Origin of the sequence: Bradyrhizobium canariense, from assembly GCF_019402665.1 — a bacterium.
GTDB classification, from domain to species: domain Bacteria; phylum Pseudomonadota; class Alphaproteobacteria; order Rhizobiales; family Xanthobacteraceae; genus Bradyrhizobium; species Bradyrhizobium canariense.
On record NZ_VSST01000084.1, the window covers coordinates 1 to 56121 of the forward strand.

Here is a 56121-nt window from a genome sequence, read left to right on the forward strand (position 1 = left end):
GCCGGCTGGCTCACCCAGGATTTCCGCGAGCGCGCGCCCGACATCACCGCCAGGATGAAGGCGATGCTGCTGGCCTCGCCGGTCGAAGGCTATCTCGCCTGCTGCGAGGCGCTGTCGACGCTCGACCAGCGCGCGCTGCTGCCGAAGATCAAGAGCCCGACACTGGTGATCGCCGGCCGCCACGACATGGCGACGCCGATTTCGGCGGGTGAATTGATCCGCTCAAGCATTCCCGGCGCGAGCATGACCATCATCGACGCCGCCCACATTTCCAATGTCGAGCAGCCGCACGCGTTCACCGACGCGGTGGTGGGCTTTTTGACGCAACGTTAGTCACAACCGTGATTGCGAGCGCAGCGAAGCANNACAGACTGGATTGCTTCGCTACCTCGCAATGACGGAGAGGAGGATAGAGAATGGACGACCAGAAACGCCGCGATGCCGGCATGAACGTGCGCCGAAAAGTGCTGGGCAATGCCTGGGTCGACAAGTCGATCGCGGGTCGCAATGCATTCAACACCGATTTCCAGGACATGATCACCCGCTACGCCTGGGGCGAGACCTGGACGCGGCCGCATTTCGACGAGCGCACGCGGCGGGTGCTGGTGATCGGCACCATGGTTGCGCTTGGCCAATGGGACGAATTCCGCCTGCATGTGCGCGCGGCCCTCGCCGAGGGCGGCTTCACGCCCGACGACATCAAGGAAATCCTGCTGCAGCAGGCGATCTATTGCGGCGTGCCGGCGGCGAACCACGCCGTCAAGGAAGCCTCAGCGATTGTGCAGGAGCTCGGCCTGCTCAAGACCTAGCGGCGGAGTGGCCTCTACGGTCTTCTGAACGATCTTGGGCGCCGCCTCGGGCCGTTCGATCACCACCACGATGGCGGCACCGAGCAAGAGCAGGAGCTCGGTGGCGTGCAGCCGCAGCGCGGCCATCTCGCCGACCTTCGAAGCCATGATCATGCTCGCAAACGAGATCAGGCTGCCGATCGCAAGCGCAATGCCGAGCGCTTCGTCGCTACCCCCGTTCTTGCGGATGCGGGGAATGCAGAGCAGCGCAAGGTAGATCGCAAAGAACGCCACCACCGTCAGTCGCCCCAGTGCCAGCAGCCAGGCGGCGCGCACCGTGTCCATCCCCGCCATCTGGAGATGGTCGCTGAGGAAAAGCGCCACTGCGACGCTCGGCCGCTCATAGAGGCCGTGCACCGGCGCCACCATGATGTTGAAGGCGACGAGGGTCCAGGCCGGGATGAAATAGGCCGCCAGAAGTGCGCCGTTGACCGAACCGATCCGCCAGTTTCCGAACATGCCGCTTCCCGCTTCGTTTGGTCCGCGCCTTCGATGGAAGGCTTTGCCGGGAGCTAACTCGCATCAGACTGTGGTGGCAATTTAAACCCTTTGTTTACCTTACTGGCACCCACAGGCTTGCAATTGGGGCACCGGGGGAACCGGTTCCGCCCATTGCGGGGGGAACCAGAGCGCCAAATGATCTCTGTAAAAGCCTTGATGCAGAGGCGGGGCCGGTTGCAGCCGCCAGTTCCCTCCTGTTACAAAACGAGAATGCTTAAGGGCTGCCGGGGCCCGAGAAGAAACCAGCACTCTCTCTCGAAGAGCTCCCTTTGAGCCGCGTCAGATTTGGGTACGGCAGCCTATGGATTATTTCGCCCAGCAGCTCATCAACGGCCTCGTGCTCGGCTCGATCTACGGGCTGATCGCGATCGGCTACACGATGGTCTACGGCATCGTCGGCATGATCAACTTCGCCCATGGCGATGTCTTCATGATCGGCGGCTTCATCGCGCTGATCACCTTCCTGCTCCTGGTCTCGACCGGCCTGACTGCGGTCCCGGTGATCCTCTTGATCGTGATTCTGGTCTCGATGGCGGTCACCGCCCTGTATGGCTGGACCATCGAGCGCATCGCCTACCGTCCGCTGCGCCACTCCTTCCGCCTCGCGCCGATGCTGTCGGCGATCGGCATGTCGTTCGTGCTGACCAACTATTCGCAGGTGGCGCAAGGCGCGCGGGTAAAGCCAGTGCCGCCAGTGATCACCGGCGGCTATACGCTGCACGAGAGCGCCGATGGCTTCGTCATCCAGCTCTCCAACATCCAGATCGTGGTGGTCATCACCACCATCGTGCTGCTGGCGATCTTCACCTGGCTGGTGTCGCGCACCCGGCTCGGGCGCGACATGCGCGCCTGCGAGCAGGACCAGACCATGGCGGCGCTGCTCGGCGTCAACGTCGACCGAACCATCTCCATGACTTTCGTGATCGGCGCTGCGCTCGCCGCAGTGGCCGGCCTGATGTACCTGCTCTATTACGGCTTGGTCGATTTCTTCATGGGCTTCGTCGCCGGCATCAAGGCGTTCACCGCGGCCGTACTCGGCGGCATCGGCTCGCTGCCCGGCGCCATGCTCGGGGGGCTGGCGATCGGGCTGATCGAGACGTTCTGGTCGGCCTATTTCTCGGTCGAATACAAGGACGTCGCCGCGTTCTCGATCCTGATCGTCGTGCTGATCTTCATGCCGACCGGCCTGCTCGGCCGCCCCGAAGTCGAAAAAGTCTGACGGTCGCGCGCGTGAAAACTCCCTCGATCAATACGGCCAAAACTGCATCGGGCATCCCCGCTCTCCTGAAGACCGCCTGCGTCAACGCGCTGATCGCGCTGGTGCTGTTCTCGCTGATGGTCGGCGTCCGCACCGAAGCTGGTTCCGACGGCCAGCTCACCTATTGGACGCGCTTCGGCGATGTAGCCTCCCTCGTTGCCGCGGTATTCGGCGGTTCGATCGTGCTCGAGCTGCTCAAGCAATGGATCGGTCCAACGGGCGCCGAGAAGCTGGTGCCGCCGGCGGTGCAGAGCGGAATGTCGTTCCTCGGCCGCTATCTCGCACCGGCGCTCCTGATCTTCACGCTGCTGGTGCCCGTGATCTTCTATGACCAGCGCTACATCCTCGATCTCGCCATCCTCGTGCTCACCTATGTGATGCTTGGCTGGGGGCTGAACGTCGTGGTCGGGCTGGCCGGCCTGCTCGATCTCGGCTACGTCGCCTTCTATGCGGTCGGCGCCTATTCTTACGCGCTGCTCGCGACCAATTTCGGCTGGTCATTCTGGATCTGCCTGCCGCTAGCGGGCGTCCTCGCCGCATTCTGGGGCGTGCTGCTCGGCTTCCCCGTGCTGCGCCTGCGCGGCGACTATCTCGCCATCGTGACGCTCGCCTTCGGCGAGATCATCCGCCTCGTCATCATCAATTGGCAGGATCTGACAGGCGGGCCCAACGGCGTCTCCAGCATTCCCCGCCCCTCCTTCTTCGGTATCCCCCTCGACAACAGCGACAACGGGCTCGCCGCCAGGCTCGGCATCGAATATTCGCCGACCCACCGCATCGTCTTCCTGTTCTACCTGATCCTGGCGCTCGCGCTGCTCACCAACTGGGTGACGATCCGGCTGCGCCGCCTGCCGATCGGCCGCGCCTGGGAAGCCCTGCGCGAGGACGAGGTCGCCTGCCGTGCGCTCGGCATCAACACCACGACCACCAAGCTCACGGCATTCGCGACCGGTGCGATGTTCGGCGGCTTTGCCGGCGCGTTCTTCGCGACCCGCCAGGGCTTCATCAGCCCCGAATCCTTCACCTTCCAGGAATCGGCGCTGGTGCTCGCCATCGTCGTGCTCGGCGGCATGGGCTCGCAGCTTGGCGTGGCGCTCTCCGCACTCGCCATGATCGGCGGTTTCGAGCTGTTCCGCAGCCTCGAGAGCTACCGCATGCTGGTGTTCGGCATGGCCATGGTGCTGATCATGATCTGGCGGCCGCGCGGCCTGATCGGCCATCGCGCACCGACCGTGTACCTGACCAAGGCCCACGCGATCTCATCCGACCTCGTCAAGGAGGGGCACGGATGAGCCGCGACCAGATTCTCGAGGTCGACCGGCTCACCATGCGCTTCGGCGGCATCGTCGCAGTCCAGGACCTGTCGTTTGCTGCAGAGCGGAACAAGATCACCGCGCTGATCGGACCCAACGGTGCCGGTAAGACGACGGTCTTCAACTGCATCACCGGGTTCTACAAGCCGAGCGGCGGCGCCATCCGCCTCAGCCATGACGACGGCAAGGTGATCGCGCTGGAACGGCTGAACGATTTCCGCATCGCCAAGCAGGCCAAGGTCGCCCGCACCTTCCAGAATATCCGCCTGTTTCCCGGCATGACCGCGCTGGAAAACCTGATGGTGGCGCAGCACAACGCGCTGATGCGCGCCTCCGGCTTCACCTTGCTCGGGCTCATTGGCGCGCCCGTCTACCGCGGCGCCGAGAAACGCGCGATCGATCTCGCCACCGACTGGCTCAAGCGGGTCAATTTGCTCGATCGCGCCGACGATGCCGCCGGTAATTTTGCCTATGGCGACCAGCGACGGCTCGAGATCGCACGCGCGATGTGCACCGAACCCGCGCTCTTGTGCCTGGACGAACCCGCCGCCGGGCTCAATGCGCGCGAGAGTGCCGCCCTGAGCGAACTGCTGCTGTCGATCCGCAACGAGCTCGGCACCTCGATCCTGCTGATCGAGCACGACATGTCTGTGGTGATGGAGATCTCCGACCACATCGTGGTGATGGACCACGGTGTGAAGATCTCTGAAGGCTCCCCGCGCGAGGTTCGCGACGATCCAAAGGTGATCGCCGCTTATCTCGGCACCGATGAGGAAGAGGCGGTGGCCGTGATGGAGAGCGGGTCGTGACATCGCCCACTGCCCTGCTCGCGGTCCACGGCCTTCGCGCCTCCTACGGCAAGATCGAGGCGCTGAAAGGCGTCGACCTCGATATCAATGCCGGCGAGATCGTGGCGCTGATCGGCGCCAATGGTGCCGGCAAATCGACACTAATGATGACGATCTTCGGCAAGCCGCGCGCCCGCGCCGGCCAGATCCTGTACGAAGGCCGTGACATCACCGAAGTGCCCACCCACGAGATCGCGCATTTGCGCATCGCGCAATCGCCGGAAGGCCGCCGCATCTTCCCGCGCATGAGCGTGGCGGAAAATCTCCAGATGGGGGCGGACGCCACCGAATGCACCGACGCGGAACGCGAGACGACGCTACAACGCGTGTTCACGCTGTTTCCGCGGCTGAAGGAACGCTACGGCCAGCGTGGCGGAACCCTGTCCGGCGGCGAGCAGCAGATGCTGGCCATCGGCCGCGCCTTGATGAGCCGTCCTCGCCTGCTCCTGCTCGACGAGCCCTCGCTCGGTCTGGCGCCGCTGATCGCGCGCCAGATTTTCGATGCGATCCGCACCCTGAACCGGCAGGATGGCCTGACCGTGCTGATCGTCGAGCAGAACGCCAACCATGCGCTCAAGCTCGCCCATCGCGGCTATGTCATGGTCAATGGCCTGATCACGCTGGCCGGGACCGGCGCCGAGTTGTTGCAGCGCCCCGAGATTCGCGCCGCCTACCTGGAAGGCGGCCGGCACGGTTGAGGCCGCCCAAGGCGAACCCGTGCTGCCGAATGTGGCGAGATATCTCTGCCCATGCCCGTATTTTGCCGGTGACTTCTCCTCGAATTCATTCAAGAATGGCGCCGGTTTGAACCGGGTATGCCCGGTAACTTCCACAGGCGACCACCCTCGAGGTATCTCATGAAATCACTGAAGCTCATCGGTCTGGCATTCGGCGCATCGATCGCGCTGTCGAGCGCAGCATTCGCGCAGGATGTCACCGTCGCAGTCGCAGGTCCGATGACCGGCGGCGAGTCCGCTTTCGGCCGCCAGATGAAGAACGGCGCCGAGATGGCCGTAGCCGACATCAACGCCGCCGGCGGTCTCAATGGCAAGAAGCTCGCGCTGTCCGTCGAGGACGACGCCTGCGATCCGAAGCAGGCGCGCTCGATCGCCGAGAAGATCGCCGGCGCGAAGATCCCCTTCGTGGCCGGGCATTATTGCTCGTCGTCGTCGATCCCGGCGTCGGAAGCCTATGCCGACGGCAACGTGCTCCAGATTACTCCCGCCTCCACCAATCCGAAGTTCACCGATAGCGGACTGTGGAACGTGGCGCGCGTCTGCGGCCGCGACGACCAGCAGGGCCTGGTCGCCGCCCAGTACATCGCCAAGAACTACAAGGGCAAGAACATCGCCATCCTCAACGACAAGACCACCTACGGCAAGGGTCTTGCGGACGAGACCAAGAAGGCGCTCAACAAGGCGGGCGTCACCGAGAAGATGTACGAGTCCTACAATAAGGGCGACAAGGACTTCAACGCGATCGTCTCGCGACTGAAGCGCGACAACATCGATCTCGTCTATGTCGGGGGCTACCATCAGGAGAGCGGCCTGATCTTGCGCCAGATGCGCGACCAGGGCCTCAAGACCGTGCTGATGGCCGGCGACGCGCTCGCTGACAAGGAATACGCCTCCATCACCGGCCCGGCCGGCGAAGGCACGCTGTTCACCTTCGGCCCCGATCCGCGCAACAAGCCGACCGCGAAGAAGATCGTCGAGGCCTTCAAGGCCAAGAACATCGATCCCGAGGGCTACACGCTCTACACCTACGCGGCGATGCAGGTCTGGTCGCAGGCGGCCAAGAAGGCCGGCACCACAGATGCCAAGAAGGTCATGGCGGCCATCAAGGCCGGCAAGTGGGACACCGTGATCGGGCCGATCGAGTATGACGCCAAGGGCGACATCAAGCAGCTCGACTACGTCGTCTACAAATGGGACGCCAAGGGCGGCTACGCCGCGATCAGCGGCAACGGCACCTAAGCACGGTTGCCGGGGCCTGAAGGCCTCATCAAATCATCATCGCGCCCCGGCTTGCCCCGGGGCGTTTCTTCCTGCGTCAGGAACAGACGGCTGCGGGCAGCGCGCCGTCCGCCGCGACTTGGGCCTTCCTTAGCGCTTGAAGAAGATCGTTCGGCCGAAACGGCTTTTGCAGGCAGACCACGTTGGCAAGGTGAGGCGATTGTTCCATGAAATCCAGCGCCGTCATCCCCGACACGGCAACGACCGGGAGGGTCGGTGCAAGCTCGCGCAGGGTCGCGATGACCTCGACGCCGCTGGTATCGCCGAGGAAAATGTCCACGATTGCCGCATCGAAGCGGGCGTCGGTGAAGGCTTTTACCCCGGCTGCGCCGCTATCGGCCTCAACGACGTCGTAACGGTTGACGCGCAGCACGATCGCGACCATCGCCCGGACGTCCTTCTGGTCGTCGATGATGAGAACGCGGGGCATAGGAACAACTCCCGGATCGTGAAATCAAAATGCCTGATTCAAACCTGGAACCCGTAGCAGCGGGAGAGCATTATAGCACCGTCCAGTAAAGCGCATCTTACCGATCCCCCGTGCGCGTTCCCCCTAAAATTAAGTAAGCTGTAACCTTCGGTTGAGTCGCGGTGGGTTTTGTCATGATGCGTGCCCAGAACTAGCTACCATGGACAGAAACTGATTAAGCCAAACGAGATTGGCAAAAATGCTCAAGACCGATCTGCGAGAGCTGCACGTGTCCGCGCCGACCGATCGGAACACATTCCTTTCGACGCTGCCGGCGACCCCGAAAGACCGCACCGCAGCATTGACGATCGTGGGCGTCTCCTCGATCCTGTTCGCAATGGCCGTGCCCTTCGCAGGTATCCCGCTGCTGCCTGTGCCAGCCTTCGTCGCGAGCTATCAATCCGCTCTCGTCGTCGCGGACATCGTGACGGCGGTCCTGCTGTTGTCGCAGTTTGCGGTGCTCAGGACCCGCGCGCTGCTCGTGCTCGCGGCCGGCTATCTGTTCACCGCCGCCGCCGCCGTGGTCCACGCCCTCACCTTCCCCGGACTCTTTTCGCCGACCGGGTTGCTGGGGGCCAACCAGCAGACCACGGTCTGGCTCTACATGATCTGGCACGGCGGCTTCCCACTCTGTGTGCTGGCCTATGCCTGGCTGAAGGAGGCCGAGGGCGGCGCCAGGATCGCGGGCTCGGCAAGCAAGGCGATCTACGCCAGCGTGGTCGGCGTCGTCGCGGTCATGATCGTCTTGACCTGGGCCGTCATTGCCCAGCACGACCTGCTTCCGGTCCTGCTGCGCGATGGCCGTTACACGCAGATCATGATCGGCGTGGTGTCCTTTGTCTGGTCCTTGAGCTTCGCCGCGCTGGTCTCGCTGTGGTTCCGCCGTCCGCATTCGGTCATCGATGTCTGGCTCATGGTGGTGATGTGCGCATGGCTGTTCGACATCGCGCTGTCGGCGATCGTCAACGTCGCGCGCTTCGATCTCGGCTTCTACGCCGGTCGTGTCTACGGCCTTTGCGCGGCGACCTTCGTGCTTGCGGTGCTCCTGATCGAAAATGTCCGCCTCCAGGCGCACACGCTGGGCCTCGTCGGCAGGCTGCGCCAGCAGTCGGCATTGGATCGCGATTACTACGGCAAGCGCCTTGCCCTGTACGGCGCCGTCGTCGAATCCGCCAATGATGCCATCATCACGAAGACGCTCGACGGTGTCATCACGGGCTGGAACAAGGCCGCCGAACATCTGTTCGGCTATGCCGCCGCGGAGGCCATCGGGCAGCCCATCGACATCATCGTGCCGGAGGACCGCAAGGCCGAGGTCAGGGGTATCCTGAACCGGGTCGGCGGCAACGAAACGATCGCCCAGCACGAGACGGTCCGCATCCGCAAGGACGGCCGGCGCGTCGATGTCGTCCTCAATGTTTCTCCGCTCAAAACAGCCAGCGGAGAGATCATCGGCGCCTCCAAGATCGCCCACGACATCACGGAAGAGAAGCAGGCACGAGAAAAACTGCGCCGCGAGGTCGAGGAGCGGGAGCGGATCTTCGAGACCTCACAGGACCTGATCCTGGTCACCGACGGTTTTGGCAATTTCATCCAGGTCAGCCCGAGCGTGAAGACCATTCTCGGCTTGAATCCGGAAGACATGATCGGGCACAGCGCCACCGAGTTCATTCATCCCGATGACCTCCAGAAGACGCGCGACGAGATGCGCGCGGCGCGGCGTGGCGCGGTCAAGCGCAGCTTCGAGGCACGCTACTACCATTACGACGGTCACGAGGTCACGCTGAACTGGATGGGCACCTGGTCCGAGCCGGTCAAGCGCCATTTCTTCATCGGCCGCGACCTCACCGAGAAGCAGGCAGCCGAGGCGCAGTTCAGGCACGTCCAGAAGATGGATTCCATCGGTCAACTGACCGGCGGTGTCGCGCACGACTTCAACAATGTGCTGACCGTCATCACCGGCACCATCGGAATTTTGGCGGACGCGGTCGCTGACCGTCCCGAGCTCGCCGCCATCACCAAGCTGATCGACGACGCCGCCGAGCGCGGCGCGCAACTGACCAAGCATCTGCTCGCCTTCGCCCGCAAGCAGCCGCTCCAGCCGCGCGAAATCGACGTCAACGCATTGACGCTCGAGGCCGCAAAGCTCCTGCATCCCACGCTTGGCGAGCAGATCACCATCATGCCGCAGCTCACCGAAGATGCGTGGCCGGCACTTATCGACCCGGGTCAGCTTTCCACCGCGATCCTCAATCTCGCGCTGAACGCGCGCGATGCCATGCCCGACGGCGGCACGCTGGTGCTGGAGACCCGCAACATCTTCCTCGACGACGGCTATGCCAGCATGAATCCCGACGTGGTGGCCGGCAATTACGTCATGATCGCCGTCAGCGATACCGGCTCCGGAATCCCGCCGGAGTTGATGGACCGGGTGTTCGATCCCTTCTTCACCACGAAGGAGGTCGGCAAGGGCACCGGCCTCGGGCTCAGCATGGTGTTCGGCTTCGTCAAGCAGTCCGGCGGACACATCAAGATCTACAGCGAGGAAGGCCACGGCACGAGCGTGAAGATCTACCTGCCGCGCTCGAGCGGCGTGCAGGAGACCGAATTCGAGGCGCTCCAGAACGCACCCGTCACCGGCGGCCGCGAAAAGATCCTGATCGTCGAGGACGACGCGCTGGTACGGCAATATGTCGTGACTCAGATCAAGAGCCTCGGCTATACTGCCCTCGAAGCCGCCAACGCGGCCGAGGCCCTCGTCATCATCGACGCCGACAAGAACATCGACCTGCTGTTCACGGACGTCATCATGCCCGGCAACATGAACGGCCGCCAGCTCGCCGACGAGGCGGCTCGCCGCCGCCCCGATTTGAAGACGCTGTTCACCTCGGGCTACACCGAGAACGCTATCGTCCATCACGGGCGGCTCGATTCCGGCGTGCTGCTGCTGGCGAAGCCCTACCGCAAGTCCGAACTCGCCAAGATGCTGCGGACCGCGCTCGCGGGTTGAGCCTGCGGCATCCCTGCGATATCGCTGAAGCGAGCGCCTTTCAGCCTTCGGAGCCGCCTTGAAAAACCTTCTCACCGATATCGCCGGCGTCCGCGTCGGCCATGCCGAGGATGCGAAAATCGCCACTGGCACGACCGCAATCATCTTCGACGCCCCCGCGGTTGCGGCCATCGATGTTCGCGGCGGCGGACCCGGCACGCGCGAAGACGCGTTGCTCGACCTCGCCAGCACCGTCGATCGCGTTGACGCGATTGCGCTGTCCGGCGGCTCCGCCTTTGGAATCGACGCCGGCGGCGGCATCCAGGCCTGGCTCGCCGAACAAGGCCGCGGCCTTCGGATTCGCGAAGCGGTGATTCCGATCGTGCCGGGCGCGATCGTTTTCGACCTGCTCAACGGTGGCAACAAGGCTTGGGGACGCTTCGCGCCCTATCGCGATCTCGGCTACGCCGCAGCGTTGGCCGCCAGCGACGATTTCGCACTGGGCAGCGTCGGCGCCGGCCTTGGAGCCACCACCGCAATCTTCAAGGGCGGACTGGGGTCGGCCTCCGCGGTCCTGGCCAATGGTATCAAGGTCGCAGCGATCATGGTCGTCAACGCGGTCGGCAGCACAACCGTTGGCGAAGGGCCTTGGTTCTGGGCTGCGCCGTTCGAGGAGAACGGCGAGTTCGGCGGGCGCGGTCTGCCGTCCGCGTTCACGCCGGACATGCTGGCGATGCGCATCAAGGGCGGACCCGCCGCGAGCGCGCGTGAGAACACCACGATCGGCCTCGTCGTTACCGATGCCATGCTGACCAAGGCCCAGGCCAAGCGGCTTGCGATGATCGCGCATACCGGGTTCGCCCGTGCGATTTATCCGGTGCATGCTCCAACCGATGGCGACGTGCTGTTCGCCGCCGCAACGGGCGAGAAGCCGATCGAGCCGCTGGTTGGCCTCACCGAGCTCGGAACCGTCGCCGCCAACGTGGTCGCACGCGCGATCGCTCGCGGCGTCTATAATGCGACGGCCCTGCCGTTTGCCGGCGCACTGCCGGCGTGGAAGGATCGGTTCGGCTAGAAACGAAATGGCGGAAACGGCGTTACCCCGAGGGAACGAGGCGCACCGCCATGCCGTCTTCCGTGATCCGGTTTGTCCGCTATGCGCCCGCGACGCGCGAACTGAAAGTGACTTTCGTCAGCGGACGCCTCTATGTCTACGAGGACGTCCCGCCCGAGGTCGCCGCCGCATTCAAGGCCGCGCGCTCAAAGGGTACCTTCTTCAATCAAGAGATCCGCGATCGGTATGTCTACCGTGACATCACTCACGAATATGCGGGCTAGCCGTGAGCAGGGTTACACGCTCATCGACATCGATGAACCTGCAGTCGCTGAGGCGCCTTGTCCCTGCCCGCCCTGCCGCTGCATCAACTGCGCGAACAGATCGTACGCCGAATTACGAGAGCTGGAGGCGCCCGGGACCGTCGTCGACATCTTGAAGCCGTCGGCGTAGGTGACGGTGGTGGTGGTCGATCCGTCGGCGCCGGTCGTCGAGGTCGAGGTCGAGCCGCCCTTGGCCTGCGAGGAGGAATCCGAGCCGCTGCCGGACGCATCGCCCGCACCTTGCGCGTGATGGTGGCCGCGATGGCCGCTCTTCAGCGCCTTCGACATCTCATCGAGGCTGACGCTGCCGTCCGTGTTCGAATCCAGCTTCGAGAAAACGTCGTCGGCCTGCGCGAGGTTGGTGCCGCCGGCACCGAGCGCATTCTCGAATTCCAATTTGGTGATCTTGCCGTCGCCATCGCCATCGATCTGCGAGAACAGATCCTTCAGGGCGGCGTCGCGGCGCGTCGAGGACGAGGACGAGGACGTCGAACTCGACGAGGTCGAGCCGGCAGTGCTGCTCGTACTGTCCGAGGATTGGCTCTGCGCGGCGAACAGCGCGTTCATCGTCTCCGGCGAGATCTGCGGGGTTTTGCCCGCATTGACCGATGAGGTCGCGCCGGTCGTGCTGTTGCTGCCGCTGTCGATCGCGAACGGATTGGTCGCAGGCTTTTGCGAGGACCCCGTCTTCTGCGTCGACGTGGACGATTTCGAATTTGTCAGCGACTGGATCGCGTCGAGCGCGCTCGATACGGCCCCAAGAGCGAACAACATTGCACAACTCCAACCGATGCGGCATGCCGCGGCCAATGTTCTGTTCAGGTGAAGTCAGCAAGCGCCGTGCCAGCGCAAAAAGCTCAATGAAATCCGCTTTCACCGCACTTTGCACGGCCGGGAACACCGGCAATTCATGCCGGGCGCGGCAGAAATTTCCGCCCACAGGAAGCACGCCGCCCCTGCATTGCCCGGCTGAGAGGCCCATGTTAGGCGAGTCCATCTTTCACGGCCGCCACGGGAAACCGCCATGACCCAAGCCTTCGCTCCCCGCCCCCTGGCAATCGCGCCCTCGATCCTGGCTTCGGATTTCTCCAGGCTCGGCGAGGAGGTGCGCGCCGTGGACGCCGCCGGAGCCGACTGGATCCATCTCGACGTCATGGACGGGCACTTCGTTCCCAACATCTCGTATGGCCCCGACGTCATCAAGGCGATGCGTCCGCACACCAAGAAGATCTTCGACGCGCATCTGATGATCTCGCCCTGCGACCCCTATCTCGAGGCCTTCGCGAAAGCCGGCTGCGACCACATCACCGTGCATGCCGAGGCCGGTCCTCATCTGCACCGCTCGCTTCAGGCGATCCGCGCACTCGGCAAGAAGGCCGGCGTTTCGCTCAATCCGGGCACGCCGATCAGCGCACTCGAATACGTCCTGGACCTGGTCGACCTCGTGCTGGTGATGTCGGTCAATCCCGGCTTCGGCGGCCAGGCCTTCATCCCCTCCGCGATCGGCAAGATCCGCGACATCCGCGCAATGACAGCGGGCCGCCCGATCGACATCGAGGTCGATGGCGGCGTCGGCGCCGACGTCGCAGGTCCCCTGGCCGCGGCCGGGGCCAACGCCTTCGTCGCCGGCACGTCCGTGTTTAGGGGCGGCACGCAGGACGCCTACAAGACCAACATCGCCGCGATCCGCAACGCCGCCGCGGCTGCACGCGACGAGGCGATCTGAGGGCCCGCTCGGCTCCGCAGACGTGCGGCTTCTACGGGTGCTGCGGCGCGCAATGCCTAAATTTGCAACCTTGATCCGTACTCCTCCGGGCTTCCCTGATTCGCGCAAATCACCGCTAGTGATTCTTGCCTGTTTTCGCGGGAGCACATCATGACGACGACCCTGGTTTGGACTGGCGTGGCGTTGTGGCTTGGTTTTTGTGCGTTTGTTGTGTTTGGTCCATCGGCCGGACCGGTGAAGGTCTCGGCTCGCTCGACCCGCATCGCTCGTCGCGACTGGTATCGGGCCTGACCCCATGCAGATCGCGCTCGTGAAGCGTCAGCCGAAGCGCCGGTGCCGCATCCCGCGGCGCCCACATCCCGACCTCGATTTCTTCTTCGGTCGGCTCGAACGCACCGAAGGCGAGATGCGCGACGACACCGGGCCCGAGACGGGCCTGGATCACCCGCTCCGGTCACCGCGCCGGCAATGAATTCTTTTCTGGACCAAGCTCATGAAGCCGCATTGCCCGAACTGCCTGAAGGAAATGACCAAGGCATCCGCGTCGCGTAATCTGTTCAACTGCGAGCCCTGCCGCGAGATCATCCAGTTCTTCGGCGGCAGCGCGGATCACGGCGAGCCGGGGCCGCAATTCTCCTGGCCGATCCGCCGCAAGCGCTCCGTCCACACCGCTCACGCGGCCTGAACCTCCACGATCCAGAGCGCGGCCCTATCCGACCTCCTCGCCCGCATCCGCAGCCATTCGCGGCGGCCGGACCACGGTGACGGTGCAGGCCGCTTCCGAGGCCACCTTGGCCGAGACGCTGCCGAGCAGCGTGCGCCTGAACGAGCCCTGCCGCGCGCCGATGATGACGTGGTCGACGTGGTTGACCTCGCAAAACTCCAGGATGGCCGCCGCGGGATCGACGGCTTCCAGCACGTGAGCCGACAGCCGGCTCTCATCGAGCTTGAGCGGAGTGGCCCAGTGCCTGAGCGCCACCAACCGGTCGATATGCTTGTTGGAGCCCTGCTCATCCAGCGTCCTGTCAATCGCGATGCGGTTGAGCTTCAGCACGTTGAGACATGCGAGCCGCGCCGACGGCAGCGTGGCGAGAATGCGTTCCGTCGTCATGCGCAGAGCCTCGTTCAACTCCGGCTCGCCTTCCGCCGTATCGAGCGCGACCGCAACGATCGGGCTCGATGCGATTTGGGCTGCGACATCCGATTTCGCGCGGGGCGCCATGACACCCTGGTTGAACCGGCGGCGCCATGCGACGCTGAGCGGATCGCGCTTCATTCGCTCCGAGCGCATCGTGAGCCTGATTTGGTCCGGATGGGTCAGATCGAAGGCGAGTTGCGACGCCGTCGGATAGCGCCGCACCGGCTCGATCTCGAGGCATCGCAGCGCCACCTCCTGGAGCCAGGGCGGATAGTCGGCGCGCAAGCCGCGCGGCGGGTGCGGATCGCGCCACAGCCGGCGCCGCATCGCACGCAGCGTCTCGCCCTCGCCGAACGGCCGCTCGCCGGTCGTGAAGAAATAGAGCAGCACGCCAAGCGAGAACAGATCGCTGCGCGGATCGTCGCGCACCCCCGACAGCCGTTCCGGCGCCATATAGGGCGCGGTGCCGTAAGGAAGGCGGAATTCCTCCTGCAACAGGTCCGGCAGATGGTTGTGATGCGACAGGCCATAGTCGATCAGCACCGCCTCGCCGCTCTCGCGGAACATGATGCTGCTCGGCTTGATGTCGTGATGGATCACGTTCTGCCGGTGCAAATCCGCGAGCCCCGTCGCGATCCTGGCGACGAGCTGCCGCGCCTCGTCATACGGCAGCGGCAGGTCGGGCAACCGCTTGTAAAGCGTGGTCCCGGAGATGCGCTCGATCACGACATAGGCCTGGTGGGCGAAATCGCCGGTGCCGAAACATGAGGGCACGTGCGGCCCGGCCAGCCGCGGCAGGATCATCATCTCCATCTCGAAGGAGACGATCGCGGCAGGGTCCTCGCCCTCCGACACCCGCGGAATTTTCATCAGCAGCGGCACGTCGAGGCCGGGACGGGTGACGGTCCACAGCGTCGCCATTCCGCCGGCATGGACGCACTCGCCGATCGTGTAGCCGTCGATCGCTGCGCCTGATTTGACGAGGGGTTTCGGCATCGGCCTCTAGCGCCCCTGCGACAGCCGGTCGGCGAGCCAATGCGGCAGGCCGTTCTCACGGATCCGGTTCGCGGCCGTCTCGACGTCGTAGGGCGCGCGGCAATAGGTGATCTGGCACGAGACCGTGTCGAACAGCGCGAAAGCCGCGGATGGATCGCTATCGCGCGGCTGGCCGACCGAGCCGAGCACAGCAAGCCATTGCCGCCCGCGCAGCAGCGGTACGGAGACGTCGGTCTTGGGCACGAGTCCCGACATCTTCGCCGTCACCGACATCGAATAGATCGCCGGGCGGTGGATGTGGCCGCAGAACGTGACATGAGCTGGCGTCGCGATCAGGCTTTTGGCGGCGTCGGCGGTCGATCGGACATAGCGCCAGCTTCGGGGGCTGGAGGCTTCCGAATGCACGAACAGGCGATCGCCGTCCTCCACCAGCATCGGCAATTCCGCCAGGAACCGCCGCTGCGCGGTGTCGAGCCGGCCGCGGGTCCATTCGATTGCGACCTGCGCCCCGGCATTCATGGTCTCGGCCGAGGAATTCACCGCCTGGTCATGATTGCCGCGCACGGCGACGGCGCCCTGGGCGACCAGCTCCATCGCGGTATCCACCACCCATTCCGGATCGGCGCCATAGCCGACAAAGTCGCCAAGCAGGATGAACCGCTCGGCGCCGCGCGCCCGCGCGACCTTCAGGCACGCCTCGAACGCCTGCCGGTTGCCGTGGATGTCCGAGAAGACAGCGAGAAGCACGCACCCTCCAACCCTCGAACCTTATTGGGAGCCGATAAGGCCAAATTGAGGGAGGTCAAGAACATGCGCCAGCGGCGCGCGGTTTGCCAGCGGTGCCCTGTTGCGATGGTGAAGAGCCTATTGCTCGTCCTTCGGCGGCATCCGGGGCGGCGGAATCGGGGTGAACACAGCGCCCTGCGCGCCGGCCGGTGGGGCCAGGAATTCGCCGGTCGAGGAATCGCCTCCGCTCGTCTCCATGATGGTCTTGGGCGTCACATACTCCCTGACCATGTCGATCAGGCTGCCATCGCCGCCGCCGAAATCGGCGGCCCGGCCGCCTTGCGGATGTCCCAGCGCGATCTCGTTCTCCGCCGCGTGGGTCTTGTCGGCCAGCCTGTCATTGTAGGGCACACGAAAGGCGCGCGGGATGCCGCTCGGCCGATTGTCCTCGTCGAGCTGCTCGACCCAGAGATAGATCGAGCCGGGATCGCCCTCGAGCGAATGCGGCTCGACGATGCGGGCCTTCAGCAGCTTGAAGGAGACCGGCAGCCGGTCGGCGCTGGCCCAGCCGAGCAGCCCGCGCATTTCCGTGAAGCTGACGACATAGAAGGCGCTGGTCACGACCACCGCGACCGCCTTGAACGACCAGTGCAGCCGCGCATAGACGAGCACGACCAGCAGCAGCGCGCCGATCACGGCGTAGGCTACCGATAGCGTGAGGATGACCGTCTGCAAGCTAGTCACGGCGCACCCTCACAGCGTTCCTGCTCACACCGGTGTTCGGGTCGAGATCGGCGCCGTTGCGCCAGCCGCTGCGGAACGTCTCCAGCAGCGATTTCGGCCGCTGGTCCACATTGACGACCTTGCCTTCGGCATCGAGCCGGAACCGCACCGCTGTCTTCTCGTCGCCGGTGTGATCGACCGTGAACTTGTTATCGAAGATCACCTGCGCCGTCGGATTGAGTTTTTGCACCTTCACATTGGCCGTCACGGGCTCGCCGGTGGTGGCCACGAAATGTGAGACATTGACGGTGTATTCGCCGGCGACGATGCCGCGCACCGTGACGATCTCCTCGCGGATCGGCGAAGCAATCTTCTTGCCGTTGACCATGATGAAGTCGTTGGCTCCGCCCCGGTCGTCGCGGTCGAGCGTGAGGAAGCCGGCCTCGCGGTGGCGATACCAGGCGATGTTGCCGGCGGGATCCTGCACGAACAGATCGAGATCGTCGGGGTGGCTGTCCGGCCAGTCCAGCGTGATCATGAACTCGGCCTTGGAATCGATCTTGCCGTCCTTGGCGTCCGGCGAGACCGCGAGCAGCGCGAGGAAGAACAGGAAAGCGATCACCTGGAGCGCCTTGAACAGCATCACGCCCAAGGGATCGAACGGCTCCTCGCGCGGATAGAGACCGAAATCATCCATCATGTCGCGATTCCAGCGCCCTTGATTCCAGAACCCTTGCGCTCCAGCACCGGCGTCACATAGGTCTCGGTCAGCACCACCGCATCCGAGAACACCTTCTGGGTCGCGGCGTCCAGCATGTAGTACTGGATGCGGACCAGGATCGAGCCGACGAGACCCGCCAGCGTCGTGTACATCGCGACCGCCATGCCGTCGCTCATCAACCCCATCGAGGATCGCATCGCGACCTTGTCGGCGGCATCCAGCCCCGCGATCGGCGCCAGCATGATGATGAAGCCGACGATGGTGCCGAGCAGGCCGAGCTTCATCAGCGTATCCGAGACGAAGGCGCCGAAGCCGTTGGAGCCGCGCAGCCGGTCGGCGAGCGTGCGCAGCAATAGCGTCTGGTCGACGGGGCGGTAGTCCTGCGCCGCCGCCTTGGTCACGAGACTCTCGATGTGGTCCCGCACCAGCCCGCGTGGCAGCGCGGCTGCGCCGCCGGCCTCGAGCGCCCTGCCGCCCTCGAGCGCCGCGAGCACCGCGCGGCAGCGCCGGGCTGCAGCGCCCTCACGGGCAATGGCCCGCGTACGCAGGAAGCAGTGACCGCAAGTGACGACATAGAGCAGCGCGATCAAGCTGGAAATGTAGGTCCGGTCCGAAATCAGCATCAGGCGGATCAGGCCGAACCGCCACAGCAGCACGACGGCGAAGATCGAAAGCCCGGTGAAGATCATCCAGAACAGGAGCGCACTGCGCTCGGAGGGGTCGGCAGCAGGCCCCGCGATCGGCCCAATCGTCATCGAACTCATGCTGCACCGCTCCTGGCCGTGAATACCGCCCATTAGATCAAAGCCGCCGCGCCCGGTCCAAAGAGCCATGCCCAATCCGGCTTGGGAAATTTGCCCGAGCTGCCATCCTGCCGATCCCCGCAATTGGCAAGGCGCGGCGGCGTTGTTAGGCTGACCTTAGCAAACTTTGGGGTGATCGCATGCGTCTTGTGCTTCAGCTTGTCGCCCGTCTGTTTCTCATCGTCGTGCTCTGCCTTGGTGCGGCGACCATCTGGGCCACGTTCGACGCCTATCGCAGCGTCGACCGGGCGACCGCGGCCTCGGCGCAGCGGGTCGCCCAGGCGCTTCAGGCCCTGTATTGGCACGAATTCTTGTTGCGTAGCAGCAGAACACGCGAGCAGCTTCTGCCGGTTCCGGAGTGGCGCACGCTGGAGACGATGAAGCTGATCTCCCCTGGCGTCTGCGTCGAATTCCAACCTGCCATCGCATTCGAAAAGCCGCTCTGCGGCCAGAGTGAGGGGCTCGGCAAGGCGCCGCCGCGCTGGTTCGCGTCGATTGTGCCGACCTTCCTTGGCGGCCATGCCGAAGTGATACGGCCGGTCAGTCCCCGCGCGGCGACCGCCGGAACGGTGGTCGCGACGCCGGATGAAGCGGCCGCCATCTCGCTCGCCTGGGAGTACATCCTCAACGTGATCGACGTGGCGCTTTTGATGGCGGCGGCGATCGCGCTCCTGGCTTCGCTCGCGATTGCGCATGCGCTGGCGCCGGCGCGCACGATCGTGACCGCCTTGCAGCGCATGGCCCGCGGCCAGTATCGCACGAAACTGCCGCGCTTCCGCTCGATGGAGCTGGCGATGATCGGCAGCGCCGTCGACGAGCTCGGCGGCCGGTTGGAGGAAGCGACCGAGCAGCGCGCGGCGCTGACGCGGCGCCTGATCGAGATCCGCGACGATGAACGCCGCGCGCTCGCCCGCGAGCTGCACGACGAGTTCGGACAAAATCTCTCGGCCATCCTCGCCTTCGCGAACACAATCGAGACGGCGAGCACGAAGGCAGACAAGCGCAACGACATCGTGCAGGACGCGCGGATGATCTCGCAGGCCACGCATCATCTGATGGCCTCGCTGCGCGACGCGCTGAAGCGCCTGCGCAATCCCCTGCCCGCCGAGCTTGGACTGGAGGCGAGCCTCGTGAATTTGGTGGATAGCTGGCGCTCGCAGAGCTCGGCGCGGCCGACGATTCAGCTCGATCTCAGGGGCGACCTCACCGACATCAGCGGCCCGGCCGCCACCACCGCCTATCGCGTCGCGCAGGAATGCCTGACCAACGCGCTGCGCCACGGCGCGGCACGCGAGATTTCGCTCAGCGTGGAACGGAGCGCGGGCGACGACGATGCATTGCTGATCCGTGTCGACGACGATGGCGGCGGCGACGCAGCACGCGTCAAGCAGTCGGCCGGTTTCGGCCTCACGGGCATCCGCGAGCGCGTCGCAGCGGCCGGCGGTTCATTCTCCATCCTGCCCGCCCGAGGCGGACTCAGCGTCGCCGCCACCATCCCGCTCGCCGCATGAGGCCGGCATGAACGAGATTATGGCAACAGGCATCTCCGTGCTGTTGGTCGACGACCATCCGATCGTGCGGCAGGGCTATCGGCGCGTGCTGGAGAGCCAGGGCGATCTGCATGTCGTGGCGGAAGCCGACAACGCCGCGGATGCCTACAGCGCCTTCAAGGCGCGCGATCCCGATGTGGTCTTGCTGGATATCTCCATGCCCGGCGCGAGCGGGCTGGAAGCCATCCGCAACATCCGCGCGCGCAGCCCGCGGGCGCGGATCCTCGTTTTCACCATGCACAACGAGGCCGTGCTGGTGAAGGCAGCCTTCAGTGCCGGCGCCAGCGGCTTCGTCACCAAAAGTAGCGAGCCTTCCGCGGTCGTGTCCGCGATCCGCAGCGTGGCGCGCGGCGAACGCGCCATGAGCGACGACATCGCGCACATCCTGGCCGAGGACAGCCTGTCGGCGGGCTCTGCGCTGGATCAACTGGGAGAACGCGAGATCGAGATTCTGCGCCAATTCGCCGGCGGCGCCACGACCGAACAGATCGCAACGCATCTCAATCTCAGCGTCAAGACGGTGCAGAACTATCACTATCTGATCAAGACCAAGACCGGCGCGCGCACGGATGCGCAGCTCGTACGATTGGCGGCGAATTGCGGACTGACGAAGATCTAGAGGGTGACGGCGTGCCGTTCGCTGCGACCAGAATATCTGGTCCCCGACTGGCCACCCCCAACGAAGGTCTCCAAGTCTCTCTTAGATTGTGCTACGCTCCACCACAGGCACGGCATCCAGCATCAAGCGGCCAGTGGATGTGTGTCCGGCTCCGATCTTTCGACTGGAGCCAATTTGGACGGCTCTCGAAGCCGCCCTCGTTCCCGTTGTATGTCTTGCACGACAACAGGAGACGCTTTCATGAACATCAGGGACAGTCTTCTTGCAGCACTGATCGCCTCCAGCGTTTTCGCGACCGGGCTTACGGAAAGCGCGGCAGCTGAGGCGAAAGACCAGATCACCATTCTCTATGACGCCTTCGGCACCAATGACGCGATGACAAAGGACTGGGGTTTCTCCGCCCTTGTCGAAATCGCGGGAAAACGCATCCTGTTCGATACGGGTAACGATCCCGAAATATTCGCGGCGAACGTGAAGGCCAAGGGAGTTGATCTCTCGGACCTCGACTTTGTCGTTCTTTCGCACCGCCACTCCGATCACATGGCGGGCTTGTCCTACCTCCTGAGCATCAATCCAACCGTCAAGATCTACGCGCCAAAGGAGGGATTTGGCATCTACGGCTCGTCCTTGCCGTCCAGCTTCTACCGCAAAGACGAGGCCTTGCCGCCAGAGATGCGGTACTATGCCGGCAAACCTCCCGCGACGATGAAGTTCGGCACGGCATGGGCCCACGCGAACTTCGAACTGATCGATCAGACCACCGAGATCGCTCCCGGTATCACACTTATCTCGCTGATTTCCGACGCACCGGGGACGAGAGAACTCAAGGAGCTGTCCTTGGCCGTCAACACGACCGACGGCTTGGTTCTTCTGGTCGGTTGCTCGCACCCCGGGATCGAGCGCATCGTCGAAGCGGCGACGGGTATCAATCCCAGGATTCATCTCATCGCGGGAGGATTTCATCTGGTCGTCGCACCTGACGAAGCTATCGCGAAAGTCGTTACCGCCCTGAAGGACAGATTCAAGGTCGACAGCGTAGCCCCGGGACATTGCACCGGTGAGCCGACTTTTGCCGCGCTCAAGACGGCGTTCGGCGACAACTATCTCTACGCAGGCCTCGGCACGTCGATTCCGGTTGCAACGGTTGCGGGCGTGAGTGTCAGACGCGGGGAAGGTCCGACGCTTGACGACCTTGCGACCTATCGCAAACTCGCGGGGCGCGACGACCCGTTCGGCATATTGCGGTTGCGCAGCTCGCGGTTGGCACCCGCGCTTTAGGGCGCTGGCGCGCGGCTCGCACCTTTAGATCACGTGTGGCCGGATAGAATTGGAACTGACGCCGTCGCGCCGTGGTTAGTAGCGGAGTGAGGGAGTTGCGCCATGAGTAAGGCTATCCGCGAAGCCATCCATCATCCCCCGATCATCACTGTCGGCGAGCTCATCGATGAACTCTGCCGTCTGCCAGACACAGCGACGATCCAATTCCACTGCCCCATTCTCGAACAGGAACTTGCGTTCTACCGCCTTCGAAAGCGGTCAAAGGACGTGGTCGAAATCGAAGTCAATGCCTATCCGGAAAGCCCGTCGGTCGTGCCATCGGCCAACGCCGCCCTACGGGCGCGAAAAAAGACTCATCATCCGCGCTCGCTCGGCAATGGCGTTGCCCATAAGGTCTGAGATAGAACCGCGACAGGTCACGTCAGGTGTGACGGCTTCGGAACGCGTGAAGGAAGTTGGCCTACGCCTTCAGCCCGCGCAATACCAGCGTGAGCGTCAAGACGGTGCAGAACTATCACTATCTGATCAAGACGAAGACCGGCGCGCGTACGGATGCGCAGCTCGTGCGGCTCGCAGCGGCTTGCGGGCTGACGAATTTCTAACGTCGGTCGAGTTCCGTACCCCCGCGCCGAGGTTCCTCCGGTCGCAATGAAATCCAACCCAAAGCAAATCTCCGCCATCAACTCCGAGCAGATTCAACGTCAAGCGCGGCCACAGCGCGTCTCGCAAAGACCTCCGCTGCTTTCAGGCCCCGCGACTGAAATGAAATCGGAGTGAAGCGACATGCACCAACTGCCAAACGACACAATCGCAGTCACACTGCCGGACTTCGGGCAGTCCATGACCGTGCTCGGAGATCCCGGGTTGGCAACCGATGACTGGGGCGGAAACGATGCGCTGACGGCAGCCATATCGAGTCTCAACTCGAACGTGACGCTCGTTGGGGAAGACCTGGTGGCCATGCATGGCAATTCTCACGGAGGAAACGACAGTCTCCTGGTGAGCGTGGATGGCGGCTGGGATAGTGCCGTTGCCGTTGGCGATGCCCAATCCATGGCGGACAACAGCCAGGGCGGTAACGACACCCTCAATGTCGATGCCCACAACTCGCTCTACACCAATGTTTATCTCTATGGCGATGTCCAAGGCGACATGTCGGGCAACGCGGGAGGCGGAAATGACACACTGACGGCGTCGACCGGTTGGAGATCGTTCGGGTCGCTCAGCGGGGACGCTGGTGGTGCCATGAGCGGCAATGCGCACGGCGGAAATGATACGCTGAGCGCGACGGATTATGGGATAAATGGCGGCGGCGACGCACTCAGCGGCGATGCCATTGGCGCCATGACCGACAATGCGGTTGGCGGAAACGACATCCTGACCTTTGCGGCGAGCAGCGACGCCCAGCTCGGGGGAGGAAGCCTGTCGGGGGATTCGGGAACGTCCATGTCCGACAATGCCCAGGGCGGGAACGATATCCTCACCGCCGTCGTCGATGGCGAGCGAGCTGCTTTCAGCACGACATTGTACGGTGACGCTCCCACGATGTCGGGCAATGCTCACGGCGGGAACGACATCCTCACCGGCGGATCGAGCCCCGATCGCCTGGCGGGCGATGCGATGAGCTACGCTCCTTCCTCACCCGGCTCGATCACCGGAGGCACGGATACCCTCAACGGTGGCGCCGGCAATGATCTCCTGTGGGGCGGGCCCAACAACGACACGTTCGTCTTCAACACGGGCTCCGGCCAGGACATCATCAACGACTTCAATCAAGGCAACCAGGCTGTCGGCAGCACCACCACCGAACATGACCTGATCAACCTGCATGACTACGGCTTCGCAGACTGGGCAGCCGTCTCCAGCCTCATCGGCGACAATAGCGCCGGCGATGCCGTGATCCACCTCACCGCCAACGATACGATCACGTTGGACGGCGTGCACACGGCGGCCCTGCATCCAACGGACTTCGTCATCTGACGGCTCACAGCCAAGCAGGATTTGGGATGGTGGTCACGAGAGAATCGTCGAGGCCAAGCCCGTCATCCTGCCAAAGGCATGAGCAGGAGCGGATCAAGCGCCAAGCTGCGATACGCGTTGGCTCCGCAACCTCACGCCGCCTTCAGCCCGCGCAATACCAGCGCCAGCGTCGCATCGACACGCGCCGAAAGATCGGCGTCCTTCCACTCGTCGGCGTGGGCCGGATGGTGGAAGCGGACGGTCGCATCGAAGATGGCGCGTGCGGTGGCCTTGACGTCGCCCACCTCGAACACGCCCTGCTTCACGCCGTCGGTCAGGATCGCCGCGATCTGGTCGATCATGGTGTCCTTGTGACACTTGACGGCTGCACAGGCCTCGCGCGCCAGAGTCAGATAGGTCTCGAACATCTCGGGGTCGTCGAGCACGCGCGAACGCTTGGCGGCGAACAGGGTGCGCAGCCAGCGGTCGAGCCGCGCCGGCGCCGGGCCCTGCTCTTCGGCGAGTTGGCGTAAGGGCGCGTCGATGCGGTCCAGCCAGCGTTTGGCGACAGCCTCGCGCAGCGAGGCCTTGCTCGGGAAATGGCGGTAGACGCTGCCGTGGCTCACATCAAGCGCGCGGGCGACGTCGACCACGGTGGCCTTGGCGAGTCCGTAACGCCGCAGCACGTCCTCGGTGACTTCGAGGATCCGCTCCGGCGTCAAGATAACGGCTTCGTTCATGCCAGCACCATGTTCCCGTTGAGGGCTCAGTTACCCGGCGACGGAGCTGCTTCCGAAGCGCCCGTGCCGGTCGTTTCGGAAAGCTCTCGCCCTAATGAGGCAGTTTTGCAGCCTGCGCCGCGATTTGGCGCGCCACCAGTAAATTGAGCCAGTGCCCAATCGTCCCGGTCAAATTGATGATTTCGGTCGTCATTGTCGTAAGTCTCCAATCAATTGGCGGTCCCCGTTGTTCAATTGCGGCCCTCAATCCCCCATTTGCTTGGGACGTCGGGCTCCCGGGATGCCGCCAGACGCCCAATTGGAGCGTCCGAGAACGGATATACACGTCTCGCTGACAGATTTCAATATCTGTCAGTCAATGGTTCGTGATTGACAGTTAATTTCTGCAGCTCCGGGGCGCCGGGCTGGCCCGTCGCCCGCCACGTCCGGGGCGATGAACCTCGCCCAGCCCAATCATCCCCCGCTACCTTGCCGGCGCCGTTTGTTTCGCCCTCCCCGCTCTGCTAGATCACGGCGTAAAAAACATTCTGGCCGGTGTCGCCCTTTGGGTCGCCCGCCCACCTTCCTGGAGCAGTCCAATGATCCCCCGCTATACCCGCCCGGAAATGGCCTCGATCTGGGAGCCGCAGACCCGGTTCAAGATCTGGTTCGAGATCGAGGCGCATGCGGCGGACGCCCTTGCCGAGCTCGGCACGATTCCCAAGGAGGCCGCCAAGACGGTCTGGGCCAAGGCCAAGGACGCCACTTTCGACGTCGCCCGCATCGACGAGATCGAGCGCGAGACCAAGCACGACGTCATCGCCTTCCTCACCCACCTCGCCGAGATCGTCGGCCCCGAAGCGCGCTTCGTGCATCAGGGCATGACCTCTTCCGACGTGCTCGACACCTGCCTCAACGTCCAGCTCACCCGCGCCGCCGACCTGCTGCTCGCCGACCTCGACAAGGTGCTGGCGGCGCTGAAGAAGCGCGCCCTCGAGCACAAGATGACGCCAACCATCGGCCGCAGCCACGGCATCCACGCCGAACCCGTGACCTTCGGCCTCAAGCTCGCCTATGCCTATGCGGAATTCTCGCGCGCCAGGGAGCGCCTGATCGCGGCGCGGAAGGAAGTCGCGACCTGCGCCATCTCCGGCGCGGTCGGCACTTTTGCCCAGATCGACCCGCGGGTCGAACAGCATGTTGCCAAGGCCATGGGCCTCGTACCCGAGCCGATCTCGACGCAGGTGATCCCCCGCGACCGCCACGCGATGTATTTCTCGACGCTCGGCGTGATCGCGTCCTCGGTCGAGCGTTTCGCGGTGGAGATCCGCCACATGCAACGCACCGAAGTGCTCGAAGCCGAGGAGTTCTTCTCCGAAGGGCAGAAGGGTTCGTCCGCGATGCCGCACAAGCGCAATCCGGTGCTCTCGGAAAACCTCACCGGGCTGTCGCGCATGGTGCGCGCCTATGTGACGCCGGCGCTGGAGAACGTCGTGCTCTGGCACGAGCGCGACATCTCTCACTCCTCTGCCGAGCGCATGATGGGCCCCGACGCGACCGTGACGCTCGACTTCGCGCTGGTGCGCCTCGCCGGCCTGATCGACAAGCTGCTGGTGTACCCCGCCAACATGCAGAAGAACCTCGACCGCCTCGGCGGCCTCGTGCATTCGCAGCGCGTTCTGCTGGCGCTGACGCAGAAGGGCGCAAGCCGCGAGGACGCCTACAAGCTCGTGCAGCGCAACGCCATGCCGGTCTGGCGCGGCGAAGGCGACTTCCTCCAGCTCCTGAAGAAGGACGCTGACGTGAAGAAGTATCTCACCGACGCCGAGATCGAGGAGCAGTTCGACCTCGGCTATCACTTCAAGCACGTCGACACGATCTTCAAGCGCGTGTTCGGCGAGAGCTGAGCGTCATTGGTGGCCCGGGTGAGCGCAGCGACACCCGGGACTTCTCCCACAAAGATCCCGGATTTCGCTTCGCTCATCCGGGCTACAAATCAAGGCGGACCTTCCTCATGCCCATCGTCAACCGCGTTGCCGCCCTCTCCGACGAAATGGCCGCCTGGCGCCATGACTTCCACGAGAACCCGGAACTGCAATACGACGTCCACCGCACTGCCGGCATCGTCGCCGATCGCTTGCGCGAGTTCGGTTGCGACGAGGTGGTGACGGGCATCGGGCGCAGCGGCGTCGTCGGTGTGATCCGCGGCCGCAAATCCGCCTCCGGCAAGACCATTGGCCTGCGCGCCGACATGGACGCGCTGCCGATCATGGAGACGTCGGGCGTCGCCTATGCCTCCAAGGTCCCCGGCAAGATGCACGCCTGCGGTCATGACGGCCACACCGCCATGCTGCTCGGCGCCGCCAAATATCTCGCCGAGACGCGCAACTTCGACGGCACGGCCGTGGTGATCTTCCAGCCCGCGGAAGAAGGCGGCGGCGGTGGCAAGGCGATGGTCGAGGACGGGCTGATGACGCGCTGGAACATCCAGGAGGTCTATGGCATGCACAACATGCCGGGCCTGCCCGAAGGCCATTTCGCCACCACGCCCGGCGCGATGCTCGCCTCCTCCGACAACATCCAGATCACGGTCCACGGCAAGGGCGGCCACGCCGGCGCGGGTCCGCACAAGTCGATCGACAGCGTGCTGATCGGCGCGCAGATCGTCAACGCGCTGCAATCGATCGTCGCGCGCAATGTCGATCCGCTGAAATCCGCCGTCATCTCGATCACGCAATTTCACTCCGGCACGGCCTTCAACATTATTCCGGAGATCGCCGAGCTCGGCGGCACCGTGCGCACGCTCGACCCTGAGGTGCGCGATCTGGTCGAGCGCCGCATCGGCGAAGTCGCCGACAGCGTCGCCCGCGCCTATGGCGGCTCGGCCGAGACGAAGTACACGCGCATGTATCCGGTGACGATGAACCATGCGCGCGAGGCCGGCCTTGCCGCCGACGTCGCCCGCGACATCGTCGGTGCCGAGCGCGTCAACGACAAGTTCATTCCCATGATGGGCGCCGAGGATTTCTCCTTCATGCTGGAGGCGCGTCCCGGCGCGATGGTCCTGGTCGGCATGGGCGACGGCAACGAATGCCACCACCCGTCCTATGTCTTCAACGACAACATCCTCGGCCACGGCGCCTCGTTCTGGGTGCGCCTGATCGAAACAAGGATGCCGGCGGGTTAGCGCCGCATTCGCGATCCGTAGGGTAGGCAAAGCGACTTGTCCGCCGTAGCTCGAAGAGCGAAGGCGAAAGCGTGCCCACCACCCGCGACCCGCTCCGGAAATGGTGGGCACGGCGCTTCCCGTCTTTGCTACCCTCCGATTAACTTGGCAGGAATCAATTGCACGTCTCGTAGTTGCCGCCGCCGCCATTTGGGGAGCCGTTGCCCCTTCCAAAAGTAACCCCGCTCGCAAGTTTGCATCCGGGCCGCACCGGCCGACAACCGGCAGAGTTGCAGATGATCTGTCCCGACGCCTGCGGTTTTGATGGCGCAGCCTCGGTCTGCTTGCGCTCGGCATCCTGCTTCCGGGAATCCTCGCGCGTCGCGACGGGCTTCTTCTCCGGCACCTTCTCGCACTCGTTCTCGTCACCGACGTGATAGCCGGCGCGGCAGGTGATCTTCGCGCATTGATCGCCATCGGCCTTGAAGCCGAAATTGCATACCAGCGGGCAGACGCGTCCCGGCTTCGCCTTCAGCGCATCGAGCGCGTCGACGCTCGCGAACTTCGCGTCGAATTGAGTGCCGGCATATTTGTTGAACAGCGTCAGCGAGCGCTGCGTTGCGGCGTTCCAGTCGCCGTCCGGGGCGGCCGAAAGACAGCCGACGCGGCGCAGTTCACTCTGAACCGATTTCGCGAGATCGCCGGGCGGCGGGGAGCTTGGCGGCGGCGACAGCGCGGCGACCTTCTTGCTTTCGGCATCAGCCGCCTGCTTGTCCGCGGCCTGCTTCGCGGCGGCCTCGGCCGCCGCCTTGTCGAGCGCCCGCTTCTCAGCCAGCGACTTGGCCGCGGCAGCTTCCGCTGCCTTGCGATCTCGTTCGGCCGCTTCCGCCTTGGCCTGCTCGATCTGCTTGGCCTTCTCGGCCGCGATCCTCGCCTCCTCCGCGGCTTTGGCAGCAGCGGCGGCTTTCTCCAGCTCGGCCTTCTGGGAGCGTTCGGTCGCGAGCCTCGCCTTCTCCTGTTCGGCCAGACGCGCCTTCTCGGTCGCGGCCGTGCGATCCTCCTCGGCGGCAATCTTCTTCAACTGCACGCGGGCGAGGTTGGCGTAAAAGCCGTCCGGATAGGTCTGGAGGAATGCTTCCCAGGCTTCACGCAGGCCGGCCTGAAGGGCGAGCTCGTAGTCCTTGCGCACACTGTCCTGCGGATTTGCCTGCGGACCGGCTGCGGCGGCCGGCCTTGCCGGCACCAGCGGCACATCGCTGCCGCCCAGGGAGCCATAGACATACGGCTCCTGCTTGTTGCCGGTCTTCCTCAAGACATCGTCTCGGACAAACCCGAACGCCTTGCGCAGGTCGAGCCCGGGCTTCGGCAGATGATCGGTCAGCGCGACCGCGAACGGGCTGTTGCGGGAGTCGCCATCAGACGCGGTCGACCCTGCCTTGGCCGCAAACGCGATCATCGTGTTCGGACTGGTCGGCTCGACCTTGGCAAGCCCGCCACCAATCGCGCGCGAGGCCAAAGTGCGCTTCATCGTCTTGGCGAAAGGATTGTCGCGGCAGGCATCGAGGATGACGAGACGGAGTTGTTTGGCCGGCTCGACCGCGTACAGCGCGCGATCGAGTGCGATCGTCTCGTCGAGGACGTCGCCGTCAGTTTCCAGCATGGCATCGGTCGGAACGAGATAGTTGCTGCCGTCCAGCTCGATGCCGTGGCCCGCATAATAGATCACCGCCATGTCGGCATCGCGCGTCCTGGCCGCGAACTCGCGTAGCGATCGCCGCATTTCGCTGGCATTGAGGTCCAGCTTGATCTCGACCGTATCGAAACCCGCATTCCTGAGCATGCCGCCGACGAGTCCGGCGTCGTTCACCGGGTTCGCGAGCCGCGGCGCGTTCTTGTAAGCGGAATTGCCGATCACGAGCGCGACGCGCTTGTCGGCCTGAGCCGGCTCGCAAGTGCAAAGAGCCGCAAATATGAACAGGAAGAGATATCGGGCGATGTTCACGCGATTCATCCGCGGTTTTGGATCGACTGCGCGATCAGTTGCAGACCTCATAATTGCCACTTCCTACGGTGGCGTTATATCTTGAGGGCGTAGCCCCGGCCACGAGTCTGCATCCTTTCTGCACCGGACGACAGCCGGATGAACTGCAAAAAATCTGCCCACTGGCTTCGGGCTTCGAGGGCGCCGATTCCGAGGCCTTCCGGTCCGCGTCCCGCTTCCTCGAATCGTCTCGCGTCGCGACCGGCTTCTTCTCGGGCACCTTCTCGCATTCGTTGTCGTCACCGACGCGGTAGGCGGCGCGGCAGGTGATCTTGACGCATTGATCGCTGTCGGCCTTGAAGCCGAAATTGCAAACCAGGGGGCAGACCCGTCCCGGCTTCGCCTTCAGCGCATCGAGCGCGTCGACGCTTGCAAGCTTGGCGTCGAATTGGGTGCCGGCATATTTGTTGAACAGTGTCAGCGAACGCTGCGATGCGGCGCTCCAGTCGCCGTCGGCCGTGGCGGACAGGCAGCCGACACGGCGCAATTCGCTCTGCAGTGATTTTGCCAGATCAGCCGCCGACAATGTGGGTGCCGGCGCCGGCGCAAGGGCTGCAACTTTTTGCTCGACCTCAGACGTCTGCCGATCGGCAGCCGGCTTTGCTGCCTGCTCCGCCTTCTCGGCCGCGTGCCTGGCGGCAAGCTCGGCTTTGGCCTTCTCCGCCGCCTGTTTCTCGGCCTGCGCCTTTGCTGCTGCCGCCTCGGCCGCCTTGCGCTGCTGCTCCGCCGCGTCCGCCCTTGCCTGCTCGATCTGTTTCTGCCTCTCCGCCACGATCCTTGCCTCTTCGGCCGCCTTGGCCGCCGCAGCCGCCTTGTCCTGCTCGGCCTTCTGGGCGCGTTCGGCAATAAGCCTTGCCTTCTGCTGCTCGGCCGCATTCGCTTTTTGCTCGGCCGACGCGCGCGTCTCTTCAGCGGCGATCTTGTTCATCTGGCCCTTGGCCAGATTGGCATAGAAACCTTCGGGATATTGCGCCAGGAAGGCTTCCCAACCGTCGCGCGTGGCAAGCTGCAGCGCGAGCTCGTAATCCCTGCGAATAGAATCCTGCGGGTTGGCCTGCGGCCCGGTCGCGGCCGGCTTGGTCGCGACCAGCGGCACATCGTCGCCGCCGAGCGAGCCGTAAACATAGGGCTCCTGCTTGTAGCCGGTATTCTTGAGCACGTCGTCGCGCACGAAGCCGAACGCCTTGCGCAAATCGAGCCCCGGCTTCGGAAGGTGCTCGACCAAAGCGAGGGCGAACGGGCTGTTCCTGGAGTCACCATCGGACGCGGTCGAACCTGCCTTCGCGGCGAAGGCGATCATTGTGTTCGGGCTGGTCGGCTCGACCTTGGCAAGTCCGCGTCCGATCGCGCGCGAGGCAAGCGTCCGCTTCATGGTCTTGGAAAACGGATTGTCGCGGCAGGCATCCAGGATGATCAGGCGCAGCTGCTTGGCCGGCTCAACCGCGAACAGCGCGCGCTCGACCGGGATGGTTTCGTCGAGCACGTCGCCATCGGTCTCCAGCGTCGCGTCGATCGGTATGAGATAGTTGGTGCCTTCCAGCTCGATGCCATGGCCGGCGTAATAGATCACCGCCATATCGGCATCGCGGGTCCTGCCGGCGAACTCACGCAACATGCGCCGCATCTCGCTCGCACTGAGATCCAGCCTGACGTCGACGGAATCAAATCCCGCCTTCTTGAACATGCCGCCGACCAGAGTGGCATCGTTGACGGGGTTGCCGAGCTTGGGCGCGCTCTTGTAGGCGGAATTGCCGATGACAAGCGCCACCCGCCGGTCCGCATGGGCCGGTCCGCAGGCGAGGCCAATGGCCAAAATCAGCAAAGCAAAAATCCGAAACGGAATCACTTGCGTCCCCCCGGATGCAATTCCACGAGACTATTCGGAGCATCGCTCAATTGCCAATTCTTCCTATGTGATATCTGTCACATAGGGGGCTCTGTCGGGGGTATGGATAATGCGGCGAAGCGTCGCCCTGCTTTCGAGCTGACGTCAAAGCCGTCTGTTGAATCCGTCACATTTGCACCACCTCGTGGCGCATCACGAACGGTGCAAGCAGTGCGTGCACCTCGCTCGCAACCGCCTCGCGCTGATCCGCCGGCAGCCCCGCCAGCGTCACGGTGGCGATCGAACCGTGGCTGCCGTGAGCGCCGACCCTGACCTTGCAGTCGATGCCGCGCTCAGTGAGCGGTGTCAGCACCTTCGTGAACACGCGCTGGGCTGCGTCCCAGCGCAGCTGCGGCTTGAACACTTTGCCGACGCCCGTCACCGGCATCGGATCGATCGCTATGACCTGCACCGGCACGGCGGCACGCTCCGGCGTGCGCTCGCGCACCCATGTCTCCAGCTCGCCCGGTTCGACGGTCGCGCCCGGCTTCAGCTGCACATACCCCACCGGCAGTTCGCCGGCATAGGCGTCGGGCTGGCCGACCACCGCGGCAAAGCCGACGGCAGGATGGCGGAACATGATCTCCTCGATCGGCGCCGGATCGATGTTGTGGCCGCCGCGGATCACGAGATCCTTGGCGCGGCCGGTGATCCAGAGATAGCCGTCGGCATCGAGCCGGCCAAGATCGCCGGAATTGACCCAGACCTCATCGACGAAGGCACCCTTGTTGTGCTCGTTGTTGAGATAGCCGCCGAACACGCCTGGACCGGCCATGATGACGACGCCGATCTCGTCCGGCGCGCAGTCGCGGATCAGCTTGCCCTCGGCATCGAGCTGGACGATGCGGACCCGCGCGTAAGGCATGGGAAGGCCGACCGAACCGAGCCGGATCGGCCGCGACCGATAGGCCAGCGTGTGCACGCTCGAGGTCTCGGTCATGCCGTAGACCTCGACGACCGGCAGCTTGAGCTTGTCCTGGATCGCAGACCCCACCGCGACCGGGATCGCCGAGCCGCCACCAGCTGCATATTTCAGGCTGGAGATGTCGGTATTGCCAGGCGGCACCGCGAGCGTTGCGGCGAGCACCGTCGGGACGCTCGACAGCGCCTCCGGCTTGAAGCGCTCGACCAGTTGCCAGATGTTCTTGACCGCATTCGGATTGCGCCATCCGCTCGGCGACAGCACGACCAGCGAGCCGCCGGCCGACAGCGTCGTCAGCACCTGCGTCAACGAGCCCCCGACGTGAAACAGCGGCATGCCGAACAGCATGTTGGCGCCCGGCTTCGACTTCAGCAGCAGATTGAGCGCCCAGGCCTGATAGACTTGGTTGACATGCGTGTGCCGCACCAGCTTTGGCGTGCCGGTGGTGCCGCCGGTGTGGAAATAGGCGGCGATGTCGCTGCCTAAAATCTTGCGTCCGCTGACAAGGCGGTCCGAAGGCTGCTGCTTGATCAGGTCGCTGAAGGCAAAGACTCCCTTCCCCGGGTCACCGCCACCGAACACCTGTACGATCGCCTTGAGATTGAGTTGCGGCCTGATCTGCTCGACTTTCTGCCAGATGTCTGTGCCCGGCATCGGCCCGAGCGCCACCAGGACTTTTGTGTTCGCCGCTTCCAGAATCTCCGCGATCTGGTGCGGCTCCAGCAGGGGGTTGACGGGATTGGCGATGCCGGCGGCCTCCGCGCCGAACAGAGTTACGAAGGCGTCCGGCAGCAGCGGCAGCATGAAGCTGACGACGTCGCCCTTCTCCACGCCCAGCGCGTGAAACATGTTGGCGGCCTGCGTGACGCGCGCGATGAAGTCGCGGTACGTGACCACGACCGGCGTGTCGGCGGGATCGGCATTTTGCAGGAACTGGATCGCCGGCCCGTCGGGATTACGGGCCGCCCCGAGCCTGATGGCGTCGTAAGTGCTCTCGGCCGCGACGCGATCGGCGTAAGGGACCTGCTCGAAGGCCCGAACTTCGGCGTCCGTCGCCAGGTCCGGATAGTCGCTGCCGATGAGCCGATCGAGCGCGTGGATGCCCGCCATGGAATTCCGTCCTCCCTCAGATGCATGTCCCCGCGCCCTGTCTTTTGACTTTTGGGGCTGGCGGGGCCTCGACCGATTGGCCGGCCGAGCATGGGCAGAATGATGGATGATTTGGCGTTCGTCCATGATCTGACGTCCGCGACAATGGGCTCTGGCACAGGCCTTTGAACCTGCGCGCCCGATCCGGGGACCAAGAACTGGCATCGGACTCACATTGCAGCATCCTTGCCAGCGCCCTTGCCAGCGCCCTGCCGCAAGACTCGAGGTTATCATGACTACGCCCCCGCGGGATTGCGCCACCCGGCTGTTCATCGCGTTCGCCGTCACAACGGGGATATTGACTTCGGTGATCGCCCTGCCCCGCGCGGCACTCGCCGAGGACGGCCAGCTCGACAAGATGCGAGCCAAGATCTCGGCCTTCATCGGCGACAAGATGGAGAAGCTCGGCGGGTCTCGCATCGTCTACAAGGTGGACACCGATGGCCTGCGCGAGAGCGTCGTCACGGATTTGCGCGACGACGTCTACAAGACCCTGCGCGAGGGCAAGATCGCCTTCTCCAGTCTCGCGATTCGCGACGGCGGCGTCGAGTTGAAGATTGCCGACGTCAAGGGCTGCGAGCAACTCGCACGCAAGCTCGCGTCGGCAGCGGAAGGATTGCCGTCGCATGCACTCGCCGTGACCGACGCCGGCGACGGACTGGTCAGGCTCGCGCCGACCAATGCGGCATCCGCCGCGCGGTTGCACGAACTCGTCGAAGATGCCATCGCCATGATCGAGCAGCGCCTGAAGGAGGCCGGCGTCCAGCTCGCCAGCGTCCAGCCCGATGGCACCGACCGCATCCGAATCTTCCTGCCCGGTGTGATGGAGCCCGAGCGCGTCACCGCGGTCTTCGCCCGAAGGGTCAAGGTCGGCTTCCGCCTGATCGACCTCTCGATGCCGGCGGAGCAGGCGCAATCCGGCACGCCGCCGACAGGCACGGAAGTCCTGCCCGGCTTCAAGGACAAGACCCTTTATCTGGTCGCCAAGGACAACGTGCTCGACGGCGACGACATCAGCTATGCGGGCCCGGGGTTTGCGAGCGCCACGAAAGAGCCGATCGCCTCGTTCCGCTTCAACGGCCGCGGCACGCGGCGCTTTGCCCACATCACCGAGGAGAATATCGCAAAGCCCTTCGCCATCGTGCTCGATGGCAAGGTGATCTCCGCCCCCGTGATCCGCGAGCCCATCACCGGCGGCTCAGGCCAGATCTCCGGCAATTTCACCCTGGAGGAAGCAAACAGCGTCGCAATGCTGCTGCGCGCTGGTTCGCTGCCCGGGCACCTCAGCCTGGTCGAGCAGCAGGTCGTGCCGCCCGCCAAGCCCTAAGGCGGGGATCGCCCCACGCCCACGCCTGGTCCCGCCCCGCCTGTCGGACGCCGAGGTCCACCACGCCGAGGCTCGGACCCGGTGGGACCCGAATCGCGGCGCGCCACGGCCATGCGCACCGCCAAACAGGCAATTGCCGAAACGCCCGATCAGGCTAAAATTTGCCTCTTGCGGCACGGCGGCCGAAAGCTTCATTCAAGCGGTCGTCGTTCGATTTCGGCTATAGGTGTCGAGAATACGACCGTGACTGAAGGCCTTACACGGGGATAGTACCATGCCGTCCGGCAGCGCAGACATTTCGTCGATCCTCGATCGCATTCTCGAGGCGGCAACGGATAATCTCAGGATCGCGAAGATCCTGGTCCAGATGGGCCTCGATCCGAACAACGTGACCTATGACTCGATCTTCAATCGGATGCTGGAGATCTTCGTCCAGAACATCACGCTGGCCAATATGTTCGCCGCGGTCGGCGCCGGCTTCTTCGTCGCCACCCTCCTGATGCGAACGATGGTGCCGCTGCGCGTCGCCAACATGGTCGGCTGCGCGCTCTTCGCCGTGTTCGGCGCGCTCTCCGCCAACGTCTCGACCTTCCTGCTCTATCTCCTGCTGCTACCGATCAATGCCTTGCGCCTGCGGCAGATGCTCAAGCTCGTCAAGAAGGCGCGCCATGCGGCCGAAGGCGACATGTCGATCGAATGGCTCAAGCCGTTCATGACCGAACGCAAATATCGCCGCGGCGACACGCTGTTCAAACTCGGCGATCCAGCCAAGGAGATGCTCCTCACAGTCACCGGCAAGTTCCTGGTCAAGGAGATCAATATCGAGATCATGCCGGGCGCGCTGATGGGCGAGCTCGGCTTCCTCACGCCGGGCAACCGGCGCACCGGAACGATCGAGTGCATTGAAGACGGGCAGGTGCTGACGATTACCTATGACCGGTTGCTCGAGATCTACTTCCAGGATCCACAGTTCGGCTATTACTTCCTGGTACTGACCAGCCAGCGCCTGCTGCAAAACATCGATCGGTTGCAGAATCAGCTGGCGACGGAGCGGGCGGCCACCACGAACAGGATCGCGTGATCGATTGGGCGGCCGCTCAGTTCAAGAGCAACGCCATGCCCGGATCGCCCTTCTCCATCGCACGCCGATAGCCCGCCCGCGCACTGATGCGGCCGAGATATTCGACCACGTTCGGACAGCGCTGGAGGTCATAGGGCTGGAAGTAGCGCATCGTGGTGAGCGAGAAAACTGTCATGATGTCGGGGGTCGTGAAGGCGCTGCCCGCAAGGTACTCGGCCTCGCGAAGCCTTGCGTCGAGAAGATCGTAGGCCCGATCGAGACGCCCCTTCATCGCGAGCAGGGTCGGATTGTCCTTGGCGAGATCCAGCCGGCTCAGGATCATCATCCGCCCCATGCCGGGTTGCAGGGTGCCGTTAGCGAAATGAAGCCAATACAGAAACTGCGCGAAGGCGGGATCAGTGGGACCGAGCACGAGTCGGCCATTGCCATATTTTGCAACGATGTAGTCGACGACGGCGCCGGATTCCGCGAGCACCAGCTCGCCGTCGGTGATCACAGGCGCCGTGCCAGCGGGATGCAGTGCCTTGTACTCGGCCGGAGCCAGCATGGTGACGGGATCGCGCGCATAGCGCTTCAACTCGTAGGGAATCCCCAGCTCCTCGCACAGCCAGACGATTCGCTCGGACTGCGACTTGCCGAGATGATGGACGGTGAGCATGAGGCCTCCTGGACAGATGATTTCGGCGATTGCGCCGGCATGTGCTTGTCGTGATGCTGCATCATACTCCGTCATTGCGAGCGCAGCGAAGCAATCCAGAAACTTTCCGCGGAGGGACTCTGGATTGCTTCGCTGCGCTCGCAATGACGATGTGGAGAGACCGCCCTACCCCGCCTCGTCCGTCACCATCCGCGCCACGACGCGGTCGCGGCGGATGAAATGGTGCCACAGGGCGGCGATCACGTGAAACGCGATCAAGGCGAGCAGCACATAGGCAAAGAGGATGTGGCGGTCTTCATAGACGCCCGCTGCCGCGCGGTCGGGAGCGGTGAATTGCGGCACGTGAAACAGGCCGAAGAAGTCCGAATAATCAGGTGCGTGCGCACCGGAATGCGCCCAACCGAGTATGGTGACGACGATGACGGCGAGGTAGAGCGCGCCGTGACTGACATGGGCCGCGATCTTCTGCCAGCGCGAGGTCTCGGCCGGCATGGCGGGCGTCGGGTTGATGAGGCGCCAGACCAGGCGCAGCACGGTGAGCAGCAGGATCACATAGCCGATATCGGCGTGGATCGAACGGTAGAAGAAGCGGTCGGGACGCGCCGGCATGTGGTTCATCCACCACCCGAAGCCAATCATGCCGATGATGGTCAGCGCCAGACTCCAGTGCAGCCATCGGGAAATGCTGCCCCAGCCGTTGCTGGTATTTCTGATCATGTCGGCTCTCCGGAGTTTTGCGGGCCTGTCCCTATCCGCACCGCAGTACGGCAGCTGATACCGGGACCATGCGGCAATCGCGAAATTGAATCCATCCAAATTGGCCCTCAGCGCCCCTGCCGCAAAACCGCCCCAAAAACCGAATGGTAACCATGTCCGGCTAGAGTGATCACGTGACCAATTCTCCGACGATTCTGGTGTTCGATTCCGGCCTTGGCGGGCTCACGGTCCTGCGTGAGGTCGTGGCCGCGCGCTCCGACGCGCATTACGTCTACGTCGCGGACGACGCCTTCTTCCCCTATGGCCACCACAGCGAGGACGCGATCATCGCCCGCGTGGTGCCGTTGATGGGGGAACTGATCGGCACGCACGATCCTGACCTCGTCGTCATCGCCTGCAACACGGCGTCTACCCTGGTCCTATCGCACTTACGCGCCGCTTATTCCTTGCCCTTCGTCGGCACGGTGCCGGCGATCAAGCCGGCCTGCGCGCAGTCGAGGAGCCGGCGCGTGTCGGTGCTCGGCACCAAAGGCACGGTGAAGCGCGAATACACCAAGGCGCTGATCCGCGATTTCGCGCAAGGCTGCGAGGTGACGCTGGTCGGCTCGCCCGAGCTGGCCGCGCTGGCTGAAGCCGAGCTCAGCGGCTCTCCCGTCAGCGACGACGCCATCCTCGCCGAGCTCGCCCCGTGTTTCGTCGGCGATGCCGGGGACGCAGGCGCACGCACTGACACCGTGGTGCTCGCCTGCACGCATTACCCGCTGCTGCTCGACCGGCTGAAACAGCTCGCGCCCTGGCCGGTCGACTGGATCGATCCGGCGCCCGCGATCGCCCGCCGCGTCTCGGATCTGCTCGGCCCGCACACCGGCGGCATCGCGCAATCCGGCGCCGAGATGATCTTCACCTCGAATCGCGTGCATGGCCTTTCGGCCGTGCTGACGCCGTTCTTCGGCGGCCGCATTCCGGCCTGACCTTGCGCCTCGGCGACGCGCTGCTAGGCTCCGTCGTCATCCCTTCGCAGGCATAACATGTCGGTCCCCGCAACTCCGCTCAACCGTCTCCGCCAGCTCTGGCGCGAGGGTCGTCCCGCCTTCGGCGCGATCGCGACGATCCCGAGCGTGCAGACCGTGCAGATCATGGCGCGCTCACTCGACTGGATCATCGTCGATCTCGAGCATGGGCCGATTGGATTGACCGAAGCACATGCGATGATCGCGGCCACCACCGGCACACCGTGCACACCGCTGGTGCGGATCGCGGCGAACGAGCCATGGCTTGCGAAGGCACCGATGGACATCGGCGCCTTCGGCATCAATTTCCCGATGATTACCAATCGCACTGAAGCCGAGAAAGCGGTGCGCAGCGTGCGCTATCCGCCACGCGGCGATCGGCTCTGGGGTCCGTTCCATGCGCCATTCCGCTGGGGCCAGTCGATGCCGGACTACATGGCCAGCGCCGACGACGAGATGATCTGCATGATCACGATCGAGCACGTCGACGCCGTCAACCGCATCGACGAGATCATGGCCACGCCCGGCATCGACGTCGCCGTAATCGGCCCCGGCGATCTCGCCACCTCCATCAACAAGCGCGGCCAGATGGACGATCCGGAATTGCTGGAGCTGGTGGCGCGGGCCGAGGCCGGCATCCTCAGAAGCGGCGTGCCGATCGGCGGCGTGGCGCGGACCGCAGACCAGGCCAACGCCTTGGTCGACCGCGGCTACCGCGCGATCGCGCTCGGCTTCGACTGGTCGCTATTCCAGCGCGGCATCATTGCGGCGTTCGAGGGGATCAAGCGCTGACGGCAAAGCCGATTGCCACCTTGCCGGGAACTGCTGCGCTGCTAGGCTCAGTCGTTCCAGGGAGGAAAAAACCATGTTCAAAAAGACTTTGCTCGCTCTCGCCTTCACCGGCCTCGCTGTTGCGGCCTTCGCCCAGCAGCCCGGCATCAAACGCACCCCGCTCCAGAAGGTCGAATTTCCGGATGGCTACAACACCATCACGGCCATCGCGGAGGTCCCGGCGGGCGGCGCGGCCGGTCGCCATACCCATCCGGGCATCGAGACCGGTTACGTGCTCGAAGGCGAACTCAATCTCCTTATCGACGGGCAGCCGGAAAAGACGCTGAAAGCCGGCGATTCCTACCAGATCCCGGCGGGCGTCGTGCATGACGCCAAAGCCCACGGCGACAAGGCTATGAAAGTGCTTGGAGTTTACATCGTCGACAAGACCAAGCCGCTGGCCTCGCCGGCACCCTGATGCGGCGAACCGACCGGCCCCACGCGGGTTGGTTCGTGCTAGAGCAGGCGGCGAGCGGGAACCCCGCTCGCTGCACAAACTTTAATCAGGGGAAACCAAAGAGCGATGCGCGGGACGCCCAAGACCATTTCGCTGCCGCGTCGCCTGATTGTCGACCTCATGCACGCCTCGATGGGCGTGCCCTTCGTGTCCCTGTCCCGTTCGCTCGATGTCGGCCCCCTGCTGGAGGCCCGCGCGGGCGCGATGGCACCAGCCGGCTGGGCGGCCATGTTCGTCAAGGCTTTTGCCCTGGTCGCCAGGGACGAGCCGGTCCTGCGTACCGTCTATGCCAAATGGCCCTGGCCGTCGCTTTACGAACTGCCGAAGAGCGTGGCGTCGGTGGCCATTGCCCGGGTCGAGGGCGGCGAGGAATGCGTGATCCCGCAGCGAATCGCGGCTCCCGAGGCCATGACGCTGGCTGCGGTCGACGCCGAGATCCGGCACGCCAAGACCGCCCCGATCGACGAAATTCCCATGTTCCGCAAGATCATGCGGGCGACCCGCCTGCCGCTGCCGCTGCGGCGGCTGTCCTGGGCGATAGGGCTGAATTTCGGCCGGCAGCGCGGCAACTGGTTCGGCAGCTTCGCGGTGAGCTCGGTGGCTGCCTATGGCGGCGGCGAACTTCACCCCATCACGCCGGGCCCGTTCATCGTCAGCTATGGGGTGGTCGGGCCCGACCGGACCATCCATGTCGTGATCCGCTGGGATCATCGGGTCACCGACGCCGCCCCGATCGCCCGGGTCCTGACCCGGCTGGAACAGGTCCTGAACACTGAAATCGCTGCCGAATTGCGGGCGGCCGGGTCAAAGCCGATCCGGGCGGTCGGAACGTGATTCCAGGCCATTCGCATTGACAGCGAGCCCCAAATCCCCCTAAAAGCCGCTTGCTCGCGGGCCGATTTCGGCCCGCGAAGCGTTTCGCGACCCGTGGTCCTGTCCCTTAAGCTTTGGGGATCGGACCTGTCAGTGCCGGGCTAGCCCGTCACACAGGAGGGCGCGTTTCCTCAAACCAAGTACCTGAAGAGGACGCGATGACTAAGCGCAGTGAGGCGAAGTACAAACTCGATCGCCGTATGGGCCAGAACATCTGGGGCCGCCCGAAGAGCCCCGTGAACCGCCGCGAATACGGCCCCGGCCAGCACGGCCAGCGCCGCAAGGGCAAGCTCTCCGACTTCGGCGTGCAGCTGCGCGCCAAGCAGAAGCTGAAGGGTTATTACGCCAACATCTCCGAGCGTCAGTTCCACAGCATCTATGTCGAAGCCAGCCGCCTCAAGGGTGATACCGGCGAGAACCTGATCGGCCTGCTCGAGCGCCGTCTCGACGCGGTCGTGTACCGCGCCAAGTTCGTCTCGACGATCTTCGCCGCGCGCCAGTTCATCAATCACGGCCACGTCAAGGTGAACGGCCGCAAGGTCAACATCTCGAGCTATCTGGTCAAGCTCGGCGATGTGATCGAGGTCAAGGAATCCTCCAAGCAGCTCGCTCACGTTCTCGAAGCCAGCCAGCTCTCCGAGCGTGACACCCCCGACTATCTCGAAGTTGACCACGGCAAGATGACCGCGAAATACATTCGCATCCCGCACCTCTCGGACGTGCCGTTCCCGGTGCAGATGGAGCCGCATCTGGTCGTCGAATTCTATTCGCGCTGATAGTTCGGCAGATCAAAGTTCAAAGGCCCCGGTTTCCGGGGCCTTTTTGTTTGGGCCAGCCATTCCCATGTCTCGATCCACTTGTGCTATGATTGCAAGTAATGGAGCTACATGATGACGCGTCTTCTGGAAGAGGCCTTTAACACGGTTTCCGCCCTGCCCGATTCAGAGCAGGACGAGCTGGCGCGGACGCTGCTTGAGTTCGCCGGGGTCGATCAGCCTCCGATCCAGCTGACGGCGGCGGAAGAGGCCGATCTCGCCGAGGCCGAAGCTGAAATCGCCCGTGGCGAACTGGCCAGCGCTGACGAAGTTCGAGCGATGTGGACAAAGCACGGGCTGTGAATGTCCGTTACACAAAGCGAGCACTCGCCCAGATCGACGAAGTTCTGACCTATATCGAGGCGCGATCGCCCCCAGGGAGCGAGCCACGCGCGCGACCGCATTGCTGCTCTCATCGCGCTGCTCCAGGCTCACCCTTATGCAGGACGACCGACCACTCGTGCATACGTCCGTCGCTTGCCGGTCAATCCTTATCCGTATCTGATAGACTATCGTGTGACTGTGACGGAAATCGTTATTATGCGGTTTCGTCACGCCGCTCGCCGTCCACCCAGAACTCGCTGACCGCGAGTGGGTACCATTCCCTTAGGGAGCAAGTTGATGCTCTACACCCCTTCCCCGATCGATCCCAAGGCGCCGCCGGTGCGCATCAATTTGCTCTCGGACACACAGACCAAGCCGACACCTGCGATGCGCGAGGCGATGGCGCGGGCGGAGGTCGGCGACGAGCAGGTCGGCGACGATCCGACCGTGAACGCCCTGTGCGCGCGCGTCGCCGAGCTGCTCGGCAAGGAAGCCGCGGTGTACATGCCGTCAGGCACGATGTGCAACGTCACCGCGACGCTGGTGCATTGCCGCCCCGGCGACGAGATCCTCGCCCATGAGAGCGCGCACATCATCGCGCGCGAAGGCGGGGCGCATGCCGCGATCGGCGGCTTCCAGGTCACGCAATTGAAGGGACCCGACGGCCAGTTCACGCCGGAGACCTTTCGCAGAGCGCTGCATCCGCGTACCCGCTACCAACCGCCGCAGACGGTGGTCAGCGTCGAGCAGACCGCCAATATCGGCGGCGGCACGATCTGGAAGAAGGCCGCGCTCGACCAGATCGTCGCGATCGCGAAACAACATGGCCTCGTCACCCACATGGACGGCGCGCGCCTGCTCAACGCCACTGTCGCGAGCGGCATCTCGCCGCGCGACATGACCGCGGGCTGGGATTCGGCCTGGATCGACTTCTCGAAGGGCTTGGGCGCGCCGATCGGCGGCGTGCTGGCGGGCTCGCGCGCTTTCATTGATGCGGTCTGGCAATGGAAGCAGCGGCTCGGCGGCTCGATGCGACAGGCCGGAATCTGCGCGGCGGCTTGCATCTACGCGCTCGACCATCACGTCGAGCGGCTTGCCGACGATCACGCCAATGCGCGCGCGCTCGCCCGCGGATTGTCGCAGATCGCAGGCGTCGAGGTGCAGGAGCCCGAAACCAACCTGGTGTTCTTCAAGCCCGATGGTGCCGGCATTCCCGGCGACAAGATGGTCGCGGCATTGCGCCAGCGCGGCGTGACGCTTGCGATGATGGACGGCCGCATCCGCGCCTGCACCCATCTCGACGTCAATGCCAGTCAGATCGAGGAGACGATCGGATATATCCGCGAGATCGTGCGCGGGGTGTAAGCCGAGCAGTCCTGTAGCCCGGGTGAGCGAAGCGATACCCGGGACTTCACTCGCAGAGACCCCGGATGTCGCTGCGCTCATCCGGGCTACTGCTCTTATCCGACAGCAAAACAACGGCGGTTCACCGCCCCATCGCCTGGTAGATCAGCGTCTTCAGCGCCAGCTGAATCCGGCCGCGCTGCGTCGGGGTCTGCACCATGAAGATCCCGAACAGGTCGTCCTCGGGATCGATGAAAAAGAACGTGCCGCCGACGCCGTCCCAGCGATATTCCCCGAGCGGCCACGCCGTCCCAGGGGGCACCGAGGTGCGCACGGCGAAGCCGAGACCAAAGCCGGAAGATCCACCCGGATAATAGTTCTGGTCGCGCGCGATCTTCGTCTCCGGCCCGATATGATCCGAGGCCATCAGCGCGATGGTCTCCGGCTTGAGATAGCGTCGGCCCTCATAAGTGCCGCCGTTGAGCAGCATCTGGGCGAAGCGGGCGTAGTCGCCTACCGTGCCGACCATGCCGCCACCGCCCGATTCCCAGGTCGCGGGCCGCCTGATGTCGCGGACCTGCGTCGTCGGATTGATGTTGCGATCCCCCGGCATCGGCTCGGCGATGCGCGGGAATTTGGCGAGATCTGCGACGAAGAAAGCCGTCTCGGTCATGCCGAGCGGATCGAGCAGCCGCTCCTTCTCGAACTGCAGCAGCGACTTTCCGGCAATGATTTCGACGACGCGGCCGAGCACGTCGGTGGAATAGCCATAGTCCCACACCGTGCCGGGCTGCTCGACCAGCGGCAGCGTGGCGACCTTGGCGGCGAATTCGGCGTTGGTCAGATTGCTGTTGAAGAGATTGGCGTCCGCATAGAGCTCGCGCACCATACCGCCGCCGTAATAGCCGTAAGGCAGCCCCGAGGTGTGGCGCAGCAGATCCGTGATTGTGATGGGTCGCTCCAGCGGCTCCATCGCCAGGGCGACTTTGCCGTCCTCGGCCTTCTTCTCGATGCCGACCTTCATGCCGGCGAAGGCCGGAATGTATTTCGAGACGGGATCGTCGAGCGACAGCTTGCCCTCCTCAACCAGCATCATCGCCATGACTGAGGTGACCGGCTTCGACATCGAGTAGAGGCGGAAGATCGTGTCCGCGCTCATCGAGAGTTCGGTCGCGACGTCGCGGACGCCGAAATTCTGATAATAGACCGGCTTGCCGTGCTGCTGAAGCAGCAGGATGGCGCCGGGGATCTTGCCGGTGGCGACCTCGTTGCGGATGTAGTCGGAAACCTTCGCCAGCCCCGCGGGCGAGAGCGTGCGGACCGCAGGTCTCTCGGAGCCCGCCTTCGCAACGATGCCGCCGCCGACAAGGACGAGCGCCGCGATCAATGCGCGGCGTCCGAACATGTCAATTCTCCATCGCTTCATAGACCAGCTGCTTCAATGTCCGCTGCACGCGCTGGCGCTCGGTCGGGGTCTGCTCCAGCAGCACGAAGAACATGTCCTGCTTGGGATCGATCACGAAATAGCAGCCGGAGGCGCCGTCCCATTTCAATTCGCCGAGATCGCCGGGCGGCGGCGGTTTTGCGTTACCGGGATCAGTGCGGACCGCAAGTCCGAGACCGAAGCCGAAGCCATCGCCGGGGAAGTAGAAATAATCGCGATCGACGCCCGACTTGGGGCCGATCTGGTCGGTCGCCATCAGCTTGAACGTCTCGGGTTTGAGAATGGTCTTGCCGTCGAGGCTGCCGCCGTTGAGCAACATCTGCGTAAAGCGCTCATAATCCGCCATGGTCGTAACCATACCGCCGCTGGCGAACTGGATCTTCTTGACGACCGTCGGATCATTGATCCGCCCGACCCGGAAATCACTGTCGTTCGGCACCGGCTGCGCCAGCAGCTTCTGCTTCTCGGGATCGGTGACGAAGAAGCCGGTGTCGACCATGCCGAGGGGGTCGAGCAGCTTCTCCCGCTCGATCTCGATGAGCGGCTTGCCGGCCGCGACTTCCATGACCCGCGCCAGGATGTCGGTGGAATGGCCGTATTGCCACAGCGCGCCCGGCTGGTTGTGCAGCGGAAGTTTTGCGATGCGCTCGGCGAACTCGGCGAGGTCGAAATCGCCGGCATAGATGTTGGCTTCGCGATAGGCCTTGCGGACCAGGCTGTCGCCGTAGAAGCCGTAGGTGACGCCCGAGGTGTGCGTCATCAAATCGTGCACCGTCATCGGCCGGTTCGGCGGCACGAGCTCGAGCGACTTGGTGCCGTCCTCGGCTTTCTTCTCGACGCCGACTTTCACATTGGCAAAGGACGGAATGTATTTCGAGACGGGATCGTCGAGCTTGATCGTACCTTCCTCGATCAACTTCACTGCGACGACGGACGCGATCGCCTTGCTCATCGAGAACAGGCGGAAGATCGTCTTGTCGGTGATCGGCGCCTTGCTGACCGCGTCCTGCACGCCGAAGACTTCGTGGTAGACCGGCTTGCCATGTTGCTTGATGAGCACATTTGCGCCGGCGATCTTGCCGGTCGCGACCTCGTTCTTGAAGAACTCGGTGACTTTGGCGAGCTTGTCCTGGTTGAAATGCGCGCCGGCCGGAATCTCGTAGGTGCCCTCCGCCCGCGCGAACGACATCGCACCTAACGGCACAAGCGCGGCGCAGACCAGCGCGCGCAGTCCAGACTGTGAAATCATATCCCCTCCCCGGAACATGGCCCGGCGGAGTGTACCGACCACGTCATCAGGCACAAGGGCCGCCATACCGCGCCAGAACGTCCGCGTGCAGAGCCGCGCTCTTTTCCGAGAAACAACAAAATATGACGTCGACGACCAGCGGCGCGGCCTGCAGGGCTTCAATGGTCGCATGGACCGCAATCTTCGCGGCCTGGTCGGCCGGAAAGCCGTAAACCCCGGTCGAAATCGCGGAGAACGCCACGGAGGTCAGCTGATTGGCCTCACAGAGCTCGAGCGCACGGCGATAACAGGCGCCCAGCGCCTCTGCCTCGCCGCGAGTGCCCCCGTGCCAGACCGGGCCGACCGCATGGATCACATGGCGCGCAGGAAGAAGGTAACCCTTCGTGATCTTGGCACCGCCGGTCGGGCATCCTCCGAGCTTCCGGCACTCGGCTAGAAGCTCGGGCCCGGCCGCCCGATGGATCGCGCCATCCACGCCGCCCCCACCCAGGAGGGACGTGTTGGCCGCGTTGACGATGGCGTCAACGCTCAGCGTGGTGATGTCAGCAACGATGACCTTGAGCTCCGCGCCGCCGATCCGGCGCGTCAGCTGGGTCATGTATCAGGCCGCGACAGCGACGCCCTTTTCGGAGAAGAGCTGCTGCAATTCACCAGCCTGGAACATCTCGCGGACAATGTCGCAGCCGCCGACGAACTCGCCCTTCACATAGAGCTGCGGAATGGTCGGCCAGTTCGAATAGTCCTTGATGCCGTTGCGCAGTTCGGCGGATTCGAGAACGTTGAGGCCCTTATAGCCGACGCCGATGTGGTCGAGAATCTGGACGACCTGGCCGGAGAACCCGCACTGCGGAAATTGCGGTGTGCCCTTCATGAACAGAACCACGTCGTTCGACTTCACTTCGTTGGCGATGAATTCCTCGATGCTCATATCCGTGTCCTTATGGGGCGGAGCCCACTGCAATCGCTCCGGGCTGGCTCCACCGATCTAACCCGATACCTGGGTATATATGTAGCCCAAACCGTTGTGCATCCAAAGTAAAATGGCGGCGAGCGGCCCCTGAGGGACCGCTCTCGGCACCACCGGCCCATTGCATGATGCCACGAATATCATCGCCAGGGAGGACTTTCATACCGTCACGGAGCCCCTATCTAGGACGAACCCGGCGTTTTGGAACCCGACCACGCCAACAACGTTCTCTTGTCCTGTCTGGAGAAAAACGTGACGAAACAAGCCTCCACTATGGCCTCCGCTCCGTCACCGTCGGTCGATTTGGGCGGCCTTGCCCAGAGGCTGGAAGACGCGTTTCTCGCCGTCCGCGACGAGACCGAGCGCCGGGCCGCACCGCTGTCGCCGGAGGACCAGCAGATCCAGTCCATGCCGGACGCGAGCCCGACGAAATGGCACCGGGCGCACACCACCTGGTTCTGGGAGCAGTTCGTGCTCGGCGTGCACTGTGCGGGCTACCGGCCCTTTCACCCTGACTTCGCTTTCCTGTTCAATTCCTATTACGTCAGCGCCGGCCCGCGCCATTCCCGCAATCACCGCGGCGACATCACCCGCCCGAGCGCCGATCAGGTCGGCGCCTATCGAAAATATGTCGACGCTGCCGTCGTGAAATTCTTCCGCGACGCCGGCGAGGACAAGCTTCGCGAGATCGCGCCGCTGGTCGAGGTCGGCCTCAATCACGAGCAGCAGCATCAGGAATTGATGGTCACTGACATCCTGCACGCCTTCGCGCAGAACCCGATTCCGCCGGCCTATGATCCGGACTGGCGCTTCCCGGCCGCGACGCCGGCCAGTGAGGATTGGCTGACGCTGAACGAAGGCATCCATACCGTCGGTCACGTCGATGACAGTTTTCATTTCGACAACGAGAAGCCGGCGCATCGCGCCCTCGTCGGCCCGGTCAAGCTCGCACGCAATCTCGTCACCAATGGCGAATGGCTCGCCTTCATGCGCGACGGCGGCTACCGGACCGCAACGCTGTGGCTGATGGACGGTTTTGCAGCCGTCAACAACGAGGGCTGGGACGCCCCCGGCCATTGGCGCGAGATCGACGGCCAATGGCATGTGATGACGCTGGCCGGCCTCAAGCCGGTCGATCCTGACGCGCCCGTCTGCCACGTCAGCTATTACGAGGCTGACGCCTTTGCGCGCTGGGCCGGAAAACATCTGCCGACCGAGATGGAGTGGGAGGTCGCGGCCCGCGCGGGCCAGCTCAACGATGCCTTCGGCATCGTCTGGCAGTGGACGCGATCGTCCTACTCGCCTTACCCCGGCTATCGCGCCATCGAAGGCGCGCTCGGCGAATACAACGGCAAGTTCATGGTCAACCAGCTGGTGCTGCGCGGCTCTTCGCTTGCAACCCCGGAGGGGCACAGCCGTATTACCTATCGCAACTTCTTTTATCCGCACCACCGCTGGCAATTCACGGGACTGCGGCTCGCCGACTACGAGTAAAATTCTCATCCGACGACAAATGCGCGCCGGACAGCGCGTTCAGGAGAGTATCATGAATGTGCACGCCAGCGCTTTGGCCGAAGCCCATCTTCCCGACGAACAAACCACCGCCTTTGCGCGCGAGGCCATCGAGGACCTCTCGCAGCAGCCCAAAAAGCTGTCGCCGAAGTATTTCTATGATGCGGCCGGATCGGAATTGTTCGAAGCGATCACACGGCTGCCGGAATATTACCCGACGCGCACGGAGCTGGCGATCCTGAAGGAGCGGGGCAGCGAGATCGCAAAGATCATTCCGGAGCACGCCGCCCTCGTCGAATTCGGCGCAGGCGCGACCACAAAGGTCCGCCTGCTGCTCAACCAGTGCAAGTTCGCGGCCTATGTGCCCGTCGACATCTCTGGCGACTTCCTCACGGCGCAGGCAAACGGCCTGAAGCGGGATTTTCCGTCACTCGGCATCTACCCGGTGGCGGCCGACTTCACCACGCCGTTTGAGCTGCCCAAGGCGGTGGCGACGATGCCCAAGGTCGGGTTCTTCCCGGGCTCGACCATCGGCAATTTCGAGCCGCATGAAGCGCAGGCCTTCCTGAAGAGCGCGCGCGCCATCCTGGGCCGGGGTGCGCAGATGATCATCGGCGCCGACCTCGAGAAGGAGGAGCGCCTGCTCCACGACGCCTATAACGATGCCGCCGGCGTCACCGCGCGCTTCAACCTCAATGTGCTGGTGCGGATCAACCGCGAGCTCGGCGGCAATTTCGACCTCTCCGCCTTCACCCATCGCGCGATCTACAATCGCGAGCGGCACCGCATCGAGATGCACCTGATCAGCAAGAAGAGCCAGACCGTGCGCCTGCTCGGCACCAGCTTTTCGTTCCGCGCGGGCGAGAGCATCCACACCGAGAACAGCTACAAATACAGCCTCGAGCGTTTTGCCGCGCTGGCGCAGGGCGCGGGCTGGCGTGTGCGTGAGAGCTGGACCGATGCCGCGAAGATGTTCTCGGTGCACGCGCTGGAGGCGGCGGAGTAGAAATTCCTCCGTTTCCTGCGGCGCATCCTTCGAGACGCCCGCCTTAGGCGGGCTCCTCAGGATGAGGACGGTATCCGTGGCAGCAGTTTCGACGGGCACCGGCGCTGATTAGCTTCATCCTGAGGAGACCGCGGAGCGGTCGTCTCGAAGGACGAGGCGTTCAAGTCAGGCGCTACCGCGGTCCGTGCTCTGATGCTCCTCGGCTTCTTCCGGCGCCGATCCCAGCGAGACCGACTCCCATACCGCAACAACGATCATGATCACCGTTGCGGCGACCGACAGCCATAGCGGGGACAGCTCGGCGGCAAACCACGACAGCGCCGCGAGCGCGATGATGCCGATCCCGTGCGAGAGCTGGAGGAAGCCGCGGATCGCGTGCTTGAACAGGATCGTGCCGACCAGGAACAGCAAGGGACCGCCGATCGTGCTGACGATGATCCTGATATCGGACTGCCCGAACGGATGCTTCAGCACGAGCTCGTCGGAGACCGCGGTCAGGATGATGCCAGCGACGATCGGCATGTGCAGATAGGTGTAGGCGAGCCGCGCCAACCGGCCGGATTCGGCGGATTTCGAGATGCGCTCGGCGCCGGCCTCGGCGCCCTTGTGGAAATAGACCCACCACATCGCGATGCTGCCGACCAACGCAGAGACGAAGGCCAGAATGTTGTTCGCGGTCCAGTCCAGCTCGGCAAAGGTCGCGCCGTTGACGACGACGGCCTCGCCAAGCGCGATGATGACGAACAGCGAGCAGCGCTCGGCCATGTGGCCGCCTTCGACGGCCCAGGCCTCGACCGACGAGAAGCCAAGCTTCGGCACCCAGAAGCGGACCGCCGGCGAGATGTATTCGATCGTCAGCGCCACGATCCAGAACCATAGCCGCGCCTCGTCATGGGCGAGGCCGCCGAGAATCCAGAAGATCGCGGAGACCGAGAGCCACGTCAGGATGCGGATCGCATTGTGCCGGACCGCAGTTCGATGCCGCGGCGTTGCAAACATCCAGAAGGCTGTGCGCCCGACCTGCATCGTTGCGTAGGCGATCGCGAACCACAGGCCCCGCCCCTCAAACGCAGTCGGGATCGTCGTCGACAGCACGAGGCCGCCCAGCATCATCAGGAAGATCAGGATCCGGACCGGCGTCAGTTCGGGATCGAGCCAGTTGGTGACCCAGGCGGTGTAGACCCACACCCACCATACCGCGAGAAACAGCACCGCGACATGCACCGCACCGAGCGGCGTGAAATGGTGCAGCAATGTGTGCGAGACCTGCGTGATCGCGAAGACGAAGACGAGGTCGAAAAACAGCTCGGCATTGGTGACGCGGCTGTGCTGGTTCGGCAGGATGACGCGAAACATCGCGCCGCGCGGATTGTCCGCAGCCATCGTCATCCCCCCGTCACGAGCAGATCAGGCGCCCGGCACACCGGTTTGCAGCGCCAGCGCATGCAGCACGCCGCCCATCTGGCCGCGCAGGGACTGATAGACGATCTGGTGCTGCTGGACGCGGGACTTGCCGCGGAAGGTCTCCGAGATCACGGTCGCGGCATAGTGATCGCCGTCCCCGGCGAGGTCACGGATGGTCACCTCGGCATCGGGGATCGCCGCCTTGATCATCGCCTCGATATCGTGGGCGTCCATTGGCATTCGGGTCGTGCTCCTGTCTCGGCTGCAACCAGCCTTGTCGTCGAATCGCTGCCGGGGTCCGGATCTGCAAAGCCAAACTTGCCGGCGGGACCAAACTTAGCGTGAACGGCCTTCTACGTCACGCCTTCCGGCACTATATCGATGATCCGATCTGGATAAAGCCACGACAAAGTGCCGCGCGCGGCAGAGTGATCGAAAAAGGCGTGAAATCATGAAGCTTCCAGGGCCCGACCACCCCATCACCATCACCCCAAATCCCCGGCGCATCCGGGTCACGGCCGGCGACATCGTGATCGCCGAGACCACCAAGGCGCTGACGCTGAAAGAGGCGAAATATCCGGCGGTGCAATATGTGCCGCGACAGGACGCCAATATGGCGCTGCTGGAGCGCACCGACCGCGTCACACATTGCCCCTACAAAGGGGATGCGAGCTATTACAGCGTCAAGGCCGACGGCAAGACGCTGGACAACGCGATCTGGACCTATGAGGCGCCCTTCCCCGCGAAGACCGAGATTTCGGGCCATCTCGCCTTCTATCCGGACAAGGTGAAGATCGAGGAAGTGGGGTAAGCCCACATAGGGCCTGCTGTCATGGCCGGGCTTGTCCCGGCCATCCACGTTCTTGGCTGCCGCGGATACAAAGGACGTGGATGCCCGGGACAGGCCCGGGCACGACGACTGGGAATGCTGACGCGAGCCCCGCTACGCCCTGAATATCGTGAGCCCGAGTATCAGCAGCACCAGGAAAATCGCGACGAACACGTAGAACAGGAAGCGGGCGATGTCGGCGGAAGCGGCCGAGATGCCGGTGAAGCCGAGCACGCCGGCCACGATCGAGACAAGTAGGAAGATCAGCGCCCATTTCAGGATCGTCATCGCCAGCTCCGAAATTGTACCGCTTGCCGCGGTCCCAAGCCCTTTTGGCGAACGCTAACTTCGTCGCAGGGAACTGGTTCCTAGCGGTCTCGAGACCTGCGGGCGTCCCAAACGACCCTTGCTGAATCCGGTTCCCGGCGGCAAAGTCCGGCCGGGACGGAAAGCGCGACCGGGGCGGCCACGATGACGATGTCACATTCAGCGACGATCGGAGCAGAGGCGCACGCGGTGCCGAAGGCCAAGGCGCGCAATCTGTCGCTCGATCGCGCCCGCACCTTCCTCACGCTGGTGGTGCTGCTGCACCACGCCGTCATTCCCTACACCTATTTCGGGCACACCGATCCGGCGTCCTGGATCGGCTTCGACATCGTCGTGCTGGCCACCGACAGCTTCTTCATGGCGATGTTCTTCTTCCTGTCAGGACTGTTCACCTGGCCGGGCATCGCGCGCAAGGCGCCGTCAGTTTTTCTCCGCGACCGCCTGTTGCGGCTCGGGCTGCCGTTCGCGATCGCGGCGTTCACCGTGATTCCCCTCGCCTATTACGCGATCGCGCTGCGGCACGATCCCGGGCTGAGCTTCACGGCGTTCTGGTGGAAGACGATCACGGTTGGCCCGTGGCCGAGCGGCCCGATCTGGTTCGTGTGGGTGCTGCTGGCGTTCGACCTGACCGCGAGCTTGCTCTACCGGGTCTCCGCGCATCTGGTCGACCCGGGCAACCGCGTGTCGCTACGCGGATTCGACCAGCCGGCCGTATTCTGGCTGCTGCTCGTCGTCGTGACGACAATCGCCTACGTGCCGGCGCTGCTCTATTTCGGCGGCAGCAAATGGTTCGAGCTCGGGCCGTTCTCGGTGCAGGCGAGCCGCATCCTGCTCTACTTCGCCTATTTCTTCATCGGCGTCAGCGTTGGAGCGGCGAACTTCGATCGCGGCATCCTCAGCGCCGGCGGCCAGTTGCCGAAACAACGCTGGCTCTGGGTGATCGCCACGCTGATCCCCTACTGCCTGATGTGGGGCATGATCTACATCAAGCGCGAAGTTCTGGGCAATCCAGACCCGCAGCCGCACTGGTATCAGGCGGTCTACGGCACGTTCTTCGTGCTGTTCTCAGGCTCGATCCTGCTCGCGATCCTCGCCTTCTTCCTGCACCAGAAGTCGCCGGGCCCGAACCTGCTCGACCGCATGCAGGCGGATGCCTACGGCATCTTCCTGGTGCACTACCCGATCGCGTTGTGGATCCAGTACGCGCTGTACGACTACAGCTGGCCTGCGATCGTGAAAGCCACGATCGGCTTCGTGCTCACGGTGACCTTGAGCTGGGGACTGACTGCGGCCTTACGGAAGATTCCGGGGGCCTCGCACGTGTTGTGAGGCACGATACCGTAGCCCGGATGAGCGTAGCGATATCCGGGAAACCTCACGACAAAGACCCGGATGTCGCTTCGCTCATCCGGGCTACCGGTTCAGCTCCTCAGGCCGCTTTCCCGCCCATATACTCCGGCAGCCAGCGCTCGAACGATGCCCTGAGCGTGTCAATCGCAACAGGCGCCTCGCCGGCGATCGCGACGGCGTCGCCGCCGGTGGTGCCGATCCGCACGCAGGGCACCTCGCAGCCGCGCATCTTGGCGAGCACGCGGCCGGCCTCGGTTTCAGGCACGGTGACGAGATAGCGCGCCTGGTCCTCACCGAACCAATAGGCCTGAGGCACCAGCGCGGTCGGCGCCGCCAGCAGTTTGGCGCCGATGCCGCTCGCCATCGCCATCTCGGCCAGCGCGATCAGAAGACCGCCGTCGGAGAGATCGTGCACGGCGGTCGCGGTGCCCGCATGGATCATGCCGCGCACGCAGTCGCCGTTGCGCTTCTCGGCCGCGAGATCGACCGGCGGCGGCGCGCCCTCCTCGCGACCGCAGATGTCGCGCAGGTAAACCGACTGACCGAGCCAGCCGTGAGTTTCGCCGATCAGGAGGATCGCCTCGCCTTCGGCCTTGAAGGCGAGCGAGGCCGACTTGGTGAAGTCGTCGAGCAGGCCGACGCCGCCGATGGAGGGCGTCGGCAGGATCGCGCGGCCGTTGGTCTCGTTGTAGAGCGAGACATTGCCGGAGACGACCGGGAAGTCGAGCGTGCGGCAGGCTTCCGAGATGCCCTTCAGGCAGCCGACGAACTGGCCCATGATCTCGGGCCGCTCGGGATTGCCGAAATTGAGATTGTCGGTGATCGCAAGCGGCTTGCCGCCGACCGCAGTGATGTTGCGCCAGGCTTCCGCCACGGCCTGCATGCCGCCTTGATAAGGATCGGCCTCGCAATAGCGCGGCGTCACGTCGACGGTCAGCGCGAGGCCCTTCGGGCCGTCCTGCACGCGCACCACCGCGGCATCGCCGCCGGGACGCTGCATGGTGTTGCCGAGAATGACGTGGTCGTACTGCTCCCAGACCCAGCGCTTGCTGCACATGTCGGGCGTGCCGATCAGCTTTTCGAGCGCGGCACCGAGATTCATCGGCGCCGCCACTTCGCGCGCATGCACGACAGGCAAAGCGGCGGAGGGGACATGCGGGCGGTCATAGAGCGGCGCCTCGTCGCCGAGTTCCTTGATCGGCAAATCGGCCATGACGTCGCCGCCATGCTTGACCACAAAGCGCTTGCTCGGCGTGGTGTAGCCGACCACGGCGAAATCGAGGCCCCACTTCTTGAAGATCGCCTCGGCCTCTTTCTCCTTCTCGGGCTTGAGCACCATGAGCATGCGCTCCTGACTCTCCGAGAGCATCATCTCGTAGGCGCTCATGCCGATCTCGCGCGTCGGCACCGCATCGAGATCGAGATCGACGCCGAGATCGCCCTTGGCGCCCATCTCGACCGCCGAACAGGTCAGACCCGCCGCGCCCATGTCCTGGATCGCGATGACGCAGCCCTTCTCCATGATCTCGAGGCAGGCCTCTAACAGCAGCTTTTCGGCAAAGGGATCGCCGACCTGGACGGTCGGGCGCTTCTCTTCGGACTTGTCGTCGAACTCGGCCGAGGCCATCGAGGCGCCGTGGATGCCGTCGCGGCCGGTCTTGGAGCCGAGATAGACGATCGGCATGTTCACGCCGGAGGCGGCGGCATAGAAGATCTTGTCGGTGTCGACGAGGCCGACCGCCATCGCGTTGACGAGAATGTTGCCGTCATAGCGGGTGTGGAAGCGGACCTGACCACCGACCGTCGGCACGCCGAAGGAATTGCCATAGCCGCCGACCCCGGCGACGACGCCGGAGACGAGATGCCGCGTCCTGGCATGCTCCGGTGCGCCAAAGCTCAGCGCATTGAGGCAGGCGATCGGGCGCGCGCCCATCGTAAAGACGTCGCGCAAGATGCCGCCGACGCCGGTGGTCGCGCCCTGGTACGGCTCGATGTAGCTCGGGTGGTTGTGGCTCTCCATCTTGAAGACCACGGCCTGGCCGTCGCCGATGTCGATCACGCCGGCATTCTCGCCCGGGCCCTGGATCACCCAGGGCGCCTTGGTCGGCAGGCCCTTCAGATGGAGGCGCGAGGATTTGTACGAGCAGTGCTCGTTCCACATCGCCGAGAAGATGCCGAGCTCGGTGAAAGTTGGCTCCCGCCCGATCAGCTTCAGAATGCGCTCATACTCGTCCGGCTTGAGCCCGTGGGCGGCAATAAGCTCGGGAGTGATCTTGGGTTCGTTCTTCATGGATTCGAGGCTTTCGACGGCGGTGGGCCGTTCTTAGGAACATCGGACGGCTTGGAAAAGCCCTTTATGGCGCATTTTCCCGCTGTCCCACGTTTTGCGGCCGGGGGCTGCGGGAACAGGAATTGCACAGCGTGGACAGATCGGATTTAAGGGCAAACGACTCGCAATTGAAGGCCCATTTCCTTGCACGAATTGACCAAAGCGCCCCCGCCCCGCCGCCCCGACCTCCACGTCGCCACCGATGGGGAATTCCAGGGCTGGCGAACCTGGATTCGCGACAGTTTTGAGAGCCATATCGGCCCGTTCTGGCACAGGATCGAGGACGACGGCAGCGTCCGCTCGGCGTTCCGGGTCGAGAAGAAGCACCTCAACGGCTCCGGAAACGTCCATGGCGGCTGCTTCATGGCATTCTCCGACTATTGCCTGTTCGCGATCGCCACCCACGAGCTGGATGGGCCGGCCGTGACCACCAATTTCGCCTGCGACTTCCTCGACGCGGCACGCGAAGGCGAGCTGATCGAATGCGTCGGCGAGGTCTCCCGCGCCGGCGGCTCGTTGATCTTCCTG

Annotated in this window: 58 protein-coding genes and 1 pseudogene (1 of these 59 only partly in view); 37 read left to right on the forward strand and 22 right to left on the reverse strand. The window is 64.1% G+C overall.

Going from position 1 to position 56121, the window contains the following annotated elements:
- The coding region (locus FXB41_RS34940) for an alpha/beta fold hydrolase (RefSeq protein WP_219684957.1) at positions 1-333 on the forward strand (333 nt) is incomplete at its 5' end.
- Between the two features lie 83 nt (positions 334-416).
- Positions 417-809 (forward strand): carboxymuconolactone decarboxylase family protein, encoded by a 393-nt coding sequence (locus tag FXB41_RS34945; RefSeq protein WP_007602414.1) that lies wholly within the window; start codon positions 417-419, stop codon positions 807-809.
- Here FXB41_RS34945 and FXB41_RS34950 read toward each other — a convergent pair.
- The gene (locus FXB41_RS34950; RefSeq protein WP_007602413.1) at positions 771-1307 is read right to left on the reverse strand and encodes a hypothetical protein; all 537 of its coding nucleotides are present in this window, start codon (positions 1305-1307) and stop codon (positions 771-773) included. The two genes, FXB41_RS34945 and FXB41_RS34950, sit on opposite strands and share 39 nt — an antisense overlap.
- Positions 1308-1650: 343 nt before the next feature.
- Here FXB41_RS34950 and FXB41_RS34955 point away from each other — a divergent pair, with 343 nt between their 5' ends.
- From FXB41_RS34955 to FXB41_RS34975, 5 genes are all read left to right on the forward strand, one after another.
- On the forward strand, positions 1651-2568 hold the full coding sequence (locus FXB41_RS34955; RefSeq protein WP_007602412.1) for an ABC transporter permease subunit: 918 nt from the start codon (positions 1651-1653) through the stop codon (positions 2566-2568).
- A gap of 11 nt (positions 2569-2579) precedes the next feature.
- Entirely contained in the window at positions 2580-3899 is a 1320-nt protein-coding gene (livM, locus tag FXB41_RS34960; RefSeq protein ID WP_219684958.1) for a high-affinity branched-chain amino acid ABC transporter permease LivM, read from the forward strand.
- Positions 3896-4729 (forward strand): ABC transporter ATP-binding protein, encoded by an 834-nt coding sequence (locus FXB41_RS34965; RefSeq protein ID WP_007602409.1) that lies wholly within the window; start codon positions 3896-3898, stop codon positions 4727-4729. Before livM ends, FXB41_RS34965 begins: the two co-directional genes overlap by 4 nt.
- The gene (locus FXB41_RS34970; protein ID WP_007602407.1) at positions 4726-5466 is read left to right on the forward strand and encodes an ABC transporter ATP-binding protein; all 741 of its coding nucleotides are present in this window, start codon (positions 4726-4728) and stop codon (positions 5464-5466) included. Before FXB41_RS34965 ends, FXB41_RS34970 begins: the two co-directional genes overlap by 4 nt.
- A 159-nt stretch (positions 5467-5625) precedes the next feature.
- Positions 5626-6744, forward strand: a complete 1119-nt coding sequence (locus FXB41_RS34975) for a branched-chain amino acid ABC transporter substrate-binding protein (protein ID WP_007602405.1) — start codon at positions 5626-5628, stop codon at positions 6742-6744.
- A 76-nt stretch (positions 6745-6820) separates the two neighbouring features.
- On the opposite strand, the gene FXB41_RS34980 is transcribed toward FXB41_RS34975, so the two are convergent.
- Complete coding sequence (locus FXB41_RS34980; protein WP_219684959.1) at positions 6821-7213, reverse strand: response regulator; 393 nt, start codon at positions 7211-7213, stop codon at positions 6821-6823.
- 238 nt (positions 7214-7451) lie between these two features.
- Between FXB41_RS34980 and FXB41_RS34985 the strand changes: the two genes are divergently transcribed.
- Genes FXB41_RS34985 through FXB41_RS34995 form a run of 3 tightly spaced genes read left to right on the forward strand, consistent with a single transcriptional unit; the run spans position 7452 to position 11579 of the window.
- A complete protein-coding gene (locus tag FXB41_RS34985) occupies positions 7452-10262 on the forward strand; it encodes a PAS domain S-box protein (RefSeq protein ID WP_007602391.1) in 2811 nt (936 codons plus the stop codon).
- Between the two features lie 58 nt (positions 10263-10320).
- Entirely contained in the window at positions 10321-11316 is a 996-nt protein-coding gene (locus FXB41_RS34990; protein ID WP_219684960.1) for a P1 family peptidase, read from the forward strand.
- A 50-nt stretch (positions 11317-11366) separates the two neighbouring features.
- Complete coding sequence (locus FXB41_RS34995; protein ID WP_007602387.1) at positions 11367-11579, forward strand: KTSC domain-containing protein; 213 nt, start codon at positions 11367-11369, stop codon at positions 11577-11579.
- 12 nt (positions 11580-11591) lie between these two features.
- On the opposite strand, the gene FXB41_RS35000 is transcribed toward FXB41_RS34995, so the two are convergent.
- Entirely contained in the window at positions 11592-12392 is an 801-nt protein-coding gene (locus tag FXB41_RS35000; protein WP_007602385.1) for an EF-hand domain-containing protein, read from the reverse strand.
- 250 nt (positions 12393-12642) lie between these two features.
- On the opposite strand from FXB41_RS35000, the gene rpe reads away from it, so the two are divergent.
- The 4 genes from rpe to FXB41_RS35020 all read left to right on the forward strand — a co-directional run bounded on the left by rpe (position 12643) and on the right by FXB41_RS35020 (position 14029).
- Positions 12643-13344: a ribulose-phosphate 3-epimerase gene (gene rpe, locus FXB41_RS35005; protein WP_219684961.1), complete on the forward strand. Its 702-nt coding sequence runs from the start codon at positions 12643-12645 to the stop codon at positions 13342-13344.
- 150 nt (positions 13345-13494) lie between these two features.
- Positions 13495-13635, forward strand: coding sequence for a hypothetical protein (locus tag FXB41_RS35010; RefSeq protein WP_007602382.1), 141 nt, complete (start codon positions 13495-13497; stop codon positions 13633-13635).
- A gap of 4 nt (positions 13636-13639) precedes the next feature.
- Positions 13640-13816 carry a hypothetical protein gene (locus tag FXB41_RS35015; protein ID WP_219684962.1) on the forward strand — a complete coding sequence of 59 codons (177 nt, stop codon included), beginning with the start codon at positions 13640-13642 and terminating at the stop codon, positions 13814-13816.
- A 21-nt stretch (positions 13817-13837) separates the two neighbouring features.
- Positions 13838-14029 (forward strand): hypothetical protein, encoded by a 192-nt coding sequence (locus FXB41_RS35020; RefSeq protein WP_007602380.1) that lies wholly within the window; start codon positions 13838-13840, stop codon positions 14027-14029.
- Positions 14030-14053: 24 nt separating this feature from the next.
- Here the strand turns inward: FXB41_RS35020 and FXB41_RS35025 are convergent, their stop codons facing one another.
- The 5 genes from FXB41_RS35025 to FXB41_RS35045 all read right to left on the reverse strand — a co-directional run bounded on the left by FXB41_RS35025 (position 14054) and on the right by FXB41_RS35045 (position 18412).
- Positions 14054-15478, reverse strand: coding sequence for a bifunctional serine/threonine-protein kinase/universal stress protein (locus tag FXB41_RS35025; RefSeq protein WP_219684963.1), 1425 nt, complete (start codon positions 15476-15478; stop codon positions 14054-14056).
- 6 nt (positions 15479-15484) lie between these two features.
- Positions 15485-16225, reverse strand: coding sequence for a metallophosphoesterase family protein (locus tag FXB41_RS35030; protein WP_219684964.1), 741 nt, complete (start codon positions 16223-16225; stop codon positions 15485-15487).
- A gap of 117 nt (positions 16226-16342) precedes the next feature.
- Positions 16343-16948: a hypothetical protein gene (locus FXB41_RS35035; protein ID WP_007602375.1), complete on the reverse strand. Its 606-nt coding sequence runs from the start codon at positions 16946-16948 to the stop codon at positions 16343-16345.
- Entirely contained in the window at positions 16941-17627 is a 687-nt protein-coding gene (locus FXB41_RS35040) for a DUF2135 domain-containing protein (protein ID WP_007602364.1), read from the reverse strand. Before FXB41_RS35040 ends, FXB41_RS35035 begins: the two co-directional genes overlap by 8 nt.
- Positions 17624-18412 carry a MotA/TolQ/ExbB proton channel family protein gene (locus tag FXB41_RS35045; protein ID WP_219684965.1) on the reverse strand — a complete coding sequence of 263 codons (789 nt, stop codon included), beginning with the start codon at positions 18410-18412 and terminating at the stop codon, positions 17624-17626. The genes FXB41_RS35040 and FXB41_RS35045 overlap by 4 nt, the downstream gene beginning before the upstream one ends.
- 179 nt (positions 18413-18591) lie before the next feature.
- Between FXB41_RS35045 and FXB41_RS35050 the strand changes: the two genes are divergently transcribed.
- The 6 genes and pseudogenes from FXB41_RS35050 to FXB41_RS35075 all read left to right on the forward strand — a co-directional run bounded on the left by FXB41_RS35050 (position 18592) and on the right by FXB41_RS35075 (position 23878).
- On the forward strand, positions 18592-19962 hold the full coding sequence (locus FXB41_RS35050; RefSeq protein WP_219684966.1) for a sensor histidine kinase: 1371 nt from the start codon (positions 18592-18594) through the stop codon (positions 19960-19962).
- 7 nt (positions 19963-19969) lie between these two features.
- Positions 19970-20620 (forward strand): response regulator, encoded by a 651-nt coding sequence (locus tag FXB41_RS35055; RefSeq protein ID WP_007602355.1) that lies wholly within the window; start codon positions 19970-19972, stop codon positions 20618-20620.
- A gap of 240 nt (positions 20621-20860) precedes the next feature.
- Positions 20861-21898 carry an MBL fold metallo-hydrolase gene (locus FXB41_RS35060; RefSeq protein ID WP_219685066.1) on the forward strand — a complete coding sequence of 346 codons (1038 nt, stop codon included), beginning with the start codon at positions 20861-20863 and terminating at the stop codon, positions 21896-21898.
- A 102-nt stretch (positions 21899-22000) separates the two neighbouring features.
- Positions 22001-22297, forward strand: coding sequence for a hypothetical protein (locus FXB41_RS35065; protein WP_219684967.1), 297 nt, complete (start codon positions 22001-22003; stop codon positions 22295-22297).
- 86 nt (positions 22298-22383) lie between these two features.
- A pseudogene (locus FXB41_RS35070) lies at positions 22384-22500 on the forward strand (DNA-binding response regulator); the annotation flags it as partial.
- Between the two features lie 181 nt (positions 22501-22681).
- Positions 22682-23878, forward strand: coding sequence for a calcium-binding protein (locus FXB41_RS35075; RefSeq protein ID WP_219684968.1), 1197 nt, complete (start codon positions 22682-22684; stop codon positions 23876-23878).
- Positions 23879-24009: 131 nt separating this feature from the next.
- Here the strand turns inward: FXB41_RS35075 and FXB41_RS35080 are convergent, their stop codons facing one another.
- Positions 24010-24597, reverse strand: coding sequence for a TetR/AcrR family transcriptional regulator (locus FXB41_RS35080; RefSeq protein ID WP_007602348.1), 588 nt, complete (start codon positions 24595-24597; stop codon positions 24010-24012).
- Positions 24598-25175: 578 nt separating this feature from the next.
- Here FXB41_RS35080 and purB point away from each other — a divergent pair.
- Both purB and FXB41_RS35090 read left to right on the forward strand, forming a co-directional pair.
- Positions 25176-26483 carry an adenylosuccinate lyase gene (gene purB / locus FXB41_RS35085; RefSeq protein ID WP_007602341.1) on the forward strand — a complete coding sequence of 436 codons (1308 nt, stop codon included), beginning with the start codon at positions 25176-25178 and terminating at the stop codon, positions 26481-26483.
- A gap of 107 nt (positions 26484-26590) precedes the next feature.
- Positions 26591-27763 carry a M20 aminoacylase family protein gene (locus FXB41_RS35090; protein WP_219684969.1) on the forward strand — a complete coding sequence of 391 codons (1173 nt, stop codon included), beginning with the start codon at positions 26591-26593 and terminating at the stop codon, positions 27761-27763.
- A gap of 154 nt (positions 27764-27917) precedes the next feature.
- Here FXB41_RS35090 and FXB41_RS35095 read toward each other — a convergent pair whose 3' ends face one another.
- From FXB41_RS35095 to FXB41_RS35105, 3 genes are all read right to left on the reverse strand, one after another.
- The gene (locus FXB41_RS35095; protein WP_246649439.1) at positions 27918-29753 is read right to left on the reverse strand and encodes a caspase family protein; all 1836 of its coding nucleotides are present in this window, start codon (positions 29751-29753) and stop codon (positions 27918-27920) included.
- Positions 29754-29778: 25 nt separating this feature from the next.
- Complete coding sequence (locus FXB41_RS35100; protein ID WP_376707535.1) at positions 29779-31602, reverse strand: caspase family protein; 1824 nt, start codon at positions 31600-31602, stop codon at positions 29779-29781.
- Between the two features lie 193 nt (positions 31603-31795).
- Positions 31796-33700 (reverse strand): acyl-CoA synthetase, encoded by a 1905-nt coding sequence (locus FXB41_RS35105; RefSeq protein ID WP_219684971.1) that lies wholly within the window; start codon positions 33698-33700, stop codon positions 31796-31798.
- 271 nt (positions 33701-33971) lie between these two features.
- On the opposite strand from FXB41_RS35105, the gene FXB41_RS35110 reads away from it, so the two are divergent.
- A complete protein-coding gene (locus FXB41_RS35110) occupies positions 33972-35066 on the forward strand; it encodes a SecDF P1 head subdomain-containing protein (protein ID WP_219684972.1) in 1095 nt (364 codons plus the stop codon).
- A 274-nt stretch (positions 35067-35340) separates the two neighbouring features.
- Positions 35341-36147 carry a Crp/Fnr family transcriptional regulator gene (locus FXB41_RS35115; RefSeq protein ID WP_219684973.1) on the forward strand — a complete coding sequence of 269 codons (807 nt, stop codon included), beginning with the start codon at positions 35341-35343 and terminating at the stop codon, positions 36145-36147.
- Positions 36148-36163: 16 nt separating this feature from the next.
- Here FXB41_RS35115 and FXB41_RS35120 read toward each other — a convergent pair whose 3' ends face one another.
- Together FXB41_RS35120 and FXB41_RS35125 are read right to left on the reverse strand one after the other, a co-directional pair.
- The gene (locus tag FXB41_RS35120) at positions 36164-36805 is read right to left on the reverse strand and encodes a glutathione S-transferase family protein (RefSeq protein ID WP_219684974.1); all 642 of its coding nucleotides are present in this window, start codon (positions 36803-36805) and stop codon (positions 36164-36166) included.
- 165 nt (positions 36806-36970) lie between these two features.
- The gene (locus FXB41_RS35125; protein WP_219684975.1) at positions 36971-37522 is read right to left on the reverse strand and encodes a cytochrome b; all 552 of its coding nucleotides are present in this window, start codon (positions 37520-37522) and stop codon (positions 36971-36973) included.
- A 173-nt stretch (positions 37523-37695) separates the two neighbouring features.
- Between FXB41_RS35125 and murI the strand changes: the two genes are divergently transcribed.
- The 8 genes from murI (at position 37696) to FXB41_RS35165 (ending at position 43197) form a co-directional block, all read left to right on the forward strand.
- Positions 37696-38493 carry a glutamate racemase gene (gene murI / locus FXB41_RS35130; protein WP_219684976.1) on the forward strand — a complete coding sequence of 266 codons (798 nt, stop codon included), beginning with the start codon at positions 37696-37698 and terminating at the stop codon, positions 38491-38493.
- A gap of 57 nt (positions 38494-38550) precedes the next feature.
- Positions 38551-39324, forward strand: a complete 774-nt coding sequence (locus FXB41_RS35135; RefSeq protein WP_219684977.1) for an HpcH/HpaI aldolase family protein — start codon at positions 38551-38553, stop codon at positions 39322-39324.
- 73 nt (positions 39325-39397) lie between these two features.
- Positions 39398-39781, forward strand: a complete 384-nt coding sequence (locus tag FXB41_RS35140) for a cupin domain-containing protein (RefSeq protein WP_219684978.1) — start codon at positions 39398-39400, stop codon at positions 39779-39781.
- A 105-nt stretch (positions 39782-39886) separates the two neighbouring features.
- Positions 39887-40654, forward strand: a complete 768-nt coding sequence (locus FXB41_RS35145; RefSeq protein ID WP_219684979.1) for an acyltransferase — start codon at positions 39887-39889, stop codon at positions 40652-40654.
- A gap of 197 nt (positions 40655-40851) precedes the next feature.
- On the forward strand, positions 40852-41469 hold the full coding sequence (rpsD, locus tag FXB41_RS35150; RefSeq protein ID WP_007602315.1) for a 30S ribosomal protein S4: 618 nt from the start codon (positions 40852-40854) through the stop codon (positions 41467-41469).
- A 111-nt stretch (positions 41470-41580) separates the two neighbouring features.
- The gene (locus tag FXB41_RS35155) at positions 41581-41811 is read left to right on the forward strand and encodes a hypothetical protein (protein ID WP_376707534.1); all 231 of its coding nucleotides are present in this window, start codon (positions 41581-41583) and stop codon (positions 41809-41811) included.
- Between the two features lie 111 nt (positions 41812-41922).
- Positions 41923-42093 (forward strand): type II toxin-antitoxin system RelE/ParE family toxin, encoded by a 171-nt coding sequence (locus FXB41_RS41235; RefSeq protein WP_311985939.1) that lies wholly within the window; start codon positions 41923-41925, stop codon positions 42091-42093.
- A 36-nt stretch (positions 42094-42129) separates the two neighbouring features.
- Complete coding sequence (locus FXB41_RS35165; protein WP_219684980.1) at positions 42130-43197, forward strand: threonine aldolase family protein; 1068 nt, start codon at positions 42130-42132, stop codon at positions 43195-43197.
- A gap of 121 nt (positions 43198-43318) precedes the next feature.
- Here FXB41_RS35165 and FXB41_RS35170 read toward each other — a convergent pair whose 3' ends face one another.
- From FXB41_RS35170 to grxD, 4 genes are read right to left on the reverse strand one after another with little or no spacing between them, the layout of a single operon-like run.
- A complete protein-coding gene (locus tag FXB41_RS35170; RefSeq protein WP_219684981.1) occupies positions 43319-44581 on the reverse strand; it encodes a serine hydrolase domain-containing protein in 1263 nt (420 codons plus the stop codon).
- Position 44582: 1 nt separating this feature from the next.
- Positions 44583-45869 carry a serine hydrolase domain-containing protein gene (locus FXB41_RS35175; protein WP_219684982.1) on the reverse strand — a complete coding sequence of 429 codons (1287 nt, stop codon included), beginning with the start codon at positions 45867-45869 and terminating at the stop codon, positions 44583-44585.
- 46 nt (positions 45870-45915) lie between these two features.
- Entirely contained in the window at positions 45916-46467 is a 552-nt protein-coding gene (locus tag FXB41_RS35180; RefSeq protein ID WP_219684983.1) for an O-acetyl-ADP-ribose deacetylase, read from the reverse strand.
- Between the two features lie 3 nt (positions 46468-46470).
- On the reverse strand, positions 46471-46797 hold the full coding sequence (gene grxD, locus FXB41_RS35185; protein WP_007602294.1) for a Grx4 family monothiol glutaredoxin: 327 nt from the start codon (positions 46795-46797) through the stop codon (positions 46471-46473).
- A 240-nt stretch (positions 46798-47037) separates the two neighbouring features.
- On the opposite strand from grxD, the gene egtB reads away from it, so the two are divergent.
- Together egtB and egtD are read left to right on the forward strand one after the other, a co-directional pair.
- Complete coding sequence (gene egtB, locus FXB41_RS35190; RefSeq protein ID WP_219684984.1) at positions 47038-48330, forward strand: ergothioneine biosynthesis protein EgtB; 1293 nt, start codon at positions 47038-47040, stop codon at positions 48328-48330.
- Between the two features lie 52 nt (positions 48331-48382).
- Positions 48383-49354 carry an L-histidine N(alpha)-methyltransferase gene (gene egtD / locus FXB41_RS35195; protein ID WP_007602290.1) on the forward strand — a complete coding sequence of 324 codons (972 nt, stop codon included), beginning with the start codon at positions 48383-48385 and terminating at the stop codon, positions 49352-49354.
- 165 nt (positions 49355-49519) lie between these two features.
- On the opposite strand, the gene FXB41_RS35200 is transcribed toward egtD, so the two are convergent.
- Together FXB41_RS35200 and FXB41_RS35205 are read right to left on the reverse strand one after the other, a co-directional pair.
- Positions 49520-50737, reverse strand: coding sequence for a low temperature requirement protein A (locus FXB41_RS35200; RefSeq protein ID WP_219685070.1), 1218 nt, complete (start codon positions 50735-50737; stop codon positions 49520-49522).
- Between the two features lie 24 nt (positions 50738-50761).
- The gene (locus tag FXB41_RS35205; RefSeq protein WP_007602284.1) at positions 50762-50998 is read right to left on the reverse strand and encodes a BolA/IbaG family iron-sulfur metabolism protein; all 237 of its coding nucleotides are present in this window, start codon (positions 50996-50998) and stop codon (positions 50762-50764) included.
- 211 nt (positions 50999-51209) lie between these two features.
- On the opposite strand from FXB41_RS35205, the gene FXB41_RS35210 reads away from it, so the two are divergent.
- Entirely contained in the window at positions 51210-51569 is a 360-nt protein-coding gene (locus FXB41_RS35210; RefSeq protein WP_219684985.1) for a DUF427 domain-containing protein, read from the forward strand.
- Between the two features lie 132 nt (positions 51570-51701).
- Here FXB41_RS35210 and FXB41_RS35215 read toward each other — a convergent pair whose 3' ends face one another.
- Positions 51702-51875, reverse strand: a complete 174-nt coding sequence (locus FXB41_RS35215) for a DUF1328 domain-containing protein (RefSeq protein ID WP_007602280.1) — start codon at positions 51873-51875, stop codon at positions 51702-51704.
- Between the two features lie 189 nt (positions 51876-52064).
- Between FXB41_RS35215 and FXB41_RS35220 the strand changes: the two genes are divergently transcribed.
- Positions 52065-53243, forward strand: a complete 1179-nt coding sequence (locus FXB41_RS35220) for an acyltransferase family protein (protein ID WP_219685071.1) — start codon at positions 52065-52067, stop codon at positions 53241-53243.
- 100 nt (positions 53244-53343) lie between these two features.
- Here FXB41_RS35220 and purL read toward each other — a convergent pair whose 3' ends face one another.
- Positions 53344-55554, reverse strand: a complete 2211-nt coding sequence (gene purL / locus FXB41_RS35225; RefSeq protein WP_219684986.1) for a phosphoribosylformylglycinamidine synthase subunit PurL — start codon at positions 55552-55554, stop codon at positions 53344-53346.
- Positions 55555-55737: 183 nt separating this feature from the next.
- Here purL and FXB41_RS35230 point away from each other — a divergent pair, with 183 nt between their 5' ends.
- Positions 55738-56121: the 5' portion of a PaaI family thioesterase gene (locus FXB41_RS35230; RefSeq protein ID WP_007602274.1), read on the forward strand. The gene runs 96 nt beyond the window's last position; 384 of the gene's 480 nt are visible here — the first part of the coding sequence; its start codon is at positions 55738-55740; the stop codon falls past the right edge of the window.

Coding starts and splice junctions, on each gene's coding strand:
- FXB41_RS34945 (WP_007602414.1), top strand. CDS start 417: ATGGACGACCAGAAACGCCGCGATGCCGGCATGAACGTGCGCCGAAAA.
- FXB41_RS34950 (WP_007602413.1), bottom strand. CDS start 1,307: ATGTTCGGAAACTGGCGGATCGGTTCGGTCAACGGCGCACTTCTGGCG.
- FXB41_RS34955 (WP_007602412.1), top strand. CDS start 1,651: ATGGATTATTTCGCCCAGCAGCTCATCAACGGCCTCGTGCTCGGCTCG.
- FXB41_RS34965 (WP_007602409.1), top strand. CDS start 3,896: ATGAGCCGCGACCAGATTCTCGAGGTCGACCGGCTCACCATGCGCTTC.
- FXB41_RS34975 (WP_007602405.1), top strand. CDS start 5,626: ATGAAATCACTGAAGCTCATCGGTCTGGCATTCGGCGCATCGATCGCG.
- FXB41_RS34980 (WP_219684959.1), bottom strand. CDS start 7,213: ATGCCCCGCGTTCTCATCATCGACGACCAGAAGGACGTCCGGGCGATG.
- FXB41_RS34985 (WP_007602391.1), top strand. CDS start 7,452: ATGCTCAAGACCGATCTGCGAGAGCTGCACGTGTCCGCGCCGACCGAT.
- FXB41_RS34995 (WP_007602387.1), top strand. CDS start 11,367: ATGCCGTCTTCCGTGATCCGGTTTGTCCGCTATGCGCCCGCGACGCGC.
- FXB41_RS35000 (WP_007602385.1), bottom strand. CDS start 12,392: ATGTTGTTCGCTCTTGGGGCCGTATCGAGCGCGCTCGACGCGATCCAG.
- rpe (WP_219684961.1), top strand. CDS start 12,643: ATGACCCAAGCCTTCGCTCCCCGCCCCCTGGCAATCGCGCCCTCGATC.
- FXB41_RS35010 (WP_007602382.1), top strand. CDS start 13,495: ATGACGACGACCCTGGTTTGGACTGGCGTGGCGTTGTGGCTTGGTTTT.
- FXB41_RS35015 (WP_219684962.1), top strand. CDS start 13,640: ATGCAGATCGCGCTCGTGAAGCGTCAGCCGAAGCGCCGGTGCCGCATC.
- FXB41_RS35020 (WP_007602380.1), top strand. CDS start 13,838: ATGAAGCCGCATTGCCCGAACTGCCTGAAGGAAATGACCAAGGCATCC.
- FXB41_RS35025 (WP_219684963.1), bottom strand. CDS start 15,478: ATGCCGAAACCCCTCGTCAAATCAGGCGCAGCGATCGACGGCTACACG.
- FXB41_RS35040 (WP_007602364.1), bottom strand. CDS start 17,627: ATGATGGATGATTTCGGTCTCTATCCGCGCGAGGAGCCGTTCGATCCC.
- FXB41_RS35045 (WP_219684965.1), bottom strand. CDS start 18,412: ATGAGTTCGATGACGATTGGGCCGATCGCGGGGCCTGCTGCCGACCCC.
- FXB41_RS35050 (WP_219684966.1), top strand. CDS start 18,592: ATGCGTCTTGTGCTTCAGCTTGTCGCCCGTCTGTTTCTCATCGTCGTG.
- FXB41_RS35055 (WP_007602355.1), top strand. CDS start 19,970: ATGAACGAGATTATGGCAACAGGCATCTCCGTGCTGTTGGTCGACGAC.
- FXB41_RS35060 (WP_219685066.1), top strand. CDS start 20,861: ATGAACATCAGGGACAGTCTTCTTGCAGCACTGATCGCCTCCAGCGTT.
- FXB41_RS35065 (WP_219684967.1), top strand. CDS start 22,001: ATGAGTAAGGCTATCCGCGAAGCCATCCATCATCCCCCGATCATCACT.
- FXB41_RS35075 (WP_219684968.1), top strand. CDS start 22,682: ATGCACCAACTGCCAAACGACACAATCGCAGTCACACTGCCGGACTTC.
- FXB41_RS35080 (WP_007602348.1), bottom strand. CDS start 24,597: ATGAACGAAGCCGTTATCTTGACGCCGGAGCGGATCCTCGAAGTCACC.
- purB (WP_007602341.1), top strand. CDS start 25,176: ATGATCCCCCGCTATACCCGCCCGGAAATGGCCTCGATCTGGGAGCCG.
- FXB41_RS35090 (WP_219684969.1), top strand. CDS start 26,591: ATGCCCATCGTCAACCGCGTTGCCGCCCTCTCCGACGAAATGGCCGCC.
- FXB41_RS35095 (WP_246649439.1), bottom strand. CDS start 29,753: ATGAATCGCGTGAACATCGCCCGATATCTCTTCCTGTTCATATTTGCG.
- FXB41_RS35105 (WP_219684971.1), bottom strand. CDS start 33,700: ATGGCGGGCATCCACGCGCTCGATCGGCTCATCGGCAGCGACTATCCG.
- FXB41_RS35110 (WP_219684972.1), top strand. CDS start 33,972: ATGACTACGCCCCCGCGGGATTGCGCCACCCGGCTGTTCATCGCGTTC.
- FXB41_RS35115 (WP_219684973.1), top strand. CDS start 35,341: ATGCCGTCCGGCAGCGCAGACATTTCGTCGATCCTCGATCGCATTCTC.
- FXB41_RS35120 (WP_219684974.1), bottom strand. CDS start 36,805: ATGCTCACCGTCCATCATCTCGGCAAGTCGCAGTCCGAGCGAATCGTC.
- FXB41_RS35125 (WP_219684975.1), bottom strand. CDS start 37,522: ATGATCAGAAATACCAGCAACGGCTGGGGCAGCATTTCCCGATGGCTG.
- FXB41_RS35135 (WP_219684977.1), top strand. CDS start 38,551: ATGTCGGTCCCCGCAACTCCGCTCAACCGTCTCCGCCAGCTCTGGCGC.
- FXB41_RS35140 (WP_219684978.1), top strand. CDS start 39,398: ATGTTCAAAAAGACTTTGCTCGCTCTCGCCTTCACCGGCCTCGCTGTT.
- FXB41_RS35145 (WP_219684979.1), top strand. CDS start 39,887: ATGCGCGGGACGCCCAAGACCATTTCGCTGCCGCGTCGCCTGATTGTC.
- rpsD (WP_007602315.1), top strand. CDS start 40,852: ATGACTAAGCGCAGTGAGGCGAAGTACAAACTCGATCGCCGTATGGGC.
- FXB41_RS35155 (WP_376707534.1), top strand. CDS start 41,581: ATGATGACGCGTCTTCTGGAAGAGGCCTTTAACACGGTTTCCGCCCTG.
- FXB41_RS35165 (WP_219684980.1), top strand. CDS start 42,130: ATGCTCTACACCCCTTCCCCGATCGATCCCAAGGCGCCGCCGGTGCGC.
- FXB41_RS35170 (WP_219684981.1), bottom strand. CDS start 44,581: ATGTTCGGACGCCGCGCATTGATCGCGGCGCTCGTCCTTGTCGGCGGC.
- FXB41_RS35175 (WP_219684982.1), bottom strand. CDS start 45,869: ATGATTTCACAGTCTGGACTGCGCGCGCTGGTCTGCGCCGCGCTTGTG.
- FXB41_RS35180 (WP_219684983.1), bottom strand. CDS start 46,467: ATGACCCAGCTGACGCGCCGGATCGGCGGCGCGGAGCTCAAGGTCATC.
- grxD (WP_007602294.1), bottom strand. CDS start 46,797: ATGAGCATCGAGGAATTCATCGCCAACGAAGTGAAGTCGAACGACGTG.
- egtD (WP_007602290.1), top strand. CDS start 48,383: ATGAATGTGCACGCCAGCGCTTTGGCCGAAGCCCATCTTCCCGACGAA.
- FXB41_RS35200 (WP_219685070.1), bottom strand. CDS start 50,737: ATGGCTGCGGACAATCCGCGCGGCGCGATGTTTCGCGTCATCCTGCCG.
- FXB41_RS35205 (WP_007602284.1), bottom strand. CDS start 50,998: ATGCCAATGGACGCCCACGATATCGAGGCGATGATCAAGGCGGCGATC.
- FXB41_RS35210 (WP_219684985.1), top strand. CDS start 51,210: ATGAAGCTTCCAGGGCCCGACCACCCCATCACCATCACCCCAAATCCC.
- FXB41_RS35215 (WP_007602280.1), bottom strand. CDS start 51,875: ATGACGATCCTGAAATGGGCGCTGATCTTCCTACTTGTCTCGATCGTG.
- FXB41_RS35220 (WP_219685071.1), top strand. CDS start 52,065: ATGTCACATTCAGCGACGATCGGAGCAGAGGCGCACGCGGTGCCGAAG.
- purL (WP_219684986.1), bottom strand. CDS start 55,554: ATGAAGAACGAACCCAAGATCACTCCCGAGCTTATTGCCGCCCACGGG.